This is a genomic window from Lactobacillus sp. ESL0246 (genome assembly GCF_003692965.1).
Lineage (GTDB): Bacteria > Bacillota > Bacilli > Lactobacillales > Lactobacillaceae > Lactobacillus.
In genome coordinates this window covers 1-57,671 of the sequence record NZ_REHC01000011.1, presented here as the reverse complement: position 1 = coordinate 57,671, position 57,671 = coordinate 1, and the positions used below count along the sequence as shown (strand labels likewise).

Below are 57,671 nucleotides of genomic sequence, written 5' to 3'. Positions count from 1 at the left end.
AAATGTTGGCAGATGCAATTCAGGTGCGAAAGGGCAAAAAGAAAATCCAAAAAAGTAATGCGGAGATTGATTTGGGTTTAGAGGCATATATTCCAAATGATTATATTAGTGATCAAGAAGAAAAAATTGAATTTTATAAAAAAATAAAAGAGGCCGATCTAGATAGAATTGAACAAATTAAAGATGAATTGATTGACCGTTTTGGTGATTATCCACAGCCTGTTGAAAATTTGCTAGCAATTTCAAATTTAAAACTTGAAGCAGATTTAGCCCAAGTTGCACGGATTATCAAACAAGGGCAACAGGTAAAAGTCGAATTTCAAAAATCCGCAAGTAAAGAACTTGAGGGGCCGAATATTTTTAAAGCACTCGAGCATGTTTCGTTAAAAGCACGGATTAATTTAACACCTCAAAAAAGACTAGTTGTTTTATTAACAGTATCAGAAAAAATATATCAGCGGCAATTAGTTAATGAGCTTACTATTTTTATGAAGGCTGCTAGAAATATTATTCAAAGATAGGGGAAGTAAAAATGAGAATTGATAAGTTTTTAAAAATTTCACGCCTAGTTAAAAGACGCCCAATTGCAAAAGAAATGGCAGATCAGGGCAGAATTAAAGTTAATGATCGAGTGGTTAAGTCAAGTTATGACGTTAAAATTGGCGATGAAATAATTGTTGGGTACGGTTCAAGAGAAGTTAAGGCAAAGGTATGCAATATTAGAGAAACGACAAAAAAGGCAGAAGCTAGTGAACTATACGAACTAATTGATTAAAAATGGGATTCTTTAATGACTTTTATTATTAGCATTGTTATAATAAAAAAGGTATTGTTTTAGTAATAGAGGATTAAAATCATGAAGGGACCACGTATTTATAACTCGCTTAGTTCTGAAGAACAGGTGGCACGTTTAAAACAAAAGCAGATAAAAAGAGAAAAAGAAATACATCGTGTTCGGTGTAATCGAATCGTTGCTGTTTTTGTAATTTTATTCGCGATTTTAAGCTTTCAGATTGTGCAAACTTGTGCTCAAACCAAGCAAATAAAACAGCAAGTACAGACCTCTAAAAAGTCCCTTAATCAAATTAATGAAGAAAAACGTAGTTTAACAGTTAAGCGGGATGATTTGAAAGATCCAGAATATGTAACTAAACTTATTCGTTCGAAGTTTTTATATTCTAAGCCTAATGAAACAATTTATAATTTACCGGAAGGAACAGATCAAGGTCAATGAGATATCAAGTTGGACAGCGCGTAACCGGTGTGATTAATAAAATTACTGATTTGGGTATTTTTGTTACTTTACCCCCAAATATTTCAGGGCTGGTTCACCATAGTGATTTTGGTGATAACTGGTTTCGTGAAAGGACCCGATATAAAGTTGGAGAACCGCTTAGGGTAGTCATTTTACACAATTATAAAGGGAAAATTGATTTATCTAAGATGCGGCTCAATGATCCCGATCTAATTGATCGCACGAATAAATTTTCCACTACTAAGGAGGAAGACTTTTTGCAAGTTTTAAACCAAACTGTGGTGAATGGGGAAAAAAAGATCAAAAAATTACAGCAAGAATTGGTTGATTATGCAAATTGATACTTTTTTTAAAAAAATGTCTTTGCCATTGAGTGGTAAAACCCTTGTAGTTGCAGTTAGTGGTGGTCCAGATTCGATGGCACTTCTTGATATGTTAAATGACATCAAAAAAAAATATCAATTCAAATTAGTTGCTGCTCATTTAGACCATCAACTACGCTCAGATTCTTTCCACGAAACAGAGATAATTAGCAAGTATTGTCATCAAAAAAAAATTAAATTAGTAAAGCAAAAGTGGCCTACAAAGTTGCATCCTGAGTCTGGTATAGAGGAAGCTGCTCGAGAGTACCGTTATACTTTTTTATTGCAAGTCGCCCGCGATAATATGTGCGATTATCTTTTAACTGCTCATCATTGTGATGATTTATTAGAAAACATCTTGCTTAAATTGATCCGTTCGGGTAATCCTCGCGAAATGAACAGTTTACAAGCCGTGAGTGGTTTTCATGATGTCTTATTACTCAGACCATTATTGACTATCGAAAAGACTGAATTACTAGAATATGATCATCAAAAAAACATTGCGTTTATTATTGATAAGACAAATAATCAAGATGATGTGTTGCGCAATCGGTTAAGGCATAATGTTGTCCCACTTTTAAAAAGAGAAAACTCTGCGGTTGGTAAAAATGCTTTGCGTTTTAGTCAGCAGCTGAATTTAATGACAAGCTTGATAGAAAAGCATTTTACTCAATTAAATAAACCAGAGAAGTTTTTAGGTGTAGCATATCGGATAACACGTGATTCTTTATGTAGCTTATCTGCTCAAGAGAAAATTTTTTATTGGCAATCCTTTATTTGGCATAATTGGCATATTCGTGTAAATGAAAATTTGGCCAATTTTGAATTGATAACCTATCAAGATTATTTTTACTTACTCAAAAGTGAAGTATCTTTTTTTAGTAAGGCAAAGCTGATTCAACTTGATCAGAGTTTTTCTTTTGGAAAGCGTAGTTTTTTCATAAGTACAAGTTGGCATAAAAATCCACTAATAGGAGAATTTTATGCGGCTAAAAATATTGTCTTAAGCGCTGGCTCGCTTACTAATGGAACAAAATTATTATTAAAAAGTGGACAACACGTTAAAAGTAAGAAAAAGTTTGCTCAAAGTGGAATTCCAAGTGCGTTAAGGCAGTACTGTTTGACAGTATATGGTGAAGGCAGGCCAATTTTTATTGAGCAAACGTATTCTAATCAATTTGTTCTAGCAGATTCACAAAAATATTATGTCTATCTCAATAATTGATAAGAAATTTTAAAATATTAGAGCATTAATGAAATTTGTGATAAACTTTTATTCGTATATCTCTAGAAACTTTGCGGAGGTTTTTTATGAAGAATAACCGGAATCGGCTGTTTTCAAACGGCTTGTTCTATATTGTTGTTTTCCTTTTACTACTAGGAGGAATCAACTGGGCGCTTGGCGGATCGGATAATTCTGGTAGTAGTGAGAACATTAGCTATTCGGAATTTGTTAACGATTTACGTCAAGGCAAAGTTAAAAGCTTTAACGTTCAGCCTGCAAACGGTGTATATAACGTTTCAGGAAGCTATAAAACAGCAAAAAGCAGCAAATCACAGTCAAAAAACTTTGATTTCTTTAATGGAAATTCAGGGTCAAATGTAACCCGCTTTTCTACGACTATGCTCCAAAATGATTCGAGCGTAGAAAATGTTCAGAGTCTAGCACAGAGAAATGGCACCAAAGTAACAACACAGGGCGAATCACAGTCTGGTAACTGGATCTCGACAATTGTTATGCTTGTTCCGACAATTTTGTTTATTGTTATGCTCTGGATGATGATCAGTCAAAGTGGCGGTGGTCGTGGTGGCAACGGCGGAATAATGAACTTTGGACGCTCGCATGTTAAGCCTGAAGATCCAAAGAAAAATAAAGTTCGATTTTCTGATGTTGCTGGTGAAGAAGAAGAAAAACAGGAATTAGTTGAAGTAGTTGAATTTTTGAAAAATCCAGCTAAATTTACTAAACTTGGTGCCAAAATACCATCAGGTGTTTTATTAGAAGGTCCTCCAGGAACTGGTAAAACATTATTAGCACGTGCTGTTGCGGGTGAGGCTAATGTCCCGTTCTTTTCAATTTCCGGATCGGATTTTGTTGAGATGTTTGTTGGTGTCGGTGCTAGCCGTGTACGTGACTTGTTTACAAACGCTAAAAAGAATGCACCAAGTATCATTTTCATCGATGAGATCGATGCAATAGGTCGACGTCGTGGTGGAAATGCAAATGGTGGCGGAAATGATGAACGTGAGCAAACATTAAACCAGTTATTAGTAGAAATGGATGGCTTTGAAGGCAACGAAGGAGTTATTGTAATCGCAGCTACTAACCGTTCAGATGTTCTGGATCCTGCTTTATTGAGGCCAGGTCGTTTTGATCGTAAGATTTTAGTCGGCTCTCCAGATGTTCGTGGTCGTGAAGCAATTTTGCGTGTTCATGCTAAGAACATGCTGCTTGCAGATGATGTTGACCTCAAGGAAATTGCTCGACAAACTCCGGGATTTGTTGGTGCTGATTTGGCTAACTTATTAAATGAAGCTGCTCTATTGGCTGCAAGACGTAATGGTAATGAAATTACTGCTTTGGATTTAGATGAAGCAGAAGATCGAGTTATTGCTGGTCCTGCAAAGAGAAATAGTATGATTTCACAAAAGGAAAGACAAAGAGTTGCTTTCCATGAAGCTGGTCACTCAATTTGTGGTTTAGTTTTAAGTGATTCGCGAACAGTTCGTAAAGTTACCATTGTTCCGCATGGTCGTACGGGTGGTTATAATTTAATGATGCCAAAAGATGATCAGTTTTTATTAACTAAGAAACAGTTAATGGAACAAATTGTTGGCTTAATGGGTGGTCGAGCTGGTGAAGAGGTTGTTGTTGGAGATCAATCAACTGGTGCATCCAATGATTTTGAACAAGCAACTCAAATAGCCCATAGCATGGTTGTCAATTATGGTATGACTGACTCATTAGGAATGGTTGAACTTGAAAAAGAAGGAGAAACTAACGCTTACGGTTTGAAGCCATATAGTGAAGCAACTTCCGCTAAGATCGATGAAGCAGTTAAAGGATTACTTGATGAAGCTCATCAAGAAGCGGTGGAAATCGTGAAGAACAACCGCGAAAAGCACCGCATTATTGCAGAGGCACTGCTTAAATATGAAACACTAGATGAAAAACAAATAATGTCGCTTTATACGACAGGTAAAATGCCAGAAAAAAGTGAACAAGAATATCCGAGTGAGTCGCAAGCACTAACTTATGAGGAAGCCAAAGCAGCAGCTGAAAAGAAAGAAAATCATAAATTAACTTCTGATGATCATGTTGAGTCACCCGAAGAAAAGAATAAGGAAATTGAAGCGAAGAATCCTGAAAACCCTGAAAAAAATGATTTTTCTAAATTTAGTGAAAATGATCAATAAGTTTCCAAGTCTACTAATACTGATTCAGATAAAAACAAATCGGCTTCGGATGATGATCCGCAAGCCAAATAATCAATAGGGCCTAATGAGGCTCTATTTTTTTAGGAGAATATAATGACCGATTATTTAGTTAAAGCAATTGACAAAACCAAAAATTTACGTTTATTAACAATTACAGCAAAAAACTTGGTTCAAGAAGCCCACTTGCGGCATGATACATGGTCTGCCTCGTCCGCCGTTTTAGGAAGGACGTTAATTGCTGGTGTGCTTCTTGCTGGGGCTGAGTTAACTGAAAAAGAAGAATTAACCGTTCGCTTGCTTGGTGATGGGCCTGTGGGGCCAACCGTTGTAACTGCAAAGTCAGATTTGACGGTTAAAGGGTATGTCAAAAATTCTCATATTGCACTTCCGCCAAAGGAAAATGGACATATTGATGTTAAAACAGCTGTTGGACAAGGCTGGCTAGAAGTAACCAAAGATTTGGGATTAAAAAAACCATACACAGGGCAAGTTCCAATTGTTTCCGGTGAAATAGCTGAAGATGTTGCATATTATTTGACCAAATCTGAACAGATACCATCTGCAGTCGGCTTATCAATTTTTGTTAATCCTAATAATTCCATCGGTGAAGCAAGTGGCTTTATGTTACAAGCCTTGCCAGGAGCAAGTGACAAACTAGTTAGTTCAACAATTGAGAGGATTAATAATTTACCAGCACTTTCAAGTGCCTTTTTAGACGGTATGAAGCCAGAAGAATTAGCTAAGGTAATTTTAGGAAGCGACTGTAAAATTTTATCTAAAGATGATGTCGCTTATAAATGTGATTGTTCAAAGAAAAAGTACACCAACATTTTAGCTACATTAAAAAATAGCCAATTACAAGAAATGATTAAAGAAGATCATGGGGCTGAATTAACATGTAATTTTTGTGGTAATAAGTATCAGTTTACAGAAAATGAGTTGAAGGCAATTTTAGTTAAGAAACAATAATAAAAGGCTAATATATAGCCTAGTTTTATATTTCTACTTCTCGTATTTAGAAAAATTCTATTACAAAAATAAAGATGCGGAGAATTATAATTTTGATTATAATGAGTTAGTTATATTAAACAAGTAAAGGAGTGTAGCTAATGCTAAATGTTTATATTGTGCGTCATGGTCAAACAGATACTAATAAGACCTTGGCTATTAACGGATCAGGAACTAATTTGCCATTAAATGAGACTGGTGTTAAGCAGGTTGAAACTTTACGCGACAATTTTAATATTAAAAATATTGACTATGTTTATGCTAGTCCATTAAGAAGGGCTAAGCAGACCGCTGAAATTTTGAATCAAGGGCAGCACGATATTATCTATGATAATCGCCTAAAAGAAATGAATTATGGTAACTGGGATGGTCAATCTGCAGCTGAAATTCGATCACGCTATCCACAAGTGTTTGATGAATTGGGTTATTTTAATGAAAAATATGCAGAATATTGTGACGGCGAGAGTTATGAACATTTGGCAGCGCGGTTGATGAATTTTTGGCATGATTTAGTGGATAAATATGTGAATAAATCGATTCTAATTGTTTTTCACGGTACAGCGTCACGTTCAATGATTCAAAATGTTTTGCAGAGCCCAGACATAACCAAAATAGGAGAAGCGCAAAATGCAAGCGTTTCAAAAGTCTCGGTTGATGATCAAAGTAAAAAAGCGTTTTTACGTTATTACAATCGGGTAGCACCTGGTAATTTTTTTGACACAGTTAATTAAGCAAAAGATCTAAGGCATAACATTTTTAATGTTTTGGTATCGTGGATTTTCTTTAAACGATCCTTTTTGTTATGATATTAAAGTATTGAAAGGATGATTTGGTGGATAATAGCTGGAAAATTCGAGATATAACTATACCTAATCGAGTAGTAGTAGCACCGATGGCTGGGGTGTCAAATTCTGCTTTTAGGATGACTTGTAAAAAATTTGGTGCGGGAATGGTTGTTTGTGAAATGATTTCTGATCATGGAATCATTTATCGTAATCAGAAAACAATGTCAATGATGCAGGTTGATCCGCGAGAGCATCCAATGAGCATCCAAATTTTTGGTGGTACAGAAGACACACTTTTTGAAGGAGCCCAATATATCGATCAGCATACAGATGCGGATATAATCGATATCAATATGGGATGCCCAGTACCCAAAGTGACTAAAACTGATGCTGGCTCGAAGTGGTTACTTGATGCAAATAAGATTTATCAAATGGTACATAAAGTTGTGCAAAACGTTTCTAAACCAGTTTCTGTTAAAATGAGAATTGGATGGGATCGTAAGCATATTTTTGCTCTAGAAAATGCATTAGCTGCGCAAGAAGCTGGTGCAAGTATGATTGCAATGCACGGTAGAACTCGTAAGCAGATGTATGCTGGCAAAGCTGATTGGGAAACTCTTCATGAAGTAGCACAGGTTTTGGATATTCCATTTGTAGCTAATGGTGACATTGCTACCCCTGAATTAGCTAAAAAAGCGCTTGATGAAATTGGCTGTACTGCTGTCATGGTTGGTCGTGCTGCATTAGGTAATCCCTGGATTTTAAAAGATATGGTTCACTATTTAGAAACAGGGGAAAAATTACCGCCACAAAGTGTTGCTGAACGAGTTGCCACTGCTAAACATCAATTAGCTGGGTTAGTTGAATTAAAAGGTGAAAAAATTGCCGTACCAGAATTTCGACAGCAAGCTGCATATTATTTGAAAGGAATTCCTCGTTCGGCAAGAACTCGTGCTAAAATAAATGAAGTTTGGACGGCGCAAGAAGTTTACAACTTATTAGATAATTTTGTTGAAGATTACAACAAGTGGCAAACCCAAAAAGCTACTAGAAAAGAAAAATTTATGGAGGAAAAATAATTGGCAAAAAATGATATGAACGACCAATTAATTGTTCGTCGCCAAAAAATGGAAGAATTGCGAGAGAATGGAATTGAGCCATTTGGCATGAGAAAATTTGAGCGTCAAGATTTGGCTCAAACATTAAATGAAAAGTATGTAGATGATGACAAAGATGAATTAAATCAAGAATTGCCTAAGACGAAAATTGCGGGTAGAATGCTGGCAAAAAGAGGTAAGGGTAAAGTTGGTTTTGCTGACTTGTATGATCGTACTGGTAAAGTTCAAATTTACGTAAGAAAAGATATTGTTGGGGAAGAAAATTATCAAATTTTCAAAAAGTCGGACATTGGTGACTTTTTAGGAATTGATGGTGAGGTCATGAAAACTGATACAGGAGAATTGACTATTCGTGCAACGCATGTGACTTTTTTGTCTAAATCCTTACGACCACTGCCTGATAAGTATCATGGATTAAAGGATGTAGAGCAGATTTATCGCCAACGTTATCTTGATCTTATTTCAAATCGCCAAAGTTATGAGCGATTTGTTAACCGGACTAAGATTATTCAGGCAATTAGGGATTTTCTAAACAAAAAAGATTTCTTAGAAGTGGAAACACCAGTTTTGCATAATATTCCAGGTGGTGCTGAAGCACGTCCATTCATATCTCATCATAATGCACTAGACATTGATTTGTATATGAGAATTGCGCTTGAATTACCTTTAAAGCGATTAATTGTTGGTGATATGGAACGCGTATACGAGATTGGCCGTGTTTTCAGAAATGAAGGTCTAGATACCCATCACAATCCAGAATTTACCGAACTAGAAACGTATGCTGCATATTGGGATTTTCATGATGTGATGGATGAAGCAGAGGGTATTATTCGTGCGGCTGCTGATGTGGTTACAGATGACGGTAAGGTTACGTATCAAGGAACAGAAATTGACTTAGGCAAACCTTTCCGACGTGTTCACATGGTTGATTTAATTAAAGAGAAGACTGGTGTTAATTTCTGGCAAGAAATGAGCATTGAAGAAGCAACCAAGATTGCTAAAGAACATGATATTCAAGTTGAAAGTTTCTGGAAAGTCGGCCACATCATCAATGCTTTCTTTGAAAAGTATTGTGAAGAAACCATCATCGATCCAACCTTTGTTTATGGACATCCGGTAGAAATTTCACCACTAGCAAAGAAAAATGCTGATAATCCTCGCTTCACTGACCGTTTTGAAATCTACATCATGGGCGAAGAGTATGGTAATGCCTTCTCTGAATTAAATGATCCCGATGATCAAAGAGAACGTTTTGAAGCACAAATGGCTGAGCGTGAAGCAGGTAATGATGAAGCCGACATGATTGATGAAGATTACTTACGTGCAATGGAATATGGTATGCCGCCTACAGGTGGTTTGGGAATCGGGATTGACCGATTGGTAATGCTCTTAACTGACGCCCCAGCAATTAGGGATGTGTTACTCTTCCCAACAATGCGTCCAGAAAAAATTGAAGATATTGAACGTGAAGTTGAAGAAGACTTAGCGAAGAAAAATAAATAACCTATCAAAAAAACAAGTATGACACGATATGACCCCCGAAATTAAGACAATTTCGGGGGTCATATCAAGTTTTCGTTTTTGGATTTCAAAATTTTTTAGCATTTAATTAAATGATTTAAAAAATCTGATTTGAAAAGGAGAAAACAAAGTGAAAAATACTACATTTAAAAAAGTTATTTTAACTACAGTTGTTTCTGTCGGTCTTGCTACTCCATTAATTGCAAGCAACACAAATATTGTTCCATTTGGGCAAACTGCTATTGTAGAAGCCGCAGCTAAGAAAATCACTTTAAAGCACAACGCATATCTCTACAACTACATAGGACACAGAATTGGCAGAGGTAAGTTATACAGACATCATTCTTACAGATACTACTCAGTAAAATATATTCATGGTAAAAAGTATTACCGTGTAGATAAGAATCGTTACGTTAAGGCTTCAAATGTTGCCAAACTGCACTCATACAAAGTAGAAAAAGGTTCAAATACCACTTCATCTTCTACTACAAAAATTAATACTGATGGTATGGGTACTCCAAAATTCCAAGTAAAAATTGATAACAATAATATTGATATTTACAGTGCTTCTCATGCTATTCCACACGGCAGTTGGATTAATTCAATTCCTTTACATGGTACTTACAATGTATATGCAGAAGAAAATGACATGTACGAAATTGGTAAAGATCAATGGGTAAATGAAATTGATACAGATAGTGTTGTTTCAGATATAGCTTCAAATAATGTAAATGGCCAAAAGAGTTCACAATCGGGTTACAAGTACTCAGCCTCTGATTTAACATCTACTCAAAAGCAAGAAGTAGTTTCTATCTTTTTGAGTTTAGTAAATCAAGCAAGAGCTTCTAAGGGCGTAGCTCCATTAAAATTAGATACTAGTTTGTCTGACATAGCTAACAGAAGATCAATTCACGATGCAAATACATTAATTGCTACCGGAGATGAAGATGATCATGTAGATAGCAATGGAAATAGTTTAGTTCCTGATGGACTTGCAGAAGTTGAAAGTGGGGTTCTTACTCCAAATTCAAGTACTAAGGAAATTGCCAATTATGCATTCGATCAATTTACCAAAAGAGATAGTTATTATAATTGGGAACACAAAAAAATTTTATTAAGCCCAGATTATACTGAAATTGGTATTGGTGTTACTTTCCCCAAGGGTTTCGGTATTGATCCAGATGCTTCTACAATTCCAGTTGGATCACTAGTTGCAGATTTAAAATAATAATTTAGTATATAAAAAAGACTTCATTAAAATGAATGATATGACCCCCGAAATTAGAACAATTTCGGAGGTCATATTTTTATGGCTAAATTATCTAAACAAGATAAAATTACAAGCTATCATCTTTGGCATGATTATCAAATTAGTTCTACTGAATTAAGTTGGTGTTACCAGGTTAGAAGGTCTAATATTGATTATTTGCTGGCATTAATTGCACGTCAGCCTGGCTATCAAGTAGCACTAGATTTAGGTTTGAAAAGTTGTGGCACGTTACACATTGGCTGTGCGAATACCGCAAAAATGGTTATAATATCATTAATCACCGGAGAGGACGACCGCACCATGACCAAAAGTCAACAGCTGATCAAGCAGGAAAATCACCGACTCAAGCAAGAAAACGAACACTTACGCCAGTAGAACTTAAAGCTGGAAAGCGAGAACGAATTTGTAAAAAAATTAAGCGTCTTAGTCAACCAGCAGACCATGAACCGCAAGCCACGGAAATAGCCCAGGCAGTTACCCAACTAAGACGCGAACTTAAAGTCGGCGTAACTTTCATTCTTGGTACTATCAATGCCAATCCACAGCTGCTCCACCTGTCATGGCAGTAACTATTACTACACTTTGAAGAAGGATAAAGATCGGGGCAACAATGACTGAAATCAAAGCTATTTATGAAGAACACAAGCACCGCTATGGCTATGTCGCATTACTTGGGAATTAAAATGTCGCGGTTTATTAGTTAATCATAAAGAGGTGCAGCGCTTAATGAACAAATTGAAACTGTTTGGCATGGTCAGTAAACGCTGGCCAAGCATCCGGCAAACGGATTGATCTTCCACACCGATCAAGGCTGGCAATACCAAAATGCTCAGTTTTAAGCATGGCTGGAAAAACCATGGCATTAGCCAATCAAGGTCATGCAAAGGCAATTTCCTTGATGATGGCTTAATGGAAGGCTTCTTTGGCATACTCAAGCGGGAAATGTTTTATGTGTTTGAAAAGCAATTTAAAAATATTAATGAACTAGAAGACGCAATCAGGGTCTACATTAAGTATTACAACCAGAAAAGAATTAATATCAAACTAAAAGGACTAACTCCGATTGAATATCGGCAGTTAGTCCTCAGTTAGCAGCTAATAGAGTATCCTAATTTTGGGGTTCATATCATCAGCTACCTGTTTTTTGTATATCAACGTTTATTATTAATTAAATTAGCAATTAGTACTTGTAACTCAGGCCTTTTTAGGAAAAAATAGCAACTTGAAGCATTGCTAACCAGACATTCAATATTTGACGTTAATCGGTGGTTAAAATAGTTTGGTCACTATCCATTTTCAAAATTAGTGCTTTCCCAATAGGGCAGTAAATAATTGCAAAAAAGCAGCATTATTCTTAGGTTTAGTAATTTGATAAAACAGGGTTTTTATTAATAAAAAATTGATAATCACTCTAAGTTGCTTTTTACTAAAAGAATTTTCCTGAAAACCACGTTCTAAAAGACTATAACTAAGTTTATAGCAAAAATGTGGATCAATACTTCCAAGATTGTTTAAGAGTATACACACATGTTGATCAGTAAAGGATAGTTGATTTTTGGATAAGTGCAATAAATTTTCTGGTTCATTTTGCATAGATCTTTTCCTTTTATTATTATTTGTACAAATATACCGAATTTTTGTTAATGTAATAATCTTTTGTCTTATAAAATAACTAGCTATTTAGATTTTTTTAAAAAAAGGTTGAAAAACTATATTTGTCTGCTATAATAATAAATGTCTTGCGGAAGTAGTTCAGTGGTAGAACATCACCTTGCCATGGTGGGGGTCGCGGGTTCGAATCCCGTCTTCCGCTTCAGATAAATCCCGTCCACTATGATGGGATTTTTTATTTAACGGGAAATAGCTCAGCTTGGTAGAGCGCTACGTTCGGGACGTAGAGGTCGCAGGTTCGAATCCTGTTTTCCCGATTACGTAATACCTTTATATCGACAATTAAAGTTGATATAAAGGTATTTTGTTATTTTAGAAAAGTTGGTAAAAATCATATAATGAATATGTAAGTAAATTTCTTAATAATATTCAAAGTGATTAGTATTAATTAGCAAATGATTTGAGTAGGATATTCGCATCTCAAGGGAGTCTTTGTTATAATAATAGCAATGTTTTTTGGCATGAATTAAGTTAACTTGAAACAGAATATTTTACATTTCAGCAAAAAAGTTTATAGTTGATACACGTTACTTGTAAAGGTGGTGCTATGATGAAAAAATCTTATACTAGAAGTGCAAATCAAGTTTTAGAAATTGCACGTGAACAAGCTCAAAGTTTTCATCATCGATTAATTGGTACTGAGCATGTACTTCTTGCGATGGTTATTGAATCAGATGGTGAAGCTGGTAAAAATTTGCGTTCTTGGGGAGCAACACCAACCACAATTCGTGAAGAAATTGAACGTTATACTGGATATGGTTCAGCTGGTAAAGCTACGTATATGGAAATGTCACCGAGGTTGAGTATGGTGCTTGCTTACGCGGGTACGTTAGCTGAACGTGAAAATTCATCTCAAATCACGACTAGTCATATTTTGTTGGGATTGATATTAAATAAGCAAGTATTAGCCTCAGTGATTTTACAAAATTTAAATATTGATTTAAATGGCTTAAAGGATGATGTTTTTCACAGTCTAGGTGAGGAAACTGATGCTGAAGATAGCTCTGCTGATAATAATGGTTGGTCTAATATTAACGAATCTGATTTTAGCGGAGCAAATGATTCTAGTACAACTCCTACCCTTGATCAAGTTTCTGTCAACTTAAATGAGCGTGCTGAAAATGGTCGTATTGATCCGGTCATCGGACGTGATCAAGAAGTTTCTCGAGTAATTGAAATTTTATCACGTAGAAATAAAAATAATCCTGTCTTGATTGGTGAACCTGGTGTTGGCAAGACTGCGGTTGCAGAAGCAATTGCAAGCGCAATTATTGCCAAGAAAGTCCCACATGACTTACTTTTTAAGCAAGTAATTTCGCTTGATCTAGGTGGATTGGTCGCTGGAACTAAATACCGTGGTGAGTTTGAGGATCGCTTAAAGAAAATCATTAAAGAAATCACTAATGATGGTAATATTATACTTTTTGTTGATGAAATGCACACACTGATTGGTGCAGGGGGTGCAGAAGGGTCAATTGATGCCGCTAATATTTTAAAACCTTCGCTTGCTCGTGGTGATATTCAAATGATTGGTGCAACCACCTTTGATGAATATCAAAAGTATATTGAAAAAGATCAAGCATTAGCTCGGCGGTTTCAGATTGTTCGTTTAAATGAACCTACTTCGGAAGAATCATATGCAATTTTAACTGGTTTAAAATCAAAATATGAGGCTTTTCACCATGTTAAAATTGAAGATCAAGCATTAAAAAATGCCGTCGACTTGTCCAGTCGCTATATTACTAATCGGTATTTACCTGATAAAGCAATTGATTTGATTGATGAAGCTAGTGCAGCAGTTAAAATTAGATCGGGAAGAGGATCTAATAATCAGTTACTACAAATTAATGAACAAATAAAAAAAGTGATTGAGCAAAAGAATCAGGCTGCTGTTAATCAGAACTTTGTAGAAGCAGCTAAATTTCAAGAAAGGCAAAATGCGTTAAAAACAAAACAGGCTAAGTTGTTGACTACCTTAGATAAAACTACGCAAAAAAGTGCAGTTGTTCAACCAGAAGATATTGCTAAAGTGGTATCTAATTGGACCGGTGTTCCTGTAACACAAATGAATCGCGATGAAACTAAACATTTGGCTAATCTTGAAAATTTCTTACATCAACGAATTGTTGGACAAGAAAAAGCTGTTTCAGCTATTAGTAGAGCAGTTCGACGTAGTCGTAGTGGGATTAGAGATGAAAATAGACCGATTGGTTCATTTTTATTCTTAGGTCCCACCGGTGTCGGGAAAACAGAACTTGCTAAAGCAATTGCAGCGGCTATTTTTGGCTCTGAGCGTAACTTGATTCGGATTGATATGTCAGAATACATGGATCAAATTGCTAGCAGTAAGCTAATTGGTTCTGCTCCTGGATATGTTGGCTATGAAGAGGGTGGACAATTATCCGAAAAGGTACGGCGACACCCATACTCAGTTATTTTGCTTGATGAAGTTGAGAAAGCACATCCAGATGTTTTTAATTTATTGTTACAAGTACTTGATGATGGCTTTTTGACAGACGCTAAAGGTCGCAAGGTTGATTTTAAGAACACAATTATTATTATGACTTCTAACTTAGGTTCAAGGTCATTATTTGAGACAAAGGCTGTTGGATTTAATGCGGATAATACTAGTCAAACCAAAATGAGACAAGACCGTGTTCGTCAAGCACTGAAGCAATTTTTTAGACCAGAATTTTTAAATCGGATTGATGATACAATTATTTTCGATGAACTTAATCAAAAACAATTACGCCAAGTTGTAACATTACTTACGCATAAATTGATTATTCGATTAAAGAAACAAGGTGTTCAATTAAAAATTTCGGTTGCAGCAATGGATAAAATTGCTAAGGATGGTTATAACCCTGAAATGGGAGCACGCCCACTAAGAAGAGAGATTCAAAGTAGTATCGAGGATAAAATTGCAGAAATGTTAATTAACGGTGAAATTAAAGCTGGCGATGTGTTAAAAATTGGTTGTAATTACAATAAATTAAAATTTACTATTAATAGGGCTGCTGATAAGCACATGGTTAAATCAAACTAGTTTGTTGACAATAATAAAGAAAATTGATATCATTAATTTTGATTTAATAGCTGATTTTCAGGATTCTACTGATATATTGTCCAGTAGAATAATAAAGGACAAAAATGACAACAGTTGTTTTTGTCTTTTTTATGCTTAAAATGCCAGCTTTTTGAATTTGTAATTAAAATGTAATACTAGCTTTCTCTGATAGAAAGGATGTTTTCTCCTTGTTAAATGGACACGTAGTTAATTTTGGTAAACATCGAACAAGACGCAGTTTTTCACGCATTAAAGAAGTATTGAAACTGCCTAACTTGACTGATGTCCAAACAGAATCATATAAATGGTTTTTGGATGAAGGAATTAAAGAAGTTTTTGATGACATTATGCCCATTAGTGACTTTTCAGGTAAGCTTTCTTTAGAATACTTAGGTTATAAATTACAAAAACCAAAGTATACTGTTGATGAAGCGCGTGATCATGATGCTACTTATGCAGCTCCCATGCATGTTACTTTAAAGTTAACTAATCAAAAAACTGGTGAAATAAAAACCCAAGATGTTTTCTTTGGTGACTTACCATTAATGACAGAATCAGGTTCATTTATCATTAATGGTGCTGAAAGAGTTATTGTTTCGCAACTTGTTAGATCACCTAGTGTTTATTATTCAGGTGATTATGATAAAAATGGTCGGCAAATTTTTGGTACAACTGTAATCCCTAACCGGGGTGCATGGCTAGAATATGAAACAGATGCGAAAAATGTTTCTTATGTTCGTGTAGATCGGACACGTAAACTGCCATTGACTGTTTTAATTCGTGCACTGGGAATTGGCTCAGACGATGAGATTTTAAATATTTTTGGTCAAAGTGATACTTTGCAATTTACTTTAGACAAGGATGTTCATAAGAATCCGGCAGATTCCCGTGTTGCCGAAGCATTAAAGGACGTATATGAGCGTCTGCGTCCTGGTGAACCTAAGACGACTGATTCGTCACGTTCCCTACTTTATGCACGCTTTTTTGACCCTCGTCGTTATGATTTAGCAACTGTTGGTCGTTACAAGGTTAACAAAAAGTTATCTTTAAAGAATCGCTTATATGGTCAAACTTTAGCTGAAACCTTGGCAGATCCAGATACTGGTGAAATTGTTGCTAAAAAAGGTACTATTGTCACTCATGAAGTAATGGAAACATTAGAAAAATACCTTGATCGTGACGATTTTAAGATGGTAACTTATGAACCTTCAAGTGAAGGAGTCTTACCAGATCCGATTGTTGTTCAAGAAGTTAAAGTCTATTCAAAAGTTAATCCAGAACGTGTAGTTAAGATTATTTCTAATGGGCATATCGACAAAGATGTTAAATATCTGACACCAGCCGATGTATTGGCTTCAATTAATTACTTCTTATTGTTACAAGATGGGATTGGAAATACTGACGATATCGACCATTTGGGAAACCGTCGAATTCGTCGTGTGGGCGAATTATTACAAAACCAATTTAGAATTGGTTTAGCAAGAATGGAACGTGTTGTCCGTGAAAGAATGTCAATTCAAGATCCATCAACTGTTACTCCACAACAATTAATTAATATTCGTCCAATTGTAGCCAGTTTAAAAGAATTTTTCGGCTCATCACAATTGTCACAGTTCATGGATCAACATAATCCATTGGGAGAACTGACACATAAACGACGGATGTCTGCATTGGGGCCCGGAGGATTGACTCGTGACCGTGCAGGTTATGAAGTGCGGGATGTACACTACACTCAATACGGACGTTTATGTCCAATTGAAACTCCTGAAGGTCCTAATATTGGTTTAATCAACTCTCTTGCAACGTATGCAGTGATTAATAAATATGGATTTATAGAAACGCCATATCGGCGTGTTTCTTGGAAGACCCATAAAGTTACTGATAAAATTGATTATTTAACGGCTGACGTTGAAGATGATTATATTATTGCTGGTGCTAACACCCATCTGAATCCAGACGGTTCATTTAAAGACGACTTGATTTTGGCACGTCATAAGGAAGATAATGTCGAAGTTAGTCCTGATAAAATTGACTATATGGACGTTATTCCCAAGCAAGTTGTTTCGGTTGCTTCAGCATGTATTCCATTTTTGGAAAACGATGACTCTAATCGTGCCTTGATGGGGGCTAATCAGCAACGTCAGGCTGCTCCATTGATTAATCCACATAGTTCGCTTGTAGGTACTGGGATGGAATATCGTGCTGCTCATGACTCTGGTGCAGCTATGTTAGCCAAGGCTCCAGGAACAGTTGAATATGTTGATGCAAATACAATTAGGATTCGTCGTGATGATAGTACTTTAGATAAATACACACTTGAGAAATATCGTCGGTCAAACAATTCTAAATCATATAATCAAACTCCAAACGTTAAATTAGGCGATAGAGTTGAGCAAGGGCAAGTTATCGTTAATGGTCCAACGATGGATCATGGAGAATTAGCCCTAGGACAAAATCCGGTAATTGCCTTTATGACTTGGAATATGTATAACTATGAAGATGCCATCATGCTTTCTGAACGTTTAGTTAAAGATGATGTTTATACTTCAATCAGTATTGAGGACTACGAATCAGAAGCTCGTGACACTAAGCTTGGTCCTGAAGAAATTACACGTGAATTACCTAATGTTGGTGAGGATGCTCTTAAAGATCTTGATGCTGATGGTATTGTTCGCGTTGGTGCTGAAGTACATGATGGTGATATTTTAGTCGGTAAGGTTACGCCTAAAGGTGTGACTGAACTTTCAGCAGAAGAAAGATTGCTTCACGCAATTTTTGGTGAAAAAGCTCGTGAAGTTCGTGACACTTCTTTACGTGTTCCCCATGGTGGCGGCGGTATTGTTCGTGATGTTAAAGTGTACACACGTGAAAATGGTGATGAACTTTCACCAGGTGTTAATACTTTAGTTCGTGTCTATATAGCCCAAAAGAGAAAAATTCAAGTTGGAGATAAAATGTCTGGACGTCATGGAAACAAGGGTACCGTTGCTGCTGTTGTTCCTGAAGAGGATATGCCATACTTGCCAGATGGTACTCCGGTAGATATTTGTCTGAATCCAATGGGTGTTCCTTCTCGTATGAATATCGGTCAGCTCTTGGAGTTACACTTAGGTCGTGCTGCTAATAGTTTGGGTATACATGTTGCAACTCCAGTATTTGATGGTGCTAGCGAAGATGATGTTTGGGATACAGTTCATAAAGCTGGAATTGATAAGGACGGAAAGACAGTTCTTTATGATGGTCGAACAGGTGAGCCGTTCCACAATCGGGTTTCTGTTGGAATAATGCACTATTTGAAATTAACACACATGGTCGATGATAAAATTCATGCACGTTCAATTGGGCCATATTCGTTAGTTACTCAGCAACCTCTTGGTGGTAAGGCACAGTTTGGTGGTCAGCGTTTCGGTGAAATGGAAGTTTGGGCACTTGAAGCATATGGTGCGGCATATACTCTCCAAGAAATTTTGACATATAAATCAGACGATGTTGTTGGTCGTGTTAAAGCATACGAAGCAATTGTTAAGGGAGAAAGAATTCCTAAACCAGGTGTACCTGAGTCTTTCCGGGTTCTTGTTAAGGAGCTGCAATCGCTGGGCTTGAACATTCGTGTACTTGATATGGATCATAACGAAGTTGAATTGCGTGACATGGATGATGATTCAAGTGAGCACTTGAATATTGACACCTTATCTAAGATGGCAGAAGAGCAACAGAAGAAGAAGTTAGCCGAAGAAACCGCAAAATCTGAGGATGAAGAAACTAATGAACCTCAAGAAACAGATGTTCCAGTTGTTCAATCCAATAATGACGATAAGATTTCTAAGTAAGTAGGGGGTTAAACTTTTGATTGACGTTAATAAATTTGAAAGCATGCAAATTGGACTAGCATCGCCTAATAAAATCCGTAGTTGGTCTTATGGAGAAGTCAAAAAGCCAGAAACGATTAATTATCGTACTCTAAAGCCGGAAAAAGATGGGTTATTTGATGAAAGAATTTTTGGACCAACTAAAGATTGGTCTTGCGCGTGTGGTAAATATAAGGGTGTAAGATATCGCGGTATCGTTTGTGATCGTTGTGGTGTTGAAGTTACTTCTTCTAAAGTTAGAAGAGAGCGCATGGGACACATTGAATTAGCTGCACCAGTGACTCATATTTGGTATTTTAAAGGGATTCCGTCAAGAATGGGATTGATTCTTGATATGTCTCCACGTTTACTTGAGGAAGTAATTTACTTTGCAGCGTATATTGTAATTGATCCAGGTGACACTGATCTTGAGTTTAAAGAACTACTAACTGAAGTTGAGTATCGTGAACAAAAAGCAAAATATGGCAATCGCTTTGAAGCAAAGATGGGTGCAGAAGCAATTCGCGATTTACTTCGTAAAGTTGATTTAACTAAAGAAGTAACCGATTTAAAGAAAGAGTTGGAAACAGCTACTGGTCAAAAGAGAACGCGTGCAATCCGAAGACTGGATATTTTAGATGCATTTAAAGATTCAGGAAACAAACCCGAATGGATGGTAATTGATGCTGTTCCAGTTATCCCACCGGATTTACGTCCAATGGTTCAACTTGAAGGTGGTCGATTTGCTACATCTGATTTAAATGATCTATATCGGCGAGTAATTAATCGAAATAATCGGTTGAAACGCTTATTGGATTTAAATGCCCCGAATATTATTGTCCAAAATGAAAAACGAATGTTGCAAGAAGCTGTCGATGCTTTAATTGATAATGGTCGTCGTGGTCGTTCAGTTGTCGGTCCGGGGAATCGTCCACTTAAATCACTTTCACATATGTTGAAGGGTAAACAGGGACGTTTTCGTCAAAACTTGCTAGGTAAGCGTGTTGACTATTCTGGTCGTTCTGTTATTGATGTTTCACCAAAATTGAAATTTTATCAATGTGGTGTTCCGCGACCTATGGCACTTGAACTTTTTAAGCCGTTTGTCATGCATGAATTAGTAAATCGCAAAATAGCTTCAAATATAAAGAGTGCTAAGCGAAAGATTGATCGTGAAGATGATGAAGTCTGGGATGTACTTGAAGATGTAATTAAAGAAAGAACAGTTTTATTAAACCGTGCTCCTACTTTACACCGTTTGAGTATTCAAGCATTCGAACCTGTTTTAGTTCCTGGTAAATCAATCAGATTACATCCATTGGCATGTGAAGCATACAATGCTGACTTTGATGGTGACCAGATGGCTATCCACGTGCCTTTATCAGATGAAGCTGTTGCAGAGTCAAGACTTTTAATGTTAGCTGCGCACCATATTTTAGCACCTAAGGATGGTAAGCCAATTGTTACTCCATCACAGGATATTGTTTTGGGTAATTACTGGTTAACACAAGCTGAAAAAGGTCGCGAAGGTGAGGGAATGATATTCAATTCACCCGATGAAGCTACAGTTGCATATAACAATGGCGACATTCATTATCATACTATTATTGGGATGTCTGCTGACTCAATGCCAAGAAAAGCTTGGCCTAAGGGGTTGGAACATGGTATTTTTATTACGACATATGGTCGTGTGATTTTTAACCAAATTTTTCCAGAAGATTATTTCTATATTAATGAACCGACTGAAGAAAATTTAAATCATCCGCTTGCAAACAAGTACTTTTTGGAACCAGGGGAAGATATTCATGAAAAAATTGATAATGTAGCCGGTGAATTGATTTCAACACCGTTCAAGAAATCATTTTTGTCAGACTCTATTGCGACCATTTACAAGTATTATAAAGTTCAAAGAACTTCTGAATATTTAGATGATTTAAAAACTTTAGGATATACTAGTTCAACTACTTCAGGAATTACAATTGGTATGACTGATGTTCCTGAAATTGATGATAAAGATGAAAAAGTAGCTGTTGCTCATAAGCAAGTTGATATTGTTTCGAAGCAATTTAGAAGAGGATTAATTACTGAACAAGAACGTCATGATCGAGTAATTAGTATTTGGAACAAATGTAAGGATCAGGTTCAGGATGAAATTGCCCAGATTTATGATCCACGCAATCCAATTACAATCATGGCAGACTCGGGGGCTCGTGGTAATATTTCCAACTTTACTCAGTTAGCTGGAATGCGTGGCTTAATGGCCACACCAAATGGAGGATTATTTGAAATTCCCGTTACTTCTAACTTTAAAGAGGGCTTGTCAGTTCTGGAATTGTTCATGTCAACTCATGGAGCTCGTAAGGGTATGACAGATACCGCTTTAAAGACTGCACAGTCTGGTTATTTAACTCGACGGTTAGTTGATGTTGCTCAAGATGTTATTATTCGTGAAGATGATTGTAATACTGATCGTGGAATTGACGTACATGCAATCATGGAAGGTGACGAATTAATTGAGCCACTTTATGATCGTTTGCTTGGTCGGTTCACTGCAGAAACAGTTAAAGATCCTAAGACCGGTGAAGTAATTGTTGGGCCTAATGTCATTATGGATGAAGACTTATCGCATAAGATTTGTGATGCTGGAGTAACAGATGTTAAAATACGATCAATTTTAACTTGTGATACACCTCATGGTGTTTGTCGTAAATGTTATGGTATGAACTTAGCAACTGGTGAAGAAGTTGAAGTTGGCGAAGCAGTAGGTACTGTTGCCGCTCAATCAATTGGAGAACCAGGTACTCAGCTTACATTACGTACATTTCACAATGGTGGTGTTGCTGGTGCTGAAGATATTACTCAAGGTTTACCTCGTGTTCAAGAACTATTCGAAGCTCGTAATCCGAAAGGTCGCGCAGTTATCTCGGAAGTAGATGGTATAATTGATTCTATCCAAGAAAATCCTGCAGAGCATACACGAGAAATCACTGTTAAGGGTAAAATTGATACCAGAAGTTATAGTGTGCCTTACACTGCTTCAGTTGCAATTGCAGAAGGCGATGAAGTCAAGCGTGGGGACAAATTAACACTGGGATCAATTGATCCAAAAGAATTAATTCAAGTTACAGATACCTTAACAACGGAAGAATACATTTTAGTTGAAGTTCAAAAAGCATATCGGATGCAAGGGGTTGATATTTCAGATAAGCATGTCGAAGTATTAACTAGACAAATGTTACAGAAAGTTCGCGTACTTGATCCTGGTGAGACTAACTTGTTACCAGGTGAAATTATGGATATTGGTCAGTTTAAGGAGCGTAACACATCAGTTATTATTTCTGGTGGTATTCCTGCAACTGCTCAGAGTGTAATTCTTGGTATTACTAAGGCAGCTCTTGAAACTAACAGCTTCTTATCTGCTGCCTCATTCCAGGAAACAACACGAGTACTTACCGATGCATCAATTAGAGGTAAGAATGATCCACTACTTGGATTAAAGGAAAACGTCATTATTGGTAAGATTATTCCTGCGGGTACAGGTCTTCCAATTTATCGTAATATGGAACCAGAAGCGGATGTTAAGCAACCAGAATCAGTATACTCAATTGCAGATATTGAGAAGAGAATGAAGGAAGCTGACAAAGCTAAGGAACCTCAAAATTAATACTGTTTAACTAATAGCGTTTTACTATCAAGAATAGGAACGCTATTTTTGTTACCTTAGTAATAATTGAACGATTAGTCCTAAAAAAATATCGGGTACAAAAGCAATTGCAGATGTTGTAGAACGAAGCGTTTCATCTAATAAAAAATGTGTAAGTGAAAATAATGCTCCAAAAAGAAAAACATGATTTGCAAACTCTGGATTGAAATAAAGTGCTAAAGTGAGATAAATGAGAAAATCACCAAAACCTAGTTTTTTAGTCAAGCTATAATATATTAATGTAATTAAAACCGGAATTAATTGAATGAAATCGAATAATTGATATGAAAAAATTTTAGGGCTTTGCCATAATGCAAGAATGACTGCCGGCAAAATCATTATAAGATAAAATTCCATTTGGTCATAATCACAAATTGCTGCAAGTAAAAGAGAAAAAACAAAAATTGCTGTTAAAATATCAAGTAATTTACTAAAATCAAAAGAAATAAAGGCAAATCCTCCAATGATTTCAATTACCACAAGTTTAGGTGGAATAAAGTTATGACAGTATCGGCATTTACCGTGTAGCCAGAAATAAGAAAAGATTGGTAATTCGTCTAGTAAACAGAGTTCTGTATGACAAAATGAGCAGCGAGAACGCGTGAAAATAAAATTTCCATCATCCCAACGATCACAAATTAGTGCTGCGTGGGATGCTAAACAAGTTCCAATCAAATAATTAGTTAATTTAAAAATCCATTCCATATTAAGCACCTCAGTATTAAATACTCCAAAAAGAGAATTATTTGTTAATAGAGTTTGATTTTTTATTAAAAACGAGTAGAATAGTTTATGTAAATTTTTTAAGAATCGTTCAGGATAAAAAAGAAACTCCTGGGTATGTGAACAAAATAAACGATTTATTAGGAGGAAAATTTTAATGCCAACCATTAATCAATTGGTAAGAAAAGGTCGTCATACTAAGACGACTAAATCAAAGTCACCAGCTTTAAGCTATGGCTATAACAGTATGAAAAAGGAATTAGTTGCAAATCCTGCTCCACAAATGCGTGGCGTTGCAACCCGTGTCGGCACAATGACACCAAAGAAACCAAACTCTGCCTTACGTAAATATGCGCGTGTTCGTCTGTCTAACTTGATTGAAGTAACTGCATATATTCCGGGTGAAGGTCACAATTTACAAGAGCACTCGGTTGTCTTAATTCGTGGTGGTCGTGTAAAAGACCTTCCTGGTGTGCGTTATCATATTATTCGTGGCGCCCTTGATACTGCTGGTGTTGATGGTAGAAAACAAGGTCGTTCTAAGTACGGCGCTAAGAAAGATTAAGGAGGAGTTAAATAATGCCTAGAAAAGGACATGTAACTAAAAGAGATATTTTAGCGGATCCAGTATACAACTCAAAGCTTGTTACTAAATTAATCAACCATTTAATGATTGATGGTAAGAGAGCTAAGGCATCTTCAATCCTTTATGATGCTTTCAATATCGTCAAAGATAAGACAGGTAAGGAACCACTTGATGTTTTTGAAGAAGCAATGAATAACATTATGCCAGTGTTGGAAGTTAGAGCTCGCCGTATTGGTGGTTCAAACTATCAGATTCCAGTAGAAGTTCGTCCTGAAAGAAGAACTACCCTTGGTTTAAGATGGTTAGTATCATATGCTCGTTTACGTAATGAACATACTATGGATGAACGTTTAGCCAATGAAATTATTGATGCTTCAAATAATACTGGTTCAGCAGTTAAGAAGCGTGAAGATGTTCATCGTATGGCTGAAGCGAACCGTGCATTTGCTCATTATCGTTTCTAATTTTTTAAGGAGAGAAAATTTATGGCTAATAAACGTGAATTTCCATTAGAAAAAACACGTAATATTGGTATCATGGCCCACATTGATGCGGGTAAGACTACCACTACAGAGCGTATTCTTTACTACACTGGTAAAATTCATAAAATTGGTGAGACTCATGAAGGTGACTCACAGATGGACTGGATGGATGAAGAAAAAGAACGTGGTATTACCATTACTTCAGCCGCTACCACTGCACAATGGAATGATTATAGAATTAACATTATTGACACCCCAGGACACGTCGACTTCACTATTGAAGTTGAACGCTCACTTAGGGTTCTTGATGGTGCAGTAACTGTTCTTGATGCTCAGGCAGGTGTAGAGCCTCAAACTGAAAATGTTTGGCGCCAAGCTGAAACTTACGGTGTTCCTCGAATTGTTTTCATTAACAAAATGGACAAGATAGGCGCAGATTTTGATAAGTCTGTTACATCTTTACATGAACGTTTAAACGCCAATGCTTTAGCTGTTCAGATGCCAATTGGCTCTGCAGAATCGTTTGAAGGTGTTATTGACTTAATTAACATGGTAGCCGATATTTATGATGAAGATAAACTGGGTTCTAAGTGGGATACTATTCCTGTTCCTGACGAATACAAAGAAGAAGCAGAAAAACGTCGTGCTGAATTGATTGAACAAGTTGCTGATGTTGATGACGACATTATGGACAAATACCTTAACGGTGAAGAAATTTCTATTGATGAACTGAAAGCAGCTATTCGTAAAGCAACTTTAGATCTGAAAGCATTCCCAGTATTTGCTGGTTCGGCTTTTAAGAACAAGGGTGTTCAAATGATGCTTGATGGTGTTGTGGATTATCTACCATCACCATTAGATGTTAAGCCTTATGTTGCTCATGATCCTAAGACTGGTGAAGAAGTTGAATTAATTGCTGGTGATGATAAACCATTTTCAGCTCTTGCTTTTAAGATTGCTACTGACCCATTTGTTGGTCGTTTGACTTACATCCGTGTCTATACTGGTTCATTAGAATCGGGTTCATATGTTTTGAATGCTTCCAAAAATGGTCGTGAACGTGTTGGTCGTTTGCTACAAATGCATGCAAACTCGAGAAACGAAATTTCTGAAGTATTCTCCGGTGATATTGCTGGTGCTATTGGCTTGAAGAATACTACAACAGGTGATTCGTTGACAGATCCTGATCATCCGTTAATTTTGGAAAGTTTGGAAGTGCCAGACCCTGTTATTCAAGTTTCTATTGAGCCAGAGTCAAAAGCCGATCGTGACAAATTGGATGTTGCATTACAAAAGTTAACTGAAGAAGACCCAACTTTCAGAGCTGAAACTAATGCTGAAACTGGTCAGACTTTAATTTCAGGAATGGGTGAATTGCACTTGCAAATCATGGTTGAGCGTATGAAACGTGAGTTCCACGTTGAGGCAAAGATTGGTGAGCCTCAAGTTGCTTATCGTGAAACCTTTACTAAAGCTGCTCAAGCGCAAGGTAAATTTGTCCGTCAATCAGGTGGTAAGGGCCAATACGGTGACGTTTGGATTGAATTTACTCCAAATGAAAGAGGCAAAGGTTACGAATTTGAAGATGCCATTGTCGGGGGTGTTGTTCCTCGTGAGTTTATCCCATCAGTAGATGCTGGATTACAAGAATCAATGAAGAATGGTATTTTAGCAGGGTACCCATTGATCGACGTCAAAGCTAAACTTTATGATGGTAGTTATCATGAAGTTGACTCTTCAGAAGCCGCATTCAAGGTTGCTGCGTCTATCGCATTGAAGAATGCTGCTCCTAAGGCAGGTGCTGTAATTCTTGAGCCAATTATGAAGGTTCAGGTAATTACGCCTGAGGAATATTTGGGTGATGTAATGGGATCAATTACTGCTCGTCGTGGTACGATGGATAATATGCAAGACCGTTCAGGAGCTAAGGTATTGAATTCAATGGTCCCATTAGCTGAAATGTTTGGTTATGCAACAACTTTACGTTCATCGACTCAAGGACGTGGTACTTTCACAATGGTATTTGATCACTATGCAGCCACTCCTAAGTCAATTCAAGAAGAAATTATTAAAAAACGTGGCGGTAACGCAGAATAGTTTTTGGTAATTAAAGTAAAAATAATCGAGCTATTGGTAAATCCAATAGCTCTTTTTGTATTCTAATTACTTAGAGAATAATAGTTGAAAATAGTAAAGAGTATATTTGTCTAGCTTAAAAAAACAAAAAATGTGCTAAAACCCTTGATATTGAAGCTGAAACTAGTTACAATAGTCTTTGTGTATTTGGGGCATATTATGCTCTAAAACACTTATTTGTTGTAAAGCGTTGATGCAAAAGGTTGCGGCACACCAGGCTGCATTGCCACAGAGATGATGCCGGGAATTTTTGCGGAAGCTAGTCATCTTTTAAAGAAGACGTTAAGGAGGTAATTTAATGGCAAGTCAATCAATTCGTATTAGACTTAAGTCATACGAACATGGTATTCTCGATGAATCAGCTGCTAAGATTGTAGCTACTGCAAAGAGAACTGGTGCTGAAATTTCAGGCCCAGTTCCATTGCCAACAGAAAGGGTTTTGTTTACAGTTCTTCGTTCACCGCACAAGAACAAAGATTCACGTGAACAATTTGAAATGCGTACGCACAAGCGGTTAATTGATATTTTAAATCCAACACCTAAGACTGTTGATTCTTTGATGAAGCTTGATCTACCAAGTGGTGTTGACATCGAAATCAAACTATAATTTTAAAGAGAAAGAGGTGTAATCATGACCAAAGGAATCTTAGGAAGAAAAGTCGGTATGACTCAAATCTTCACCAAAGATGGTATCCTTGTTCCCGTAACTGTTGTTGAAGCAACTCCTAATGTTGTTATGCAAGTTAAAACTGTTGAATCAGACGGTTACGAAGCAGTTCAATTGGGCTACCAAGATAAGCGTGAAGTTTTGAGCAACAAACCAGAAAAAGGTCATGCTGCAAAAGCAAAGACTTCGCCTAAGCGCTTCATTCGTGAAATCCGCGGAGTTGAGCTTAAGGACTATGAAGTCGGCTCAGAAGTTACTGTGGACACATTTAAGGAAGGCGACGTAGTAGACGTTACTGGAATTACAAGAGGTCATGGATACCAAGGTAACATTAAGCGCTGGGGTCAATCACGAGGACCCGAGACTCATGGATCAAGATATCATAGAATTCCTGGTTCAATGGGTTCAATCATAAATCGTGTGCCTAAAGGCAAACGGTTGCCCGGACACATGGGTGTAAAGAAAGTTACCATTGAAAACTTAGTAATTGAAAAGGTTGTAGCAGATAAGAATGTTTTACTAATTAAGGGTAATATTCCTGGTGCTAAAAACTCATTAATTACTGTTAAATCTGCTGTTAAGAATAACGATTAGGAAGGAGGACTAGAATGGCTAATTTAAAAGTTATCGATCAAAAAGGTAAAGATGCTGGTGAAGTTGCTTTAAACGATAATATCTTTGGCATTACCCCAAATGAAAGTGTAGTTTTTGACGCAATTATTAGACAAAGAGCTGGTAAACATCAAGGTACTTCAAAAGTCAAAAATAGATCCGCTGTTCGTGGTGGTGGTAAAAAGCCATGGAAGCAAAAGGGAACAGGTCGTGCTCGTCAAGGTTCCATCAGATCACCGCAATGGCGTGGTGGTGGTGTTGTCTTTGGACCAACTCCACGTTCTTATGCTTATTCAATGCCAAGAAAACAGCGCCGTTTGGCTATTAAGTCAGTTCTTTCCCAAAAGCTACTTGACAATGATTTGATTGTTTTAGATCAGTTGACAATGTCAGCTCCTAAGACTAAAGAATTCAAAGCAATGCTAGACAGTTTGAATGTTGAAGGTAAGGTATTAGTTGTATCAGAGGATAGAAATGTTCAATTTTCAGCTAAGAACTTACCAAACGTTAAGGTAATCACAATCAACGGATTAAATGTTGAGGATGTTGTTAACTACAACAAATTAATCCTGACTAAGGATGCTGTTGAAAAGATTGAAGAGAATGTTGAGGGGGCTGCAAAGAAATGAGTTCACACGATATCATTTTAAGACCTGTCATTACTGAAAAGTCAACGAACTTAATGGATGATAAGAAGTACACTTTCAACGTGCTTTTAACCGCAACCAAAACTCAAGTTCGTAATGCTGTTGAAGAAATTTTTGATGTAAAGGTCAAAAAAGTAAATATCATGAATGTTCGTGGAAGAGACAAGCGAGTGGGGCGTTATACTGGTAAAACCGCTCGTACGCGTAAAGCAATTGTGACTTTGACTGAAGATTCAAACGACATCAAAATTTTTAAAGACGAAAATACAGAAGAGAATAAGTAATAGGAGGTCAGACAATTGGCTATTAAGATTTATAAGCCAACCACAAATGGTCGCCGTAATATGACTTCTTCCGACTTTGCTGAGATTACTAAAAGCAAACCAGAACGTACTTTGCTTGAATCACAATCACATACTGCAGGTCGTAATTCATATGGTCATATTACAAGTAGACACCGTGGTGGTGGTCACAAGCAAAAGTATCGTATCATTGATTTTAAGCGGAATAAAGATAATGCAAAAGCTGTAGTTAAGGCAATCGAATATGATCCAAACCGGACAGCAAATATTGCTCTTCTTCATTACACTGACGGTATTAAAGCTTATATTCTAGCATCCAAAGGTTTAAAAGTTGGAGATGTTGTTGAATCTGGTTCTAGTGCAGATATCAAGCCAGGCAACGCCTTACCATTAAAAGACATACCGACAGGCACTTCAATTCATAATATTGAATTAAGACCTGGAAAAGGCGGACAACTTGTAAGAAGTGCAGGTACCAGTGCTCAAGTTTTGGGTAATGATGGAAAATACACTTTGGTTAAACTACAGAGTGGGGAAGTTCGCAAGATCTTATCAGCTTGTCGTGCAACTATTGGAGTTGTCGGAAATGAACAACATTCATTAATTCAATTAGGTAAAGCTGGTCGTAGTCGCTGGTTAGGCAGACGTCCACAATCTCGTGGATCTGTAATGAACCCTAATGATCACCCACATGGTGGTGGTGAAGGTAAGGCTCCAGTTGGTCGTCCACAACCTATGACTCCTTGGGGTAAGAAAGCTCGCGGCATTAAGACTAGAAATAGTAAGAGAGCTAGTGAGAAGTTAATTATTCGTCACCGTAAGGGTAGCAAGTAGTAGAAGGAGGGTTAATTAATGAGCCGTAGTATTAAAAAAGGGCCTTTTGCTGATGCATCATTACTAAAAAAGGTTGATGCACAAGCAGATACAGAAAAAAAGCAGGTTATTAAGACTTGGTCACGTCGTTCAACTATTTTCCCTTCCTTTGTTGGATTGACTATAGCTGTTTACGATGGCAGAAAGCATGTTCCTGTATATATTACTGAGGACATGGTTGGCCATAAATTAGGTGAATTTGTTCCAACGAGAACTTTCCATGGACATAAAACATCTGACGATAAGGCTACAAGATAAGAGAGGAGAAACACTTAAATGGCAGAACAAATTAGCTCAGCTAGGGCTGAAGCAAGAACTGTTCGTATTGCTGCAAGAAAAGCGCGTTTAGTTGTCGACTTAATTCGTGGCAAAGATGTTGCCGAAGCATTGGCAATCTTGCAATTTACGCCTAGAGCTGCTTCCCCAATCGTTGAAAAAGTTTTACGCTCAGCAATTGCTAATGCGGAACATAATTACGATCTCGAAAGTGCCAATCTATACGTATCAGAAGCTTACGTTAATGAAGGTGCAACACTAAAGAGATTCAGACCACGTGCAAAAGGTATGGCTTCTCCAATTAACAAGAGAACAAGTCACGTAGTTGTAGTAGTTTCAGAAAAGAACGATTAAGGGAGGTATATTAATGGGTCAAAAGATTAACCCAAATGGTTTTCGTCTCGGCGTAATTCGCGACTGGGAATCAAAATGGTATGCTGACAGAGGATACAAAGAAACCTTAAATGAAGACCTGCGCATCAGAAAATTCATTTCTAAGAAATTAAAAGATGCCTCTGTTTCTACTATTGAAATCGAACGTGCAGCAAACAGAATTAACGTTTCAATCAATACCGCTAAACCAGGTATGGTTATTGGTAAAGGTGGTTCTGAAGTTGAAGCTTTGAGAAAAGAATTAAACGCTTTGACTAAAAAACAAGTTCAAGTAAATATTATTGAAATTAAAAAGCCAGATCTTGATGCTAAGTTGGTAGCCGAAAGCATTGCTAGCCAACTTGAAGCTCGTATTGCTTTTAGACGTGCAATTCGTCAAGCTACTCAAAGAACTATGCGTGCTGGTGCTACTGGAATCAGAGTACAAACTTCTGGTCGGTTAAATGGTGCCGACATGGCAAGAAGAGAATGGCATACTGAAGGCCGTGTCCCATTACAGACTTTGAGAGCTGATATTGATTATGCTTGGGTAAATGCATTCACCACTTATGGTGAAATTGGAGTTCAAGTATGGATTAATCGTGGTGAAATTTTGCCTTCAAAGGGTAAAAAACCAGAAAAAGCTGTGAAGGGAGGAAACAAATAATGCCTCTAGTACCAAAGCGAGTAAAACACCGTCGTGAATTTCGTGGTAAGATGCGTGGCGCTGCAAAGGGTGGAAAAACCATTGCTTTTGGTGAATATGGTTTGCAAGCTCTTGAATCTCACTGGATTTCTAATCAACAAATTGAAGCTGCCCGTGTTGCTATGACTCGTTATATGAAACGTGGTGGTAAAGTTTGGATTAGAATTTTCCCTCAAAAGTCATACACTGCTAAGGGTGTAGGTGTACGTATGGGATCTGGTAAAGGTGCACCAGCCGGCTGGGTAGCTGTAGTTAAGAGAGAAAAAATTATGTTTGAAATTGGTGGAGTTAGTGAGGCAACTGCTCGTGAAGCATTAAGACTTGCATCTACTAAATTACCAATTAAATGTAAGTTTGTGACTAAAAGTTCGGAAGTAGGTGGCAATTCTAATGAAGGCTAAGGAAATCAGAGCACTAACCAATGATCAAATGTTAGATAAAGAAAAGCAATATAAAGAAGAACTCTTTAACTTGCGTTTCCAACAAGCAACGGGTCAATTAGAAAATACCGCTCGCCTAAACAAAGTCCGCAAAAATATCGCTAGAATTAAAACAATTCTTAGTGAAAAAGCTTTAAAAAACGATTAGTGGAAGGGAGTTATTAACTTGAGCGAATCAATCGAAAGAAATAGTCGTCACGTATATCAAGGTCGAGTAATTTCTGATAAGAATGATAAAACTATTACAGTAGTTGTTGATACTTATAAGAATCACCCTGTTTACAATAAGCGTATTAGATACTCAAAGAAATATTACGCACAAGACGAAAATAATGAAGCTAAAGTTGGCGATACTGTTCGTATCATGGAAACTCGTCCATTATCTCGTACAAAACGCTTTCGTTTAGTAGAAATTGTCAAGAAATCTGTTTAACTTGCGGATTTAGTGAGGGGAGGATTATACAGTGATTCAAAATGAATCCCGTTTGAAGGTTGCTGATAACTCAGGTGCCAGAGAACTTTTAGTTATTAGAGTCTTAGGTGGATCAAAGCGTAAGACTGGTAACATTGGTGACATCGTAGTAGCAACTGTTAAACAAGCAACACCAGGTGGCGTTGTCAAAAAAGGTGACGTTGTTAAAGCTGTTATTGTTAGAACAAAATCAGGCGCACGTCGCGAAGATGGTTCATACATTAAGTTTGATGAAAATGCCGGCGTAGTTATTAATGCAGATAAAAGCCCACGTGGAACTCGTATCTTTGGGCCTGTTGCACGTGAGTTGCGTGAGCACGACTTTATGAAGATCGTCTCTCTTGCTCCTGAAGTCTTATAATTAAGTGAGGTGCACTGATGTTTGTTAAAACTGGTGATAAAGTAAAAGTAATTGCCGGAAAAGACAAAGGTAAAGAAGGTACTGTTTTGGCTGTTAACGTTAAGAAGAACCGTGTGGTTGTTAAAGGCGTTAATACAGTTAAAAAACACCAAAAACCTTCACAAACCAACGCAAATGGTGGAGTGGTTGAATCAGAGGGTTCAATTCATGCTTCAAATGTTAAGGTTATTGCTAAGTCTGAAAGCAAAAAAGAAGAAACTAACAAGTAGAAGGGAGGATACAAATGGCAAATTATTTAGCTCAAGAATATAAGGAAAAAATTATCCCTGCGTTGCAAGACAAATTTGAATATAGCTCGGTTATGCAAGTACCCAAGATTGAAAAAATCGTTTTAAACATGGGTGTTGGTGATGCTGTATCAAATGCTAAGAACTTGGACGAGGCTGTTGATGAATTAACTTTGATTTCTGGTCAAAAGCCATTAGTTACTAAGGCTAAGAAATCAATTGCAAACTTCCGCTTACGTGAAGGCATGTCTATCGGTGCTAAGGTTACTCTTAGAGGTGATAGAATGTACGATTTTTTATACAAATTAATTAGCGTTTCACTTCCTCGTGTTCGTGACTTCCGTGGTGTTTCAAGTCGTTCATTTGACGGTCGGGGCAACTATACCTTGGGAATTAAAGAACAATTGATTTTCCCAGAAATTGACTTTGATAAAGTTAATCGGACAAGAGGCTTAGATGTTGTTATCGTTACTACAGCCAATACTGATGAAGAAGCGCGTGAGCTTTTGACTCAATTTGGCATGCCGTTTGCAAAATAATGGAGGACACTAATGGCTAAAACGTCACAAAAAATTAGAAATCATCGTCCTGCTAAATTCTCTTCACGTGAATATACTCGTTGCGAGAGATGTGGTCGTCCACACTCCGTTTATCGTAAATTTGGCTTATGCCGTATTTGTCTGAAAGATTTAGCTCACAAGGGTCAAATACCTGGCCTTAAAAAGGCTAGTTGGTAATACGGAGGAGGATAGCATAAATGGTCATGACAGATCCGATTGCAGATTATTTGACTAGAATTAGAAATGCCAACATGGCAAAACACAGTTCTGTTGAAATTCCTGCATCAAACATAAAAAAATCTATTTCAGAAATCTTAAAACGCGAAGGCTTTATCCGTGATTACGAAGTTACTGATGACAACAAGCAAGGGGTTATTAAAATCTTCTTGAAGTATGGTCCAGATGGGGAACGTGTTATTTCAGGCTTAAAGCGAATTTCTAAACCAGGTCTTAGAAATTATGTTAGCGCAGAAAATTTACCTAAAGTTCTTAATGGATTAGGTATTGCCATCGTTTCTACTTCTGCAGGTGTGATTACCGATAAAGAAGCAAGACAAAAAAATGTTGGTGGCGAAGTTATTGCCTACATTTGGTAATTCTGACAGAAAGGAGAACAATCAATGAGCCGTATAGGTTTAAAAACAATTGAAGTCCCAGATAGTGTCACTGTTACCAAGGATGGTGACAACATCACTGTTAAGGGCCCCAAGGGTGAATTAACTCGATATTTTGATCCAAAGATTACTTTTAAACAAGAAGATGGAAAAATCAATTTCTCACGCTCAAGTGAAAATGACAAAGCACTTCATGGAACAGAAAGAGCTAACTTGGCATCAATGGTAGAAGGTGTAGTTAGTGGTTACAAGAAAACCTTAAAATTGATCGGTGTTGGTTATAGAGCAACTACTCAGGGTAGTAAGTTAACTTTAAACGTTGGCTATTCACACCCAGTTGAAATGACAGCTCCAGAAGGTGTTTCTGTAAAAGCAACTTCGGCTACTGAAATTGAAGTAGAAGGAATTTCAAAGCAAAATGTAGGTCAATTTGCTGCTGAAATTCGCGATGTACGTCCACCTGAACCTTATAAAGGTAAGGGTATTCGTTATGTTGATGAATACGTACGTCGTAAAGAAGGTAAAACAGGTAAATAATAGATAATTTTTGAGGTGAAATTGTGATTTCAAAACCAGATAAGAATAAATTGCGCTTAAAGCGTCATAAACGTATTCGTAGCAAGATTTCTGGTACTGCTGAGCGCCCACGCTTAAGCGTTTTTCGTTCAAACAAAAACATCTACGCTCAATTAATTGATGACGTAGCGGGTGTCACGCTAGCAAGTGCCTCAACTTTAGATGCTTCCGTTTCTAAGGATTCAACTAAGTTAGAACAAGCTCAAGCTGTTGGTAAGGCAATTGCTGAAGCAGCTAAAAGTAAAAACATTTCAAATGTTGTGTTTGATAGAAGTGGTTATCTATACCACGGCCGTATTTCAGCTTTGGCAGATGCCGCTCGTGAAAACGGATTAGATTTCTAGGGAAGGAGAAAAATACATGGCAAACCGCAACGATTCTCGTAATAATCGCAGAAATAAAGACGACATCGAAGATCAGTTAGTAGCAATTAATCGTGTTACCAAGGTTGTCAAGGGTGGACAACGAATGAGATTTGCTGCCCTGGTAATCGTTGGTGACAAAAAAGGTCGTGTAGGCTTTGGTACTGGTAAGGCTCAAGAAGTTCCAGAAGCAATCCGTAAGGCTGTTGAGGCTGGTAAGAAGAACATGATAACTGTTCCAAGAGTGGGTACTACTATTCCTCATGAGGTAAATGGTCACTTTGGTTCAGGTAACATTTTGATTAAACCAGCTCCAGCTGGTTCAGGTGTTGCAGCTGGTGGTGCCGTTCGTATCGTTATGGATATGGCTGGTATTGCTGATGTTACTTCAAAATCACTTGGTTCAAATACTCCAATCAACGTTGTACGTGCAACAATTGATGGATTAAGGAAACTTAGAACTAGCGAAGAAGTTGACAAGCTTCGTCACGCAGAATTAGATTAGGGAGACTGAGTAAATGACTGAATTAAAAGTTACTTTAATTAGAAGTGCTGTGCACCGTCTGCCTGAACAAAGAAAAGTTGTTAAAGCTCTTGGCTTAGGTAGAATTAATAGTACAGTTACTCTACCAGACAACGCTGCTACTCGTGGTGCACTACTAAAAATTGCCCACTTAATCTCTGTAGAAGAGACAAATAAATAATTAATTAAGGAGGTGCCGAATTAATGAAGCTTCATGAATTACATGCTGCTGAGGGTTCACGTACTGATAGAAAACGTGTTGGACGTGGTACTTCAAGCGGTCACGGAAAAACTTCTGGTCGCGGACAAAAGGGTCAATTGGCTCGTCAAGGAGGACACACTCGTTTAGGTTTTGAAGGTGGACAAATGCCACTCTTTAGAACTATGCCTAAGCGCGGTTTTAAGAATGTTAACCGTAAAGAATATGCAATTATTAATTTAGACGACTTAAACAAGTTTGAAAACAATAGTGATGTAACAGTTGCTGTTCTTAAAGAAAAAGGCTTGGTAAAGAAAGAATTATCAGGTATAAAATTACTTGCCAAAGGTGAGTTAAAAGTTAAGCTAAACGTTAAGGTTAATAAAGTTTCCGCTGCTGCAAAAGAAGCAGTTGAAGCAGCTGGCGGATCTGTTGAGGTGATCTAATGTTTTCGACTTTGAAGAACGCCTTTAAGGATAAAGAAATCAGAAATAAAATTTATTTTACACTCTTTATCCTTTTGCTATATCGCATCGGGTCTAATATTACTGTTCCCGGCGTTAATGCAAAAGCGATTACTCAAGTTGCACAAACTGGTTTAGTTCCGATGCTAGACACCGTTTCTGGTGGTGGATTAGATAATTATTCGATTTTTTCGCTTGGAGTTTCTCCATATATTACTGCTCAAATCGTTATTCAACTACTTCAAATGGATATAGTTCCATTTTTAGTTGAATGGGGCAAGCAAGGTGAAGTCGGACGGCGTAAAACCAATCAGGCTACAAGATGGCTTTCATTATTTGTTGCATTCTTTCAAAGTATTGGGATTACTTTAGGTTTTAATGCCTTGACTCAGATGGGGTTGGTTAAAACTCAGACTCCACAAACTTACATCGAAATTGCAATTATTATGACAGCAGGAACAATGTTACTTACTTGGTTAGGTGATGAAATCACTGATAAAGGTTTAGGTAATGGTGTTTCAGTAATCATTTTTGCAGGAATTATTGCTCGGCTTCCACGCGGATTATGGGAGCTATATAAAGAAGAAATTATCAATAACAGTGCGACTGATCGTTGGAAGGGTATTATGTTCTTCATTGCGATTATTATTGCGATAATCCTTATAACACAAATTGTTACCTGGGTTGAGCAAGCAGATCGCCGGATTCCAATACAATATACTAAACGAGCAACTATTAGTGGCTCTGAAAGCTTTTTGCCGTTGAAAGTTAATGTTTCTGGTGTTATTCCGGTAATTTTTGCGAGTTCGTTTATTATTACACCAGCAACGATTTTAATGGCTTTTCAAAGATCTCAAGGCGATCAGCAATGGTATAAGATAATGACTAATATATTTAGTATGCAAACAACGCCAGGAGTTATAATTTACACTGTTTTAATTATTTTGTTTACTTTCTTCTATGCTTTTGTTCAGGTTAATCCTGAGAAGCTTTCGAAGAATCTACAAAAGCAGGGTGCGTATATTCCAAGCGTGTGGCCGGGTAAAGATACCCAAGATTTTGTTTCAAAGCTGTTAATTAGGTTATCAACAGTTGGATCAGTATTTTTGGGACTGGTAGCTTTATTACCACAACTTGCTACTAATTTTTGGAATCTTCCAAGCTCAATTGGGCTTGGTGGAACGAGTCTTTTAATTGTTATCGGAGTTGTCTTAGAATTATCTCGTCAGATTAACGGACTGTTAATGAAACGAGAATATGTTGGATTCATCAGATAGGAACGAATAAATGATTAACTTATTTCTTTTGGGACTGCCAGGTGCTGGCAAAGGTACAGTATCAGAACAAATTGTTGATAAATATCATCTAACTCATATTTCAACTGGGGATATGTTTAGAGAAGCAATGGCTAACGAGACTAAAGTTGGTCTTGAAGCTAAAAGTTATATTGATAAAGGTGATTTGGTACCAGACGAAGTTACTGAAAAATTGGTTGAAGAACGTTTAAGCCAATCTGATATTAAAGAAGGATATATCTTAGATGGTTTTCCTAGAACAATTGTTCAAGCAGAAGCTTTGGAAACTATTACTAAACGATTGAATAAACCATTAACTAAAGTAATTTCTTTAGAAGTTAATGAAAAAATTTTAATCAACCGTTTATCAGCACGGTTCATGTGTAAACAGTGTGGCGCAACTTACAATAAGATTACAAAAATGCCTAAGTTAAAGGATACCTGTGATCGCTGTGGTAGTCATGACTTTTATCAACGTGAAGATGACAAACCAGAAGTGGTAAAGAATCGTTTAGAAGTAAATGAAAAGATGAATACTCCTTTGAAGGACTATTATCAAGCAAATGGTTTGTTAACTAGTGTAAATGGTGAGCAAATTCCAGAAAAAGTTTTTGAAAACGTTGATGCGGTTTTGAGTAATAAACAATAATTTGTATATTTACATTTCCGTGTTATAATTTCAAAGTATGACTGTTTAAATGCGGAGGAACAGCTTTGGCAAAAGATGATGTCATTGAAGTAAAGGGTAAAGTAGTTGATACCTTGCCTAATGCTATGTTTAAAGTTGAATTGGAAAATGGAGCTGAAATATTAGCACATGTATCCGGTAAAATTAGAATGCATTATATTCGGATTTTACCTGGGGACCGTGTTACTGTTGAACTTTCTCCTTACGATTTAACAAAAGGTAGAATTACTTATCGGTTTATAAAGTAATAACGGAGGGAAACATGAAGGTTAGACCATCTGTTAAACCAATGTGTGAGCATTGTAAGATTATTAAGAGACATGGTCGTGTAATGGTTATTTGTCCTGCAAATCCAAAGCACAAGCAACGTCAAGGTTAAAATAAAATAGGAGGTGCAATTTATGGCACGTATTGCTGGTGTTGATTTACCAAGAGATAAAAGAATAGTTGTTGCATTAACTTATATTTATGGTATTGGTGAACCAACTGCTCAGAAAATTTGTGCGGATGCTGGTGTTTCTGAAGACATACGTTCAAAAGATTTGACTCCAGATGATCAAGAAAAGCTTCGCGCAGAAGTAGATAAATACCGCGTTGAAGGTGACTTACGAAGAGAAGTTAGCATGAACATCAAGCGGTTAATTGATATCGGTTCATACCGTGGTATGCGTCATCGCCATGGACTTCCAGTTCGTGGACAAAATACCAAAAATAATGCCCGTACACGTAAGGGTAGCAAAAAGAATAAATAAAAATTATAAGGAGGTTTATTGATGCCTAAAACAGCACGTAAGCGTCGTGTGAAGAAGCACGTTGAAAGAGGCGTTGCTCATATTCATTCTACGTTTAATAATACTTTAGTCATGATTACTGACACTCAAGGTAACGCTATTGCTTGGTCATCAGCAGGTGCATTGGGCTTTAAAGGTAGCCGGAAATCTACACCATTTGCAGCACAAATGGCAGCTGAAGCTGCTGCTAAAAGTGCAATGGATCAAGGCATGAAACATGTAGAAGTTTCTGTTAAGGGGCCTGGCGCTGGTCGTGAATCTGCTATAAGATCACTACAAGCTACTGGTTTGGAAATTACTGCTATTCGTGACGTTACTCCTGTTCCTCACAATGGTTCTAGACCACCAAAACGTCGTCGTGTTTAATTTTGTTCTTATTGAAAGACGTTGCGTTTTGAAAGGGGTCTAGTAATGATTGAATTTGAAAAACCAAATATTACCGTTGTGGACCAAGAAAAGTCTTATGGTAAATTTGTTATTGAACCACTTGAACGAGGCTTTGGTACTACTTTAGGTAATTCATTACGTAGAGTATTACTCACTTCTATTCCAGGTACGGGCCTTGTGTATGTTCAAATCGATGATGTTTTGCACGAATTCTCTACCGTTCCAGGTGTTAAGGAAGACGTTGCAAAAATGATTTTAAATTTGAAAAAGCTAGAATTAAAGTCTTTTTCAGACGAACAAAAGATAATTGAAATTGACGTTGAAGGTCCGGCTACTGTTACTGCCGATGACTTTAAAGTTGATGCAGATGTTCAAATACTTAATCCTGATCAATATATTTGTACCATTGCTGATGGTGGACACTTACATATGCAAGCCGCTGTTAAAAATGGTCGAGGTTATGTTGCAGCAAGTGATAACAAGAGTGATGACATGCCAATTGGGGTCATTCCTGTTGATTCTCTCTTTTCCCCAATTGAAAAAGTTAATTATCAAGTTGAGTCAACTCGTGTTGGTAAAAGAGATGATTTTGATAAGCTCACTTTAGAGATTTGGACTGATGGTTCAATTAAACCCAATGATGCCCTTAGTTTTGCTGCTAAAATTTTGGTAGAACATTTCAAAGTGTTTGAAAATGCTGATGCAAGTACTAAATTCAACGATGTTATGGTTGAAAAAGAGGATGATACGGCAGAAAAAAAGCTTGAGATGACGATTGAAGAGCTTGATCTATCTGTTCGTTCTTATAACTGCCTTAAAAGAGCTGGCATTAATACACTGCAAGAACTGACTGATAAATCAGAGGCAGATATGATGCGTGTTCGTAACTTGGGACGTAAATCATTGGAGGAAGTCAAAAATAAATTAACTGACTTGGGACTTTCACTTCGTCAAGAGGATTAACTGAAAAATAAAAGGAGGTAAATTAATGGCATACCGAAAATTAGGCTGGGATAGTGCCCACAGAAAAGCAATGCTAAGAGAAATGACTACTCAATTAATCATGAACGAACGCATTGTTACAACTGAAACTCGTGCTAAAGAAGTACGCAAGACAGCGGAAAAGATGATCACTTTAGGTAAACGTGGTGACTTAGCTGCCAGAAGAAAAGCAGCTGCTTTTGTTCGAAATGAAGTTGCTGATATCCATGAAGAAAAAGATGCAGTTGTTGTTAAATCAGCACTACAAAAATTGTTTAGTGATATAGCACCACGTTACAAAGACCGTAATGGTGGTTATACTAGAATTATGAAGTTAGCTACAGCTCGTAAGGGTGATGGCGCTCCAATGGTTATTCTTGAATTAGTTTAATTAGGAATAGCCCAACAACTTAATAGCTATTAAGAATTATCCATGAAAGTGAGAATAAGCGTTAAGATGATGACGAAAGTTTAGTCTAGCTTAGATAATGCATATTTATCCCTCTTCATGGGTGATTTTTTTTGCCTTTTTTTGGTACAATTAAATCAGACTTTTAAGGATGGTGATAACATGACAAAAGAAAGCATTGTTAATATAAAAAACTTAAGTTTCACGTATCCTGAATCAAGCACTCCAGCAATTGACAATATTAGTTTGAATATTGAAAAGGGGTCTTGGACTTCTATTATTGGTCATAATGGAAGCGGTAAATCTACGATTATCAGACTAATGAATGGGTTGCTAGTTCCTGACGATCCTGATATTTCACGTATTAAGATTGGTGATACAATTTTAACAGAAGATACTGTTTGGCAAATAAGAGATAAAGTGGGGATTGTATTTCAAAATCCGGATAACCAGTTTGTTGGTGCTACAGTAACTGATGATGTTGCATTTGGTCTTGAAAATCGTGGCGTTTCGCGTGAAGATATGATTAAAATTGTGTCTAATGCAATTGAAGCAGTAGGCATGAGTGATTATGCAAATTCTGAACCCTCGACTTTGTCCGGCGGCCAAAAACAGCGAGTTGCAATTGCAGGAATTATTGCGCTTAAACCAGAAATCATTATTCTAGATGAAGCAACCTCAATGTTAGACCCAGAAGGTAGAAATCAGATTTTAAAAATAGTTCGTGAAATTAAAGAAAAATATAATCTCACCGTGATTGCAATTACACATGATATTGATGAAGCGAATAGTTCGGATCAAGTATTAGTTATGGATGATGGGAAATTAATAACGCAAGGCAGTCCTAAAGAAGTTTTTGCTCAAGTTAATCTTCTTAAAAAGCTGGGATTAGACGTTCCATTTTTTCAACAAATTAAAAATGAATTATGCAATAATAAAATCAATATTCCTGATGAGATTAGTTCAGAAAAAGAGTTGGTCCAATATTTATGTCAATTAAATTCGAAAATGTAAGTTATGTTTATTCGCCTGGTTCACCACTTGAAAAAAAAGGCTTAGAGAATATCAGTTTTGAATTAAATGATGGTTCATTTACTGCTATTATTGGGCATACAGGAAGTGGTAAATCAACCTTAATGCAACATTTTAATGCTCTATTGAAACCGACTAGTGGCCAAGTTGAAATTGCAGGTATAAAAATAAAATCTGATACTAATAATAAGCATTTAAAAAATTTACGTCGTCATGTAAGTTTGGTGTTTCAGTTTCCAGAATCACAATTGTTTGAAAGTACTGTTTTAGATGATATTGCGTTTGGACCTAAAAATTTTGGCTATGACGATGACAAGGCAAAGCAAAGCGCACAAAAATGGTTGAAGAAAGTAGGCTTACCTGTAGAATTTGGTTCAAGATCACCATTTGAACTTTCTGGTGGTCAAATGAGAAGAGTAGCAATTGCCGGAGTTTTGGCTTATGAACCTGATATTCTTTGTTTAGACGAACCAGCAGCGGGGCTAGATCCTAGATCTCGTAAGCAAATGATGGAGCTTTTTTCAGATTATCGTAACGCTGGTCATACGGTTATTTTAGTTACCCATAATATGGATGACGTTGCCAATTATGCTGATGATGTTTTAATAATGGAGCACGGAAAACTGATTAAACATTCTCAGCCAATCGAAGTATTTAAAAATCGTTCCTGGTTGAAAGAGCATCATCTTGATGAGCCAAAGTCTTCCGTTTTTGCTGCCCAATTGAAAAATTATAATTTTTCTGCTCCGCCTTTAAGGTTACCGGATTTGATCTCAGGAATTAAGCAAAATTTAAAGGGGTAACTCATGAGTAAAATTTTGATTGGACGGTATCTTCCGGGCGATTCACTAATTTATAAGATGGATCCACGTGGAAAGCTACTAGCCACTGTACTTTTTATTTTTATAATTTTTCTAGCTAATAACCCAATTACTTATGTAATTATAACTTTTTTTAGTTTGGTGGCAGTAGCGGCAACCAACCTAAAATGGAAAATCTTTTGGGAGGGCATTAAACCTGTAATTTGGTTAATTTTGTTTACTTCCCTGTTACAACTTTTCTTCACAGTAGGGGGAACAGTTTACTGGCATTGGGGTATTTTTGCTTTGACCAGTTATGGAATTAGTAATGCTATTTTTATTTTTATTCGCTTTACAGTCATTGTTTTAATTTCGACGGTTATGACAGTAACGACCACTCCATTAGAAATCGCTGATGCAATTGAATGGCTGTTAATTCCGCTTAAATTAGTTAAGGTTCCGGTCGATAAAATTGCTTTAGTAATGTCGATTGCATTACGTTTCGTGCCGACCCTATTTGATGAAACTTTTAAAATTATGAATGCGCAGAGATCTCGGGGAGCCGACTTTAATAATGGTGGATTGGTTGCACGTGCAAAAGCTATTACTCCATTACTTATACCTTTGTTTATAAATTCTCTTTCAACAGCGATTGATCTTTCAACAGCAATGGAATCTCGTGGTTATCGTGGCGATGAAGGAAGAACACGATTTCGTGTTTTACATTGGTCTAAGTTCGACTTGTGTAATCTCGGCTACTTTCTGATATTGACAGCATTGTTAGTTATTTTTAGGACACATTAATGAAAACAAGATATAAAATGACGCTTTCCTATGATGGTCATCTATTTCATGGCTTTCAAGCACAGCCCAAGCAAAGGACAGTACAGGGGACAATTGAATCTGCACTTGAAAAAATGACAAAAGGTCAGCAAGTAAGAATTGAAGGTTCTGGCAGAACTGATGCTGGTGTTCATGCTTTAGGTCAAGTAATTCACTTTGATTATCCTGGAAACAAAATTCCACCTCAAAGAATGCTTTGTGCACTCAATTCAATGATGCCTTTGGATATAGTTTTTAATGATTGTGAAATTGTTAATGAAGACTTTCATGTCAGATATAGTGCTAAAGGAAAATGGTATCGATACAGACTTAGCTTGGATCGCTTTGTTAATCCTTTTAAAAGATTTTATACTGGACATTATCCCTATCAAATAAATGTTAAAAAAATGCAACAGGCAGCCAGAGATTTGATTGGTACACATGATTTTACAAGTTTTGCTGCAAGTGGGGGACAAATCAAAAATAAAGTTAGAACAATGTATTATATTAATATACGAAAAGATGACATTGAAAATGAAATAATTTTTGATTTTATTTGTTCAGGTTTTCTATATAATATGGTTCGAATATTAGTTGCGACACTTCTTGAAATTGGAAACGGCAAACGTCCTATTAATGATATTCCCCGGGTAATATTAGCTAAGGATCGCGAACAGGTAAGAGAAACAGCACAGGCAAACGGACTTTTTTTATTTCATGTGTTTTATGAGGATATTCCCTTAAAATATCGTCAAGATGAGAATTTATATTGACAATTAAAGCAAAAGGACGTATTCTATTAAAGTATGTTTGTCCACGATAGGCCCCGGAATCTTATTGTTTTCAAACAACGTATAAACGGAGGAATTTAAATTGCGTACTACACAATTAGCTAAACCTAATGAAATTGAACATAAGTGGTATGTTGTTGACGCAACAGATGTGTCTTTAGGACGTCTGTCTACTGCAGTAGCAACTATTTTAAGGGGTAAAAACAAGCCTCAATATACACCAAATGTTGACACTGGAGATAACGTTATTATTATTAACGCATCTAAGGTTAAGTTGACAGGGAAGAAAGCTACTGACAAGATTTATTACCATCACTCTGGTTTTCGTGGTGGTATCAAAGCCATTCCTGCTGGAGAAATGCTTGCAAAGAATCCAGTTAGATTAGTTGAATTGTCGGTTAAAGGAATGCTTCCGAAGAATACTCTTGGACACCAAGAATTTATGAAGATGCATGTTTATGCTGATGCTAATCACAAGCATGAAGCTCAAAAACCGGAAACGTTAGATATTAACAAATTAATCTAGGAGGTTACATAAATGGCACAACAAGTTGCATATGCAGGTACTGGTCGCCGTAAGAATTCAGTTGCGCGTGTACGTTTAGTACCAGGCAATGGAAAAATTACTGCAAATAATAAAGATATTAATCAATATATCCCATTTCCTAACTTAGTTAAGGATTTAAAACAACCACTGACTTTGACTGAAACTGATGGTCAATACGACGTTAATGTTAATGTTAATGGTGGAGGATTTTCAGGTCAAGCCGGTGCGATTCGTCTTGGAATTGCTCGTGCTTTACTAGAAGTAGATCCAGACTTTCGTGGTCCACTGAAGAAGGCTGGGTTCTTAACACGTGATCCAAGAATGGTTGAAAGAAAGAAGCCAGGCTTGAAGAAGGCTCGTAAAGCTTCACAATTTAGTAAGCGTTAAATTTGTCAGTTTTTAAAATCGACTAGTAGCGTCAAAAGCATCAGTAATAAAGCTGATGCTTTTTTAACTTCTTTTGTAAATACTGATAATAAAAAAACTAGACTGCACTAAACTATCCTAGAGCTTAGTGTTTTTGTATAATTATTATACTGGGTTACTTTTAATCTAATAGAAATGATCTGTAGCAAATTTTAACTTGTAAGTGTGTAGTTAATTGAGGACACAAAAAATAGAAGTCCTTATTAACTAAATAATTATAATCTGCTGATTTTATTAGTAACTAAAAGCTTAATAAATTTGAAAAAGAACTAATTAGTGGAACATAAAACTATAATTAAATAGGAATCTTTTGTTTAATTGTATAAAAGGAGGGTTTAAATGGATAAAGTGGAATTAACACGATTCAGAATCAAAAAAGGAAAAGAAAAATTGGCACAAGCTTGGATGGATTTTCTTAATCAGCATCATGAAGCAACGGTGGCAACTATGGCAGATGAAAAGATGTATGTTGAGACAGTTTTTAAGGAAGAAAGTTTAGATGGTTATACTTATTTTTACTGGTACTCGATTCAAGGTGAGGGTGGTAAAGCTGTTGAAGATTCTGAAAACTACATTGATAAAAAACATTTAGAATACTGGGATGAATGTATAGATAGAAACTATCATCCGGATAATTTAGAAATAGAGCAAAACTTATTGTCGCCTATAATTGAGCAAGTTATTAAGAGAAATAAAGGTTAATGAGCACAAAAAAGACTCATGTAAGTGAGTCTTTTTTAATAATTATTCGTATCTTAAAGCAGTAATTGGATCAAGCTTGGCTGCTCGTCTAGCTGGCAGTGTTCCGGCTAAAAATGTAATTAAACAAATAATTCCAATGATTAGCAAACTGCTAGTCCAATTAAATTGAATTAAGATAAAGCCATCAATGCCTTTTAAGAAAGTTTTTCTGGCAACTGAGTTTAATACCTGTCCTAGTCCTATGGCACCAAGCAATCCAAGAAGTGAACCGAATAAACCGATTAGAATTGCTTCACAACTAAAAATTGAAAAGACTTTACCTTGACCTAATCCTAAAGCCTTCATTAGACCAATTTCACGTGTTCGGTCGCGAACTGACATGTAAAGAGTATTAACAACCCCAAAGCTGGCGGCTACAAGAGCGATTGCTCCAAAAATAATTAATACACCAGTTGCAATATTGAAAGTTTGAAAGAGTTGTTTAACCGCATCTTTTAAAGTTTGAGCTGTATAACCTTTTTTGGCTAATTTCTTTTCAATCGTTAAAATTTTGTCAGGATTTTTACTGGTTGGTGTTGCTACAATTTCAACATAACGATCCTGAAGCGCCTTTGGCATACCATCTTGATTGGCCTTAATTATTTTTTGACTTAAGCCATGACTGTAGACGTTTTGTCCGCTACTGACCATACTATCGTTACGAACTCCTACAATTGTCGCTGAGATCTTCTGCTTCTTTTTGGTAACAGGGGAGTTAGTCACAAGTGTGATTGATTTTCCTAAGGCTTGATGAGCATTGTGATAACCAAAAGCTTTTACCATTTGCTTAGTTAAAAGAATTTCTGAGGAATTACCTGAAGTTGCAACTTGGCGACCTGCTTTTAAATCATAAGCGATTCCCAAGGTTGGTTGAGCATCGATGACATATTTGACTTTATTAAGTCCTTGCACATACGTAACGTTACTATCCTTTAGTGCCTTAATGTCTTTTATTCCTTTGACTGTTTTGATTTTTTTGAGGTCGTTTTTAGTTAACATCCCGTCCGCATTATTGCTGCTTTTATTAGCATTGTATTTTTCTGGTGCGGAGTTACTATTTCCACTAGAAAAATCGGGAGAAATTATCATTTGCTCGGTATTACCAACATTTCCGATTTGCTTAGTTAAATAATTATTAACACCAGAATTAATCCCCATCGTAATGCTCAGGGTTAAGGAACCGATTAGCACGGCTATAATTGTTAAAAACGTTCGACCTTTATTGTGCCATAAATTACTTGCAGCCGAGTTTAAAATATCGCGAAACTTCATTATTCTCCTCCTTCAACTACTAAACCATCTTTAATTTGGATTTGTCTTTGACATTTTTGTGCAAGATCAGGGTCGTGAGTAACAATAATTAAGGTAATTCCCTTTTCACGATGTAATTTAAACAAAATGTTTTCTACCATTTCTCCAGTAGTTGAATCTAAATTACCAGTTGGTTCATCGGCAAAAATAATTTGCGGATCATTAACTAGTGCACGGGCGATACAGACACGCTGCTTTTGACCACCAGAAAGGTTATTTGCTTTATTTTGAGCTTTACTTTCAAGATCGACTGCTTTGATTGCAGCTAAAGCCAATTCACGGCGCCTTTTTCCAGTTACACCGGCAATTTTTAATGGTAACATTACATTTTCAAGAACGGTATCTTGGGCATTTAAGAAAAATTGTTGAAAAACAAAACCAAAAGTTTGATTGCGCAATTTATTTAGTGCACGTCCTTTAATTTCGCTTGTTGGTTTGCCGTCTAATAAAATATTGCCTGAAGTTGGTTGGTCAAGAAGCGCCATAATATGCATTAAAGTTGATTTTCCAGATCCACTTTTACCAATAATAGCAACTGATTCACCTTTATTTATTTGTAAACTAACTCCGCGTAATGCATCAAACTTGGTTGTACCTTTACCATAAGTTCTGACCACATTACGAGTTTCTAATAAGCTCATTTTTTATCTCCTTTAGTGTGATAGATACATCATACACCAAAATTAGTTAAATTCAAGCTTTTTATTAAATAAATATAAAAAATATATGCCAAATGATAGAACGTTTTACTTTATCCATGTTATTTGCTAGTTTAAAAAATTCTAATTAACTACTTTTTATTAATTGAACTATCAAGTTAGTGGTAGAATCAAACCATTCACTTTTGCTTTTTAGCTTGAAATTTGACTAACTATACCATATTATAAGAAATGTAATATAAGGGGTATGAAAATGGCAATTCAAATTCAAACTCGGTTACTGGAAGGTACTGTTTTAGCTTTTATTAATCAAGAAGATCTTTATGGCTATGCATTGACACAACAAGTTCAAGCTGTATTTAATATTTCTGAATCAACTATTTATCCTGTTTTGCGGCGATTGAAAAAAGAAAAATACTTGGTAACATACGATGAACCATTTCAGGGACGGAATCGACGCTATTATAAAATAACAAAAGCTGGTAAAGTTGAATTACAAATTATTAATGCTGAATGGAATGAGTTTAAAACTAAGGTGGATCAAGTATATAGAAAAAAGGTTAATTATTAAAAAGGTAGTAATTTTAAAAAGCGCTATTCAATGTTTTGAATAACGCTTTTAAGTTAAGAAAAATATGGTTCTAAAATTTTTAAAGAAGACTGATCAAGGTTAATTTGCGCAAGAGCGCCGTAAGGAAGCGCGGTGTGGGGGTAGGCATGACCAATATTAACGTTTGCCAAAATGGGTGTTTGATACTTTGCAGTGGCTGCTAAAAGCTTGGTTTGATATTCGTTAACATAGCAATTGTTCTGTGGCTTTCCCATTAAGATTCCTCGAACAGATTTTAAAAGACCTGCTTGATCTAGTTGATCAAGCATTTGGGCATATAAATCTGGAGAGGGACATTCTTCACTAGTTTCAATGAATAAAATGATGTTTTGAGCTTCTTGGGGAGATAAAATTAATCGGTAATGCCGAATAATTTCGGCTTGATCAGGATAACGATATTGGGTCAAGTCATCATAGAGACTGTCTAAGCAGCCACCCCAAAGTAGACCTTGAATAACTCCATTTCCTCGAAGCACTTGATAACCAGTATCGAGATGGCTAATTCGAGGATGATTGATTGCTTTAGGCGAAAAATCTGTTCGTTCTTCATACCAAGTTTGACTTGCAGGAATATTAGTTGTAGGTGGGTTAATAAAGAAATGATTCCAAGTATTTAGGGTGTATTCCAGCATATTAACATCTAATTCTGCGAGATCATTTAAAAAATTAGGTCCATAAAAGCTCTGCATCCCTAATCGATAAAACATTAGGTGATTATTTGTCGTGTCCGAAAATCCTGTAAATAGTTTGGGGCTTGTCTGTACTGTTTTAATAAAATCTGTATCTTCCATTAAATATGGTAACAAGCGATAAGTATCATCACCGCCAATGGCCGCAATAATTGCTTTAATTTCAGGATTCATAAAAGCTTCTTTTAAATCATTAGCCCTTTCATTGGGATGCTTTTTTAGGTAAGTAGTTCCTTTTAAGGAATTAGGCATATAAATAAATTTAAGACCTAGTTCCTTTAAGCGCTTTTCCCCTAATTTTCGTTCATGAAGAACCTACTTTTCGCCTAAGACACCACTAGACAAACTAATTAGTGCTACTTGATCCCCTTTTTGTAATTGATGTGGTTTTACTAACAAAATTTAGCCTTCCCTTTTATTATAAAATGATTAAATATCAGTATATCATAGGTTAAGTATGTGAAAAATTAAAAGCAATTTAATAATTTCTGTTTTCTTGACCTAAAATAGTGATAATAATAAAGTAAATATAAAAGTATTAGGTATTCATGAATGTAATAAGTTAAGGGGGAAAATTAATTTGAGTTTGAAACATTTTTCTGCTCTAGCCGATGACGATTATTTTACTTCAAAAAATTGGCATTTAAAGGCTAGACAAACAACGATAGCAATAATTGGGTGGATAGGTGTCTGTTTACCATTTGTTTGTGTATATATAACGTTAAAATCACCTAAAATTGCAAAACTAGCTCATATTAAATATTATTCGGATATAGTGACACCAATTGGATTTTTAATTAAATTTTTTGCAGTTATATTCATACTTATTGCAATAATTTATTTGTTTTTGACGTTTCGCAATAATCGTCATTTTATCTCCGTTTGGACTAAAAAAAGGGTAGTCAATCAAGAACGCAGAGAGCAACACGAAAAATTAATCGAAGAAGGCTGGAGACAAAAGTTTGGTGACTTAGATAAGCGCCAACAGCAAAATTTTTATAGTGTTAAACCCGAACAAAATCTTGAAACAGATTTTGCGCAGCGTTTATTTAAGAAGCGAGGTTAATAATGAGTTTAACTTGGTCAACTATTAAGCCTTTATTAAATATATTGTTTTTGATTTTAATTTCATATCCCATCCTCGGTGGTCTTGGTTGGTTCATCGGTGGCTTATGTTACAGGTTCGTATTTAGAAATAAGAAAAAATACTTTGTTGATATTTCTGAAAGTGACGAACCATTTATTACGATTATGATTCCTGCACATAATGAAGAAGCCACTTTAGAAGAAACTATCATTTATTTACTTACAAAGCTAAATTATACTAATTATGAGGTTTTGGTAATTGATGATTGTTCAACAGATCGTACCCTGCAGATCCTGCAAGATTTACAAAAACAGTATTCAAACTTACGGATCATTCATATTGAAAAAAATAAGGGTAAAGCGCATGCCTTTAATGTTGGCTTGGCTTTTACTAAAGGAGAATTTGTCCTTAGTAATGATGCGGATACAATTCCTGAACCTGATGCGCTAAAACGCTATGTTAATTATTTCAATAGTCCAGAAGGACAAAATATTGCAGCGGTGACTTCTAATGTCGAGGTTCGTAATCGGACTAAGCTGATTACGAAGTCAATCACTGTCGAATTTTCTAGTATTGTTGGTATTATAAAGAGAGCTGAGATGGGCGTTTTTGGTAGTATTTTTGCTTACAGTGGTGCGAATACGATGTATCGTAAAAGCGCCTTAATGGATGTGGGCTTATTTCGTCAAGACCGCGCTACTGAAGATATTAGTATTGCATGGGATCATCAATTAAATAATTGGTTATCAGTGTTTGCACCTGATATTATTTCTTACACCTTGGTTCCAGAAACGCTAAAGGATTTATATCATCAACGTAAGCGTTGGGCTAAGGGCGGCACGGAAGTTTGGCTTACTAACTTATCAAAAGTTTTGCAACATCCGATTAAAAATTTGGGTGAGTCTCTGTTACTTTTTGATCAAACATTTAGTATTTTTTGGTCATTTTTCTTTGCCATTTCATCAATAATTTTTGTTTTTTTAGTGATTAATTATATTACATTGCAAAATTGGCCACAGTTGTTTTATTTGCTCTTTTCAACTTTAATGTTAATTTGCTTTGAAATGATTGCTGGTACTTTACAACTAACAACAGCTTTATTAATTGATACGCGAGGAAATAAGTTGAGATATATTTTATTTGCCCCCATTTATTTACTGTGTTTATGGGTAATTAATACCATAACAATCATTACCACATTTATTCCAGCCATAAAAACTATTTTGGGTCATGGTTCAGGTACATGGGTTAGTCCGACGCGATAAACCAACATTTTGTATAGTGAGATTTTATTATTAAATTTTTCCCAAAATTGCGCTTACGCATTAATTAGGCTATGCTACAAAGAATTTAAAGGTTTCATTTGAGGCTATTAAGTGGGATAGACAAAATGAAATATGATTTCTTGCTAGCTATTTCAAAAAATGATTATCTCAGTATTCAAAAATTATTTGATTTTATTGTAACCTTTAGGAAAATAATTAATAAGAGTTCTTCTGCTTAAGAAGTTAAAATGCAATTTGCATGTTGATTAAAACTAGTGATTGAGGAGGATTAAAATGTTATTTGGATCAGTAGAAGCAGGTGGCACAAAGTTTGTTTGTGCGGTTGGCAATGAAAATTATCAAATACAAGATAAAACTACTATACCAACAACTACACCAACTAAAACTATGAAGCAAGTTGTTTCTTATTTTAAACAATTTCAAATTGATGCTATTAGTATTGCATCGTTTGGTCCGATAGAGATTAGGAAAACAGCACCAAATTATGGCTATATCACTAAAACACCTAAAAAGGGGTGGCAAAACACCGACATAGTTGGGATGCTTAAACAAGAAATCAATGTCCCTATCTTTTTTACTACTGATGTTAATGGTTCAGCATACGGGGAATACATAATGTCGCTTCTATCAAACGAGGATATTAATTCACTTGTTTATTACACGATTGGCACAGGAGTTGGTGGTGGTGCCATAGTTAACGGTAAACTAATCGGTAGTTTAGGTCATCCTGAAATGGGTCATGTTTTAGTTAAGCGCCATCCTGATGATTTAGAGTTTGACGGAATCTGTCCGTTTCATAGTGACTGTTTGGAAGGATTAATTTCAGGACCTACCTTTGAGGCACGGACGGGTAAAAAGGGGATAGATGTTCCTTTATCCGATCATGTTTGGGACATTATGAGTTATTATGCAGCTCAAGCTGCATTACAAACTACACTGATCTTAAGACCAGATAAAATTATTTTTGGTGGCGGTGTAACGAGTGAAAAGTTTTTAGAAAAAGTTCGAAAAGACTTTAATCAAATGCTTAATGGTTATATTGCTGTGCCGGACTTGAGCAAGTATATATCCATGCCAGCAATTGCTGATAACGGCTCGGCCACAGTTGGGAACTTTGCTTTGGCTAAGAGAATATTAAAAGAATTGAATTAAAAAACTGGCATTTAATTATATTAAAGAGCTAAATCATAAAATATGTATCATTTTTAATAATATGATTGAATCTTTACAAGAATCGGATTTTTAGTATGAAAAAAGGGTATGCGTTCAGCATACTCTTTTTATATTTTAGCTAAATTAATGATTTAAATTCTAGTTGTTTTTTTACTTTATGTGATAAATTATTAAAATAACGCTTTCAATTTCGATCAAAATTTTTGCTTTAATATTTTGATAATATAATACAACAAATAAATTAATTATCAAATTATTAATAGTAAAAACAGAGTTAATAAATCTAAAATTTTATATAAAAGATATTAAATAACCTTGCTATAACCATTTATAAAAATAAAGCAAATTAATTGATAAAAAAGCGCTATAATTTGTTATTTTAAAAGCGTGATAAATAACAAATAATGCTCAATGTTTTTATATTGATTTTATATCTCATGCATTAGTATGAATTGATGATTAAGCTCGCAATTATTTATGGAATTTCAGTATAAAATGTGAGAAGATTATCCCTAGAGGTATAATATGTAGTAAAAGAAAAAGAGGCTATATTTTGAACAAGCATTTGAACAAGCATAAGTTAATTGAAGATGTTAAAAATACAAATTATAAAATGCATAAAAGTAAAAAAGGATGGGTGGTTAGTTATTCCTTACTAACTTTAATGCTGGGAGGATTATTTTTTGACAGCACTTCTTTTACACAAAATGTAAAAGCTTCGGAAATTGAATCACAAAATAACCAACAACAGAGTAGCACTATTAAAAGTAGCTCCCAAGATATTTCTGCTGCAAGAGAAAACGCTCAGCTCAGTTTAAAAGCTGAAGCAGATAAAGTAAAACATGAAATCAGCTCTGACAATAATTTGAGTAATAGCAAAAAGCAAGAGCAGCTTAAGACAGTTGATACTATCTTTAATAAAGCTAAAGATAAAATTGATCAAGCGACTACTTTAGTAGACATTAAAGTATTAGTAGCTAATGAAACTTTGAATATAAATTCCTGCTACAAAATTACAACTACTCAAGCAACTGTTACACACAATAAAAATATTGTTGTCAAAAATAAGAAAATAGTATCTAACAAACCCAAGAAACGCCAATCAAATGTTACTAATAAAACAACTAATAAGAAAGCCAAAGTAACATCGTATTCTGGGCTGAATTCGTTTTTAAAGAGCAGTTCCGTGAAGTCTGCTACTAAATTAGAACAAATTAATAAGCATGAATCTTCAACTGCTTCACAACAGAATGATAATCAAACTAAGAATATTGGGCTACCCGTCACAACACCTAAGGAAGTTACTTCTAGTAATGTACCTAAAGCCATTAATTTGTCTGCTGGTATAACACCTGATTCAGATAATCATGTGGTGGATCAGAGAAGTACGAAGAGTGCCGTCTTAAAAGATGGACTTCCATTGAACCCAGAATTGGCAGCAGATGATGCTGATTCAAAGGAGATAACTGTATCACCTGATGTTGACAATGGGCGTAAAGATTTTGAAGAAAACATTGGTAAGTCCACTAATGTATCCCCTACTTCCTTAGATATTGCTGTACCAGATCAGATATTAAATCCTGATAAATATCAACAAAAAAGCGTAGATGTAGATAGCTTTAGTGCTTTGGCAAAAGCATGGGCTGATAGGACTGTTACATATATTAATATTACAAAAGATATAAGCTATACTGGAGGCACTATTAGAAATAGAGCTGCGGGAGCAAGTGTGGTAATTAATGGTAATGGTCACACAGTAGATTTGGGCAATCAGGATTTTGGACTAGGTGCAATTCCAAGTACTAATCCGACAACGATTACTCTGACCAATACAAAGTACCAACAAGGATACACTACTAATGATGGTCTTTATGGTCTTGTTTATGCAACTTCTGGTTACGGTCTTACCGTAAACGTCGACAAGATTAATTTATCAGCAAGTTCTGCAAATAAAAATAATCCGATCCATGTGGTTTATGCATCCAATGCACTAGTTAACTTTTCAGGCGATAATAATTTTAATATTTCAAATGAAGTTACTCGTGCAGTGACTAAGATTATGTTTTCTAATAAAGCTCATGTGACAATGCAGCGAACTGCTAATGATGCACACTTTTCAGAATTCTTTTTTTTGGTTCCCTCAATTGCAGGAACTGCAGGTTATGGCAATGTAATCATGATGGGAAATGACTCATCCAATACTGCCTATACTAATAATGGTAGTCCTGCTAATTTTCCTGCTGTATATTTAAATATTAATGGGATAACCACTGGAGATAATGTCAAGTGGGAACAAAGTGGCTTTCAGTACTTTATTAATGGTACCCAAGGAAGTAGCGCAGGTGCAAAATTCAAATTTGGGCAAAACTTTAATTTGAAGGCGCCATTTACCACTCAACCGGGTGCAATTAAACTTGAAGATAATCAAATAGCTGAATTTGGTGCAGGTACTGTTTTTGATATTAATCAAAGAGCTAATGGTGCAGTAATTCAAGTAGATGATAGTTCTTCTGTAAGTTTTACATCACCGAAGCAACTTCATTTGGCTGTTCAAGATAATTCAGGTAACCCTGCATCAAGTCGTACAGGAATAATTGCAGGTACAGGTAGTGTGACCCTAAATAATTCGAATGTTTCGACTTGGTCAGACGCTAACTCTTCAATAAAGTTTCCTGATGGGAATAATACTGCTCAGTTTACTAAAATGGTTGTTCAAAATGGAAGAGCAACCCTTACTGATTTAAATGGCAAAACAACCTCATCAAATATTGTTACATCAACAACAAGAGAATTACAAACTAATGCACTTCCAGTTGGTAAAATATTGGTGCAGTATGTTGATCAAAATGGCAAAAAAATCGGTGACCCCGTGGCAATTAGTCTTGATAAAGACGCGTATATTGGTCAGTTTATCCCACTTAATAGTCAAGAAATTGCAGTTAAAAACCTGCCTAAGAACTATATGTGGGCAATTGGTGACCAAGTTTATGCTGGGGCAAAAACTGATAAGCAAAGCCGAGGTGATAGTACCTCAACGACTGATAATGGGGACGAATTTGGGCAAGCTCAGATTGGAATTGTGCCCATGAAAGGCCAGACATATACATATAATGTTTATGTTTATGGTGTAAAGGAAAAAGCAACTTATCAATATATCGATATTAATAATCCAGATAAGGTTCTGACTTCAAAACTTTCGGGAAAAGCTGGAGATGAAGCAGTTGGCAATAAAATTCCAGCCAATTATGGTAATACAATTAATTGGCAAGATGAATACTATACTAAAGATAATGTACCTGAGAATTATCATTATGTAAAAGATGCACCAAGCCAAGCTACAACAATGCTAGTAGGAGAAAATAATCCGGTAGTTAATATATATGTAGCAGGTGATACACAAACCATTACGCCAACATATGAGGATAAAAATGGTAAGGTACTTAATCCGTCTGAGACCGTAAAGATTACAGGCGCTTTCGGTGAAGAAGTAGCCATTCCAAAGGCTCCTGAAATTCAAGATTATGCTTTTGACCATGTGGAAATAGATGGACAAAAGGTAGCTAACGATACCAAGATTACTATTAATAGTACAACTAAGGTTAAGTATGTTTATCATGCTTTAAGTGAAGATAAGAGCCAAGCTAAAACAGAGATAGACAACGAAGCTAAGCAGATCAAGGAAGATATTGCAAAAGATCCGACGCTTGATGATGCCGCTAAGACAGCTCAACAAGGTCAAGTTGACACCGATGCCAAAGCTGCCAAAGATGCCATTGATCAGGCAGAGAATGCGCAAGGCGTAAAGGCTGCCAAAGACCAAGGTATAACTAAGATTGATGGCGATCATAAGCCAAATAGTACTTCACTAACTGATCAAAAGAGCCAAGCTAAAACAGAGATAGACAACGAAGCTAAGCAGATCAAGGAAGATATTGCAAAAGATCCGACGCTTGATGATGCCGCTAAGACAGCTCAACAAGGTCAAGTTGACACCGATGCCAAAGCTGCCAAAGATGCCATTGATCAGGCAGAGAATGCGCAAGGCGTAAAGGCTGCCAAAGACCAAGGTATAACTAAGATTGATGGCGATCATAAGCCAAATAGTACTTCACTAACTGATCAAAAGAGCCAAGCTAAAACAGAGATAGACAACGAAGCTAAGCAGATCAAGGAAGATATTGCAAAAGATCCGACGCTTGATGATGCCGCTAAGACAGCTCAACAAGGTCAAGTTGACACCGATGCCAAAGCTGCCAAAGATGCCATTGATCAGGCAGAGAATGCGCAAGGCGTAAAGGCTGCCAAAGACCAAGGTATAACTAAGATTGATGGCGATCATAAGCCAAATAAGAATATTGCGGTCACTATTAAGTATGTTGATGCAGCTGGTAAAGAAATTCATCCAGAGACAACAGTACAAGCAGAAGTTGGTAAGGATTATACGGCTCACGCACTTATAATTGATGGCTATGAGATAGACGGAAATGATTCTAAAACAGTCAACATCACAAAAACTGGTATAACAATTACCTTTAATTATGTTGCTAAGAAGGCGGAAGCAAAACAAGCACCAGTGACAATTAAGTATGTCGATGCAGCTGGTAAGGAAATTAGTCCAGAGACAACAGTACAAGCAGAAGTTGGTAAGGATTATACGGCTCATGCTCTACAGATTGCAGGTTATGAGATTGACGGTAGTGAATCGCAAACAGTTACTGTAGGAGAAAAAGGAACAACAATTACCTTTAAGTATGTTGCTAAGAAGGAAGAAGCAAAACAAGCACCAGTGACAATTAAGTATGTCGATGCGACTGGTAAGGAAATTAGTCCAGAGACAACAGTACAAGCAGAAGTTGGTAA

63 protein-coding genes, 2 tRNA genes and 2 pseudogenes (1 of these 67 running past the window's edge) are annotated in these 57,671 nt (G+C 36.3%); 62 read left to right on the top strand and 5 right to left on the bottom strand.

Going from position 1 to position 57,671, the window contains the following annotated elements:
- The 13 genes and pseudogenes from mfd to F5ESL0246_RS08390 form a co-directional block, all read left to right on the top strand.
- A protein-coding gene (gene mfd / locus F5ESL0246_RS06580) for a transcription-repair coupling factor (RefSeq protein WP_122018878.1) crosses the window boundary here: on the top strand, positions 1-521 show its end. It extends 2,971 nt beyond the left edge of the window; 521 of the gene's 3,492 nt are visible here — the last part of the coding sequence; the start codon falls outside the window, past its left edge; the stop codon is at positions 519-521.
- Between the two features lie 11 nt (positions 522-532).
- Positions 533-775 carry an RNA-binding S4 domain-containing protein gene (locus F5ESL0246_RS06575; protein WP_122018876.1) on the top strand — a complete coding sequence of 81 codons (243 nt, stop codon included), beginning with the start codon at positions 533-535 and terminating at the stop codon, positions 773-775.
- 78 nt (positions 776-853) lie between these two features.
- On the top strand, positions 854-1,234 hold the full coding sequence (locus F5ESL0246_RS06570) for a septum formation initiator family protein (RefSeq protein ID WP_122018874.1): 381 nt from the start codon (positions 854-856) through the stop codon (positions 1,232-1,234).
- Complete coding sequence (locus tag F5ESL0246_RS06565) at positions 1,231-1,596, top strand: S1 RNA-binding domain-containing protein (protein WP_122018872.1); 366 nt, start codon at positions 1,231-1,233, stop codon at positions 1,594-1,596. Before F5ESL0246_RS06570 ends, F5ESL0246_RS06565 begins: the two co-directional genes overlap by 4 nt.
- Positions 1,597-1,612: 16 nt before the next feature.
- A complete protein-coding gene (gene tilS, locus F5ESL0246_RS06560) occupies positions 1,613-2,842 on the top strand; it encodes a tRNA lysidine(34) synthetase TilS (RefSeq protein ID WP_233559208.1) in 1,230 nt (409 codons plus the stop codon).
- Between the two features lie 86 nt (positions 2,843-2,928).
- Complete coding sequence (gene ftsH / locus F5ESL0246_RS06555) at positions 2,929-5,034, top strand: ATP-dependent zinc metalloprotease FtsH (RefSeq protein WP_122018868.1); 2,106 nt, start codon at positions 2,929-2,931, stop codon at positions 5,032-5,034.
- Between the two features lie 114 nt (positions 5,035-5,148).
- Positions 5,149-6,024, top strand: coding sequence for an Hsp33 family molecular chaperone HslO (gene hslO / locus F5ESL0246_RS06550; RefSeq protein ID WP_122018866.1), 876 nt, complete (start codon positions 5,149-5,151; stop codon positions 6,022-6,024).
- 140 nt (positions 6,025-6,164) lie between these two features.
- Positions 6,165-6,794 (top strand): histidine phosphatase family protein, encoded by a 630-nt coding sequence (locus tag F5ESL0246_RS06545; RefSeq protein WP_122018864.1) that lies wholly within the window; start codon positions 6,165-6,167, stop codon positions 6,792-6,794.
- Between the two features lie 101 nt (positions 6,795-6,895).
- Complete coding sequence (gene dusB, locus F5ESL0246_RS06540; RefSeq protein WP_199688582.1) at positions 6,896-7,927, top strand: tRNA dihydrouridine synthase DusB; 1,032 nt, start codon at positions 6,896-6,898, stop codon at positions 7,925-7,927.
- Positions 7,928-9,469 (top strand): lysine--tRNA ligase, encoded by a 1,542-nt coding sequence (gene lysS, locus F5ESL0246_RS06535; protein ID WP_122018860.1) that lies wholly within the window; start codon positions 7,928-7,930, stop codon positions 9,467-9,469.
- A 148-nt stretch (positions 9,470-9,617) separates the two neighbouring features.
- Positions 9,618-10,715 carry a CAP domain-containing protein gene (locus F5ESL0246_RS06530; protein WP_122018858.1) on the top strand — a complete coding sequence of 366 codons (1,098 nt, stop codon included), beginning with the start codon at positions 9,618-9,620 and terminating at the stop codon, positions 10,713-10,715.
- A gap of 260 nt (positions 10,716-10,975) precedes the next feature.
- Positions 10,976-11,326 carry a hypothetical protein gene (locus F5ESL0246_RS08395; RefSeq protein ID WP_233551605.1) on the top strand — a complete coding sequence of 117 codons (351 nt, stop codon included), beginning with the start codon at positions 10,976-10,978 and terminating at the stop codon, positions 11,324-11,326.
- A gap of 228 nt (positions 11,327-11,554) precedes the next feature.
- Positions 11,555-11,849 (top strand): annotated as a pseudogene (locus F5ESL0246_RS08390) (transposase); the annotation flags it as partial.
- A 210-nt stretch (positions 11,850-12,059) separates the two neighbouring features.
- Here the strand turns inward: F5ESL0246_RS08390 and F5ESL0246_RS06520 are convergent.
- Entirely contained in the window at positions 12,060-12,350 is a 291-nt protein-coding gene (locus F5ESL0246_RS06520) for a hypothetical protein (protein ID WP_122018856.1), read from the bottom strand.
- Positions 12,351-12,498: 148 nt separating this feature from the next.
- Between F5ESL0246_RS06520 and F5ESL0246_RS06515 the strand changes: the two genes are divergently transcribed.
- The 5 genes from F5ESL0246_RS06515 to rpoC all read left to right on the top strand — a co-directional run bounded on the left by F5ESL0246_RS06515 (position 12,499) and on the right by rpoC (position 23,007).
- Positions 12,499-12,570: transfer RNA gene (locus F5ESL0246_RS06515), tRNA-Gly, on the top strand.
- Positions 12,571-12,611: 41 nt separating this feature from the next.
- Positions 12,612-12,685: transfer RNA gene (locus tag F5ESL0246_RS06510), tRNA-Pro, on the top strand.
- Positions 12,686-12,978: 293 nt separating this feature from the next.
- On the top strand, positions 12,979-15,474 hold the full coding sequence (locus F5ESL0246_RS06505) for an ATP-dependent Clp protease ATP-binding subunit (RefSeq protein WP_122018854.1): 2,496 nt from the start codon (positions 12,979-12,981) through the stop codon (positions 15,472-15,474).
- A 209-nt stretch (positions 15,475-15,683) separates the two neighbouring features.
- Positions 15,684-19,325, top strand: a complete 3,642-nt coding sequence (locus F5ESL0246_RS06500) for a DNA-directed RNA polymerase subunit beta (RefSeq protein ID WP_122018852.1) — start codon at positions 15,684-15,686, stop codon at positions 19,323-19,325.
- Positions 19,326-19,341: 16 nt separating this feature from the next.
- Positions 19,342-23,007: a DNA-directed RNA polymerase subunit beta' gene (gene rpoC / locus F5ESL0246_RS06495; protein ID WP_122018850.1), complete on the top strand. Its 3,666-nt coding sequence runs from the start codon at positions 19,342-19,344 to the stop codon at positions 23,005-23,007.
- Positions 23,008-23,058: 51 nt separating this feature from the next.
- Here the strand turns inward: rpoC and F5ESL0246_RS06490 are convergent, their stop codons facing one another.
- Positions 23,059-23,937: an A24 family peptidase gene (locus tag F5ESL0246_RS06490; protein ID WP_122018848.1), complete on the bottom strand. Its 879-nt coding sequence runs from the start codon at positions 23,935-23,937 to the stop codon at positions 23,059-23,061.
- Between F5ESL0246_RS06490 and rpsL the strand changes: the two genes are divergently transcribed.
- The 39 genes from rpsL to F5ESL0246_RS06300 all read left to right on the top strand — a co-directional run bounded on the left by rpsL (position 23,927) and on the right by F5ESL0246_RS06300 (position 45,957).
- On the top strand, positions 23,927-24,334 hold the full coding sequence (rpsL, locus tag F5ESL0246_RS06485) for a 30S ribosomal protein S12 (protein WP_046325359.1): 408 nt from the start codon (positions 23,927-23,929) through the stop codon (positions 24,332-24,334). The two genes, F5ESL0246_RS06490 and rpsL, sit on opposite strands and share 11 nt — an antisense overlap.
- Before the next feature lie 14 nt (positions 24,335-24,348).
- Positions 24,349-24,819 (top strand): 30S ribosomal protein S7, encoded by a 471-nt coding sequence (gene rpsG / locus F5ESL0246_RS06480; protein ID WP_122018846.1) that lies wholly within the window; start codon positions 24,349-24,351, stop codon positions 24,817-24,819.
- 21 nt (positions 24,820-24,840) lie between these two features.
- Positions 24,841-26,934, top strand: coding sequence for an elongation factor G (fusA, locus tag F5ESL0246_RS06475; protein ID WP_122018844.1), 2,094 nt, complete (start codon positions 24,841-24,843; stop codon positions 26,932-26,934).
- Between the two features lie 337 nt (positions 26,935-27,271).
- Positions 27,272-27,580 carry a 30S ribosomal protein S10 gene (gene rpsJ, locus F5ESL0246_RS06470; protein ID WP_046327486.1) on the top strand — a complete coding sequence of 103 codons (309 nt, stop codon included), beginning with the start codon at positions 27,272-27,274 and terminating at the stop codon, positions 27,578-27,580.
- Between the two features lie 24 nt (positions 27,581-27,604).
- The gene (gene rplC, locus F5ESL0246_RS06465) at positions 27,605-28,234 is read left to right on the top strand and encodes a 50S ribosomal protein L3 (protein ID WP_122018842.1); all 630 of its coding nucleotides are present in this window, start codon (positions 27,605-27,607) and stop codon (positions 28,232-28,234) included.
- Between the two features lie 14 nt (positions 28,235-28,248).
- On the top strand, positions 28,249-28,881 hold the full coding sequence (gene rplD, locus F5ESL0246_RS06460) for a 50S ribosomal protein L4 (RefSeq protein ID WP_122018840.1): 633 nt from the start codon (positions 28,249-28,251) through the stop codon (positions 28,879-28,881).
- A complete protein-coding gene (gene rplW, locus F5ESL0246_RS06455) occupies positions 28,878-29,183 on the top strand; it encodes a 50S ribosomal protein L23 (protein ID WP_122018838.1) in 306 nt (101 codons plus the stop codon). Before rplD ends, rplW begins: the two co-directional genes overlap by 4 nt.
- 15 nt (positions 29,184-29,198) lie before the next feature.
- Positions 29,199-30,035: a 50S ribosomal protein L2 gene (rplB, locus tag F5ESL0246_RS06450; RefSeq protein WP_122018835.1), complete on the top strand. Its 837-nt coding sequence runs from the start codon at positions 29,199-29,201 to the stop codon at positions 30,033-30,035.
- Between the two features lie 18 nt (positions 30,036-30,053).
- Entirely contained in the window at positions 30,054-30,332 is a 279-nt protein-coding gene (gene rpsS / locus F5ESL0246_RS06445; RefSeq protein WP_122018832.1) for a 30S ribosomal protein S19, read from the top strand.
- Positions 30,333-30,350: 18 nt separating this feature from the next.
- Positions 30,351-30,704 carry a 50S ribosomal protein L22 gene (rplV, locus tag F5ESL0246_RS06440; protein WP_122018831.1) on the top strand — a complete coding sequence of 118 codons (354 nt, stop codon included), beginning with the start codon at positions 30,351-30,353 and terminating at the stop codon, positions 30,702-30,704.
- Positions 30,705-30,717: 13 nt separating this feature from the next.
- On the top strand, positions 30,718-31,389 hold the full coding sequence (gene rpsC / locus F5ESL0246_RS06435; protein WP_122018829.1) for a 30S ribosomal protein S3: 672 nt from the start codon (positions 30,718-30,720) through the stop codon (positions 31,387-31,389).
- Entirely contained in the window at positions 31,389-31,829 is a 441-nt protein-coding gene (gene rplP / locus F5ESL0246_RS06430) for a 50S ribosomal protein L16 (protein WP_122018827.1), read from the top strand. The genes rpsC and rplP overlap by 1 nt, the downstream gene beginning before the upstream one ends.
- On the top strand, positions 31,819-32,016 hold the full coding sequence (gene rpmC / locus F5ESL0246_RS06425; protein ID WP_122018825.1) for a 50S ribosomal protein L29: 198 nt from the start codon (positions 31,819-31,821) through the stop codon (positions 32,014-32,016). The genes rplP and rpmC overlap by 11 nt, the downstream gene beginning before the upstream one ends.
- Positions 32,017-32,034: 18 nt before the next feature.
- Entirely contained in the window at positions 32,035-32,301 is a 267-nt protein-coding gene (gene rpsQ / locus F5ESL0246_RS06420; protein ID WP_122018822.1) for a 30S ribosomal protein S17, read from the top strand.
- Positions 32,302-32,332: 31 nt separating this feature from the next.
- Positions 32,333-32,701, top strand: coding sequence for a 50S ribosomal protein L14 (gene rplN, locus F5ESL0246_RS06415; protein WP_090092306.1), 369 nt, complete (start codon positions 32,333-32,335; stop codon positions 32,699-32,701).
- 17 nt (positions 32,702-32,718) lie between these two features.
- Positions 32,719-32,970: a 50S ribosomal protein L24 gene (gene rplX / locus F5ESL0246_RS06410; RefSeq protein ID WP_122018819.1), complete on the top strand. Its 252-nt coding sequence runs from the start codon at positions 32,719-32,721 to the stop codon at positions 32,968-32,970.
- A gap of 14 nt (positions 32,971-32,984) precedes the next feature.
- Positions 32,985-33,527 carry a 50S ribosomal protein L5 gene (rplE, locus tag F5ESL0246_RS06405; RefSeq protein ID WP_122018817.1) on the top strand — a complete coding sequence of 181 codons (543 nt, stop codon included), beginning with the start codon at positions 32,985-32,987 and terminating at the stop codon, positions 33,525-33,527.
- A 12-nt stretch (positions 33,528-33,539) separates the two neighbouring features.
- Positions 33,540-33,725: a type Z 30S ribosomal protein S14 gene (locus F5ESL0246_RS06400; protein ID WP_046307561.1), complete on the top strand. Its 186-nt coding sequence runs from the start codon at positions 33,540-33,542 to the stop codon at positions 33,723-33,725.
- Between the two features lie 20 nt (positions 33,726-33,745).
- The gene (gene rpsH, locus F5ESL0246_RS06395; protein WP_122018815.1) at positions 33,746-34,144 is read left to right on the top strand and encodes a 30S ribosomal protein S8; all 399 of its coding nucleotides are present in this window, start codon (positions 33,746-33,748) and stop codon (positions 34,142-34,144) included.
- Between the two features lie 24 nt (positions 34,145-34,168).
- The gene (gene rplF, locus F5ESL0246_RS06390) at positions 34,169-34,699 is read left to right on the top strand and encodes a 50S ribosomal protein L6 (protein ID WP_122018813.1); all 531 of its coding nucleotides are present in this window, start codon (positions 34,169-34,171) and stop codon (positions 34,697-34,699) included.
- A 23-nt stretch (positions 34,700-34,722) separates the two neighbouring features.
- On the top strand, positions 34,723-35,082 hold the full coding sequence (rplR, locus tag F5ESL0246_RS06385) for a 50S ribosomal protein L18 (RefSeq protein ID WP_122018811.1): 360 nt from the start codon (positions 34,723-34,725) through the stop codon (positions 35,080-35,082).
- Positions 35,083-35,098: 16 nt separating this feature from the next.
- The gene (rpsE, locus tag F5ESL0246_RS06380; protein WP_122018809.1) at positions 35,099-35,605 is read left to right on the top strand and encodes a 30S ribosomal protein S5; all 507 of its coding nucleotides are present in this window, start codon (positions 35,099-35,101) and stop codon (positions 35,603-35,605) included.
- Between the two features lie 13 nt (positions 35,606-35,618).
- Complete coding sequence (gene rpmD / locus F5ESL0246_RS06375) at positions 35,619-35,804, top strand: 50S ribosomal protein L30 (RefSeq protein WP_122018807.1); 186 nt, start codon at positions 35,619-35,621, stop codon at positions 35,802-35,804.
- A gap of 23 nt (positions 35,805-35,827) precedes the next feature.
- The gene (rplO, locus tag F5ESL0246_RS06370) at positions 35,828-36,268 is read left to right on the top strand and encodes a 50S ribosomal protein L15 (protein WP_122018805.1); all 441 of its coding nucleotides are present in this window, start codon (positions 35,828-35,830) and stop codon (positions 36,266-36,268) included.
- Positions 36,268-37,563 (top strand): preprotein translocase subunit SecY, encoded by a 1,296-nt coding sequence (gene secY, locus F5ESL0246_RS06365; RefSeq protein WP_122018802.1) that lies wholly within the window; start codon positions 36,268-36,270, stop codon positions 37,561-37,563. Before rplO ends, secY begins: the two co-directional genes overlap by 1 nt.
- Before the next feature lie 10 nt (positions 37,564-37,573).
- Positions 37,574-38,230: an adenylate kinase gene (locus tag F5ESL0246_RS06360; RefSeq protein ID WP_122018800.1), complete on the top strand. Its 657-nt coding sequence runs from the start codon at positions 37,574-37,576 to the stop codon at positions 38,228-38,230.
- A gap of 65 nt (positions 38,231-38,295) precedes the next feature.
- Entirely contained in the window at positions 38,296-38,517 is a 222-nt protein-coding gene (gene infA, locus F5ESL0246_RS06355) for a translation initiation factor IF-1 (RefSeq protein ID WP_090092290.1), read from the top strand.
- Positions 38,518-38,531: 14 nt separating this feature from the next.
- Complete coding sequence (rpmJ, locus tag F5ESL0246_RS06350) at positions 38,532-38,648, top strand: 50S ribosomal protein L36 (protein WP_046307548.1); 117 nt, start codon at positions 38,532-38,534, stop codon at positions 38,646-38,648.
- A gap of 22 nt (positions 38,649-38,670) precedes the next feature.
- Entirely contained in the window at positions 38,671-39,021 is a 351-nt protein-coding gene (gene rpsM / locus F5ESL0246_RS06345; protein ID WP_122018798.1) for a 30S ribosomal protein S13, read from the top strand.
- 21 nt (positions 39,022-39,042) lie between these two features.
- A complete protein-coding gene (rpsK, locus tag F5ESL0246_RS06340) occupies positions 39,043-39,426 on the top strand; it encodes a 30S ribosomal protein S11 (RefSeq protein WP_122018796.1) in 384 nt (127 codons plus the stop codon).
- 45 nt (positions 39,427-39,471) lie between these two features.
- The gene (locus F5ESL0246_RS06335) at positions 39,472-40,410 is read left to right on the top strand and encodes a DNA-directed RNA polymerase subunit alpha (protein WP_122018793.1); all 939 of its coding nucleotides are present in this window, start codon (positions 39,472-39,474) and stop codon (positions 40,408-40,410) included.
- 25 nt (positions 40,411-40,435) lie between these two features.
- Entirely contained in the window at positions 40,436-40,819 is a 384-nt protein-coding gene (gene rplQ, locus F5ESL0246_RS06330) for a 50S ribosomal protein L17 (protein WP_122018790.1), read from the top strand.
- Positions 40,820-40,999: 180 nt separating this feature from the next.
- The gene (locus tag F5ESL0246_RS06325) at positions 41,000-41,851 is read left to right on the top strand and encodes an energy-coupling factor ABC transporter ATP-binding protein (RefSeq protein WP_233551604.1); all 852 of its coding nucleotides are present in this window, start codon (positions 41,000-41,002) and stop codon (positions 41,849-41,851) included.
- Positions 41,827-42,672, top strand: coding sequence for an energy-coupling factor transporter ATPase (locus F5ESL0246_RS08315; protein WP_199688580.1), 846 nt, complete (start codon positions 41,827-41,829; stop codon positions 42,670-42,672). Before F5ESL0246_RS06325 ends, F5ESL0246_RS08315 begins: the two co-directional genes overlap by 25 nt.
- 3 nt (positions 42,673-42,675) lie before the next feature.
- Positions 42,676-43,473 carry an energy-coupling factor transporter transmembrane protein EcfT gene (locus F5ESL0246_RS08310; protein ID WP_199688578.1) on the top strand — a complete coding sequence of 266 codons (798 nt, stop codon included), beginning with the start codon at positions 42,676-42,678 and terminating at the stop codon, positions 43,471-43,473.
- Positions 43,473-44,264 (top strand): tRNA pseudouridine(38-40) synthase TruA, encoded by a 792-nt coding sequence (truA, locus tag F5ESL0246_RS06315; protein WP_122018786.1) that lies wholly within the window; start codon positions 43,473-43,475, stop codon positions 44,262-44,264. Before F5ESL0246_RS08310 ends, truA begins: the two co-directional genes overlap by 1 nt.
- A gap of 100 nt (positions 44,265-44,364) precedes the next feature.
- A complete protein-coding gene (gene rplM, locus F5ESL0246_RS06310; RefSeq protein WP_122018784.1) occupies positions 44,365-44,808 on the top strand; it encodes a 50S ribosomal protein L13 in 444 nt (147 codons plus the stop codon).
- A gap of 12 nt (positions 44,809-44,820) precedes the next feature.
- A complete protein-coding gene (gene rpsI, locus F5ESL0246_RS06305; protein WP_122018782.1) occupies positions 44,821-45,216 on the top strand; it encodes a 30S ribosomal protein S9 in 396 nt (131 codons plus the stop codon).
- 378 nt (positions 45,217-45,594) lie between these two features.
- A complete protein-coding gene (locus F5ESL0246_RS06300) occupies positions 45,595-45,957 on the top strand; it encodes a DUF6176 family protein (protein ID WP_122018780.1) in 363 nt (120 codons plus the stop codon).
- Between the two features lie 42 nt (positions 45,958-45,999).
- Here the strand turns inward: F5ESL0246_RS06300 and F5ESL0246_RS06295 are convergent, their stop codons facing one another.
- Both F5ESL0246_RS06295 and F5ESL0246_RS06290 read right to left on the bottom strand, forming a co-directional pair.
- On the bottom strand, positions 46,000-47,268 hold the full coding sequence (locus tag F5ESL0246_RS06295) for an ABC transporter permease (protein ID WP_122018778.1): 1,269 nt from the start codon (positions 47,266-47,268) through the stop codon (positions 46,000-46,002).
- Positions 47,268-47,948 (bottom strand): ABC transporter ATP-binding protein, encoded by a 681-nt coding sequence (locus F5ESL0246_RS06290; RefSeq protein ID WP_122018776.1) that lies wholly within the window; start codon positions 47,946-47,948, stop codon positions 47,268-47,270. Before F5ESL0246_RS06290 ends, F5ESL0246_RS06295 begins: the two co-directional genes overlap by 1 nt.
- Positions 47,949-48,219: 271 nt before the next feature.
- Between F5ESL0246_RS06290 and F5ESL0246_RS06285 the strand changes: the two genes are divergently transcribed.
- Complete coding sequence (locus F5ESL0246_RS06285; RefSeq protein WP_122018773.1) at positions 48,220-48,537, top strand: PadR family transcriptional regulator; 318 nt, start codon at positions 48,220-48,222, stop codon at positions 48,535-48,537.
- A 53-nt stretch (positions 48,538-48,590) separates the two neighbouring features.
- Here the strand turns inward: F5ESL0246_RS06285 and F5ESL0246_RS06280 are convergent.
- Positions 48,591-49,664, bottom strand: a pseudogene (locus tag F5ESL0246_RS06280) (S66 peptidase family protein).
- A 181-nt stretch (positions 49,665-49,845) separates the two neighbouring features.
- Here F5ESL0246_RS06280 and F5ESL0246_RS06275 point away from each other — a divergent pair.
- From F5ESL0246_RS06275 to F5ESL0246_RS06260, 4 genes are all read left to right on the top strand, one after another.
- A complete protein-coding gene (locus F5ESL0246_RS06275) occupies positions 49,846-50,331 on the top strand; it encodes a cell division protein (protein WP_122018771.1) in 486 nt (161 codons plus the stop codon).
- Positions 50,332-50,333: 2 nt separating this feature from the next.
- Positions 50,334-51,617 (top strand): glycosyltransferase family 2 protein, encoded by a 1,284-nt coding sequence (locus F5ESL0246_RS06270; RefSeq protein WP_122018769.1) that lies wholly within the window; start codon positions 50,334-50,336, stop codon positions 51,615-51,617.
- 294 nt (positions 51,618-51,911) lie between these two features.
- Positions 51,912-52,790, top strand: coding sequence for a fructokinase ScrK (gene scrK, locus F5ESL0246_RS06265; RefSeq protein WP_122018767.1), 879 nt, complete (start codon positions 51,912-51,914; stop codon positions 52,788-52,790).
- 574 nt (positions 52,791-53,364) lie between these two features.
- Positions 53,365-57,671: MucBP domain-containing protein (locus F5ESL0246_RS06260; RefSeq protein WP_122018764.1), on the top strand; the 4,307-nt coding region annotated here is incomplete at its 3' end.

Coding starts and splice junctions, on each gene's coding strand:
- F5ESL0246_RS06575 (WP_122018876.1), top strand. CDS start 533: ATGAGAATTGATAAGTTTTTAAAAATTTCACGCCTAGTTAAAAGACGC.
- F5ESL0246_RS06565 (WP_122018872.1), top strand. CDS start 1,231: ATGAGATATCAAGTTGGACAGCGCGTAACCGGTGTGATTAATAAAATT.
- tilS (WP_233559208.1), top strand. CDS start 1,613: ATGTCTTTGCCATTGAGTGGTAAAACCCTTGTAGTTGCAGTTAGTGGT.
- ftsH (WP_122018868.1), top strand. CDS start 2,929: ATGAAGAATAACCGGAATCGGCTGTTTTCAAACGGCTTGTTCTATATT.
- hslO (WP_122018866.1), top strand. CDS start 5,149: ATGACCGATTATTTAGTTAAAGCAATTGACAAAACCAAAAATTTACGT.
- F5ESL0246_RS06545 (WP_122018864.1), top strand. CDS start 6,165: ATGCTAAATGTTTATATTGTGCGTCATGGTCAAACAGATACTAATAAG.
- F5ESL0246_RS06520 (WP_122018856.1), bottom strand. CDS start 12,350: ATGCAAAATGAACCAGAAAATTTATTGCACTTATCCAAAAATCAACTA.
- F5ESL0246_RS06505 (WP_122018854.1), top strand. CDS start 12,979: ATGAAAAAATCTTATACTAGAAGTGCAAATCAAGTTTTAGAAATTGCA.
- rpsL (WP_046325359.1), top strand. CDS start 23,927: ATGCCAACCATTAATCAATTGGTAAGAAAAGGTCGTCATACTAAGACG.
- F5ESL0246_RS06490 (WP_122018848.1), bottom strand. CDS start 23,937: ATGGTTGGCATTAAAATTTTCCTCCTAATAAATCGTTTATTTTGTTCA.
- rpsG (WP_122018846.1), top strand. CDS start 24,349: ATGCCTAGAAAAGGACATGTAACTAAAAGAGATATTTTAGCGGATCCA.
- fusA (WP_122018844.1), top strand. CDS start 24,841: ATGGCTAATAAACGTGAATTTCCATTAGAAAAAACACGTAATATTGGT.
- rpsJ (WP_046327486.1), top strand. CDS start 27,272: ATGGCAAGTCAATCAATTCGTATTAGACTTAAGTCATACGAACATGGT.
- rplC (WP_122018842.1), top strand. CDS start 27,605: ATGACCAAAGGAATCTTAGGAAGAAAAGTCGGTATGACTCAAATCTTC.
- rplD (WP_122018840.1), top strand. CDS start 28,249: ATGGCTAATTTAAAAGTTATCGATCAAAAAGGTAAAGATGCTGGTGAA.
- rplW (WP_122018838.1), top strand. CDS start 28,878: ATGAGTTCACACGATATCATTTTAAGACCTGTCATTACTGAAAAGTCA.
- rpsS (WP_122018832.1), top strand. CDS start 30,054: ATGAGCCGTAGTATTAAAAAAGGGCCTTTTGCTGATGCATCATTACTA.
- rplV (WP_122018831.1), top strand. CDS start 30,351: ATGGCAGAACAAATTAGCTCAGCTAGGGCTGAAGCAAGAACTGTTCGT.
- rpsC (WP_122018829.1), top strand. CDS start 30,718: ATGGGTCAAAAGATTAACCCAAATGGTTTTCGTCTCGGCGTAATTCGC.
- rplP (WP_122018827.1), top strand. CDS start 31,389: ATGCCTCTAGTACCAAAGCGAGTAAAACACCGTCGTGAATTTCGTGGT.
- rpmC (WP_122018825.1), top strand. CDS start 31,819: ATGAAGGCTAAGGAAATCAGAGCACTAACCAATGATCAAATGTTAGAT.
- rplX (WP_122018819.1), top strand. CDS start 32,719: ATGTTTGTTAAAACTGGTGATAAAGTAAAAGTAATTGCCGGAAAAGAC.
- rplE (WP_122018817.1), top strand. CDS start 32,985: ATGGCAAATTATTTAGCTCAAGAATATAAGGAAAAAATTATCCCTGCG.
- F5ESL0246_RS06400 (WP_046307561.1), top strand. CDS start 33,540: ATGGCTAAAACGTCACAAAAAATTAGAAATCATCGTCCTGCTAAATTC.
- rpsH (WP_122018815.1), top strand. CDS start 33,746: ATGGTCATGACAGATCCGATTGCAGATTATTTGACTAGAATTAGAAAT.
- rplF (WP_122018813.1), top strand. CDS start 34,169: ATGAGCCGTATAGGTTTAAAAACAATTGAAGTCCCAGATAGTGTCACT.
- rpsE (WP_122018809.1), top strand. CDS start 35,099: ATGGCAAACCGCAACGATTCTCGTAATAATCGCAGAAATAAAGACGAC.
- rpmD (WP_122018807.1), top strand. CDS start 35,619: ATGACTGAATTAAAAGTTACTTTAATTAGAAGTGCTGTGCACCGTCTG.
- rplO (WP_122018805.1), top strand. CDS start 35,828: ATGAAGCTTCATGAATTACATGCTGCTGAGGGTTCACGTACTGATAGA.
- secY (WP_122018802.1), top strand. CDS start 36,268: ATGTTTTCGACTTTGAAGAACGCCTTTAAGGATAAAGAAATCAGAAAT.
- F5ESL0246_RS06360 (WP_122018800.1), top strand. CDS start 37,574: ATGATTAACTTATTTCTTTTGGGACTGCCAGGTGCTGGCAAAGGTACA.
- rpmJ (WP_046307548.1), top strand. CDS start 38,532: ATGAAGGTTAGACCATCTGTTAAACCAATGTGTGAGCATTGTAAGATT.
- rpsM (WP_122018798.1), top strand. CDS start 38,671: ATGGCACGTATTGCTGGTGTTGATTTACCAAGAGATAAAAGAATAGTT.
- rpsK (WP_122018796.1), top strand. CDS start 39,043: ATGCCTAAAACAGCACGTAAGCGTCGTGTGAAGAAGCACGTTGAAAGA.
- F5ESL0246_RS06335 (WP_122018793.1), top strand. CDS start 39,472: ATGATTGAATTTGAAAAACCAAATATTACCGTTGTGGACCAAGAAAAG.
- rplQ (WP_122018790.1), top strand. CDS start 40,436: ATGGCATACCGAAAATTAGGCTGGGATAGTGCCCACAGAAAAGCAATG.
- F5ESL0246_RS06325 (WP_233551604.1), top strand. CDS start 41,000: ATGACAAAAGAAAGCATTGTTAATATAAAAAACTTAAGTTTCACGTAT.
- F5ESL0246_RS08315 (WP_199688580.1), top strand. CDS start 41,827: ATGTCAATTAAATTCGAAAATGTAAGTTATGTTTATTCGCCTGGTTCA.
- F5ESL0246_RS08310 (WP_199688578.1), top strand. CDS start 42,676: ATGAGTAAAATTTTGATTGGACGGTATCTTCCGGGCGATTCACTAATT.
- truA (WP_122018786.1), top strand. CDS start 43,473: ATGAAAACAAGATATAAAATGACGCTTTCCTATGATGGTCATCTATTT.
- rpsI (WP_122018782.1), top strand. CDS start 44,821: ATGGCACAACAAGTTGCATATGCAGGTACTGGTCGCCGTAAGAATTCA.
- F5ESL0246_RS06300 (WP_122018780.1), top strand. CDS start 45,595: ATGGATAAAGTGGAATTAACACGATTCAGAATCAAAAAAGGAAAAGAA.
- F5ESL0246_RS06295 (WP_122018778.1), bottom strand. CDS start 47,268: ATGAAGTTTCGCGATATTTTAAACTCGGCTGCAAGTAATTTATGGCAC.
- F5ESL0246_RS06290 (WP_122018776.1), bottom strand. CDS start 47,948: ATGAGCTTATTAGAAACTCGTAATGTGGTCAGAACTTATGGTAAAGGT.
- F5ESL0246_RS06285 (WP_122018773.1), top strand. CDS start 48,220: ATGGCAATTCAAATTCAAACTCGGTTACTGGAAGGTACTGTTTTAGCT.
- F5ESL0246_RS06270 (WP_122018769.1), top strand. CDS start 50,334: ATGAGTTTAACTTGGTCAACTATTAAGCCTTTATTAAATATATTGTTT.
- scrK (WP_122018767.1), top strand. CDS start 51,912: ATGTTATTTGGATCAGTAGAAGCAGGTGGCACAAAGTTTGTTTGTGCG.